Source organism: Syntrophales bacterium (genome assembly GCA_030655775.1).
Classification (GTDB): Bacteria; Desulfobacterota; Syntrophia; order Syntrophales; family JADFWA01; genus JAUSPI01.
Genome location: JAUSPI010000080.1, coordinates 1 through 45696 on the forward strand (window position 1 = coordinate 1; position 45696 = coordinate 45696).

Genomic DNA, 45696 nt, shown 5'->3' on the forward strand with positions numbered 1-45696 from the left:
GAGAGCTTTGCAAAACTGTAATTCTGGTCATTGCGAGGAGCTTTAGCGACGCGGCAATCTTATGAATTGTCAATATGTTGCGAGATTGCTTCGCTCGCGCAGCGCAGGCGCTTGCGCCGCGTGTCGCTCGCAATGACAATATTGGTATTATGCAAAGCTCTCAAAATAAAGACTGTCCTCCCCGTCCCGTAGGACAGCCGTCTCGGCTGTCTAAGCGATTCACCGTTATGGACAGGCGGGACGCCTGTCCTACTGTATTTGAAGGGTCAATGTCTATTTTAGGCATTTTAGGGCCGGTGGAAGTATATGTCCCCAAGTAAACACCTCTGTTCATTCCGTGAACACAAGGGCAAATTTAATGAAATATTATTGGAAAGTCAAGCAAAAATCAGCTAAAGTTCAAAAAAAACACCTTGATAGTTTTCGGGTCGCATGTTATGTGTTTTTGGCTCTGACTTGAAAAACATATAGAAAGGGAAGGGGAGATGAATCAGGAAGAATCCCGCCAAAAACAATATCCGGAAAATTATCCGTACCAGGAAGATGAAATAAACCTTATCGACTATCTCCGGGTTATCTGGAAGTGGAAATGGCTGATCATAGCGGGCACAGTGATCTGTGCCATTGTTGCAGGGATAATAAGCCTTCAAACGCCGAGGATTTATGAGATTACCACAGTCATTGAGCCGGGCATCGCCGGCGCTAAAGATGATGGAGGCTTTGTATACATTGACTCTGTGGCAAATATAAGCGGAAAGATAAACGAAGGAGTCTATGACCCGAAAACAGTTTTTAAAACTAATGTTGGTAAATATTCTAATTTAATAAAGGTCAGTTCAGAGTGGAACGAGAAAGACATAGATCTCGGATTGAAGGCTTCCAGGCAATTGATTGCTCGCATATCTGATGAAGGTGAAAAAGTTGTTCAAAAAAGAAAGAATGATTTTGACAGTAAGATTAGTGTAAAAAGAGATGAAATAAGTAAAATTGAAACGCAAGAAAAAAGAAATATTGATAAACAAATTCTTGTTAAACAAAATGAAATCAGCAAGATTGAAACACAGGAAGGAAAAAATATTGATAAACAGATTCTTGTTAAACAAGGTGAAATCAGCAAAGTTAAAGCACAATGGGAAAGGGATACTGATAAGCAAATTACGCATAAGATGAACAATATAAAAAGTAAAAGAAATCAGATAAAATTTCAACAGGCAATGCTTAAAATTATAAGGCAAAGAATAGAAGAACTGACGTTACAGATGAAAGAAGTTAAAGATAATGCAAAATATTCAATCCCGTTGAGTAGTCAAATTTATGACTTAAGAACAAATGTGCAGGTCAAAGAGGCAAAAATTGAAGAATTGAATGGGGATATTGACCTTATAACAACAGAGATAGAAGAGATCAAATTACAGAGGACAGAAGAATTAAAAACTAAAATTGATAATATTATGGCTGAAATAGAAAAGCTTAGATTACAAAGAATAGAAGGTTTAAGAACTAAGATTAATAACATTAGAACAGAAATAGAAAAGTTAAAATTACAAAAAACAGAAGGATTGCAAGCTAAAATTGATGACATTAAAACACAAATAAGCGTGTTAACTTCTGAAAAAGAAAATATTAGCAATGTCAAGGTCGTTCAGAATCCGGAAGTCTCATCAAGTCCTGTCAAATCTAAAAAGAAACAGGTTGTTTTACTTGCAACTGTAGTCGGACTTTTCTTCTTTATCTTCCTCGCTTTTTTCATTGAATATATAAGAAAGGCGTCGAAATCCATCAGGGCAGGGGATTAGCGGGGGAAGCGGTTTCGCAAGGTGTTGATAATCCGCGATATTGACACGGCTGTTCCCTTAAATATTTTTGTTATGGGTGGCATGCACGGACAAACGATACCGGATCAATGTCCGGCACATGGTTTGTCCATGGCACCCTTTTTGTTATTGTTTGTCCATGGCACCCGTTTTTGTTGTTTGTCCGTGGTACCCGTTCTCAAGGATTTGGGTCAGGTTATTTGATCAGGGGATATTCATGACAAGTTTTATGCCTTGGTACACTTCGGCCATCCTTTTGTCTGAAAGAGTCCCGATTTTTTCCCTTAAACTTTTTTTATCTACCGCCTTTATCTGGGTGACATTCACCACACACCTTTTAGGCATATTTGCCTCATCTTTTTGCAAAACGACGTTTCCCTGCAGCTCCCCGAATTTAAGCGTTGAGGTAATCGCAAGCATAATAACTGTATTGAGCTTACTATCATTTAAAACATCATTTTGAATGACAAGACCCGGCCGTCTGCCCGTCGGTTCCGAACCCTTTCCCGGCGAAAAATCAACCCAGTAAATAGAACCGTTTCGTATTACCATTCCTGTCCCTCTTTGCTGCCTGACCCTTCAAACCACGTGGCTGTCTCGATTTGTTCCTTCCTTATTGCATTATCTGAAAAAACTCGATCATATACACTTTTTAAATGTCGATTTCTTTCATCTAATAACTTTTCCCTGAGTACCATAGAAATAAACTTGCTTCTCGATATTCCGTGTTGTTTGGTGATAGTGTCAATCATTGCTATCAGATCGGCCGGAACTGTAATGGCAACCTTTTGAGTATTCATTATTTATGCCCCCTTGTTGTATGATATTTATTGAATACCAAAGGTGGGTGGCGTTGTCAAATGAAATCTATTCCCCCAAATAGACATTGACCCTTCCGCCCTTTATAACTATAAGCATGCCTCCACCAGCGAAGAGACGTGCCGTGCTATCGGAATGCAAGATGTGAGGCCGGGGGATTCTATCCCGATCAGGTTAATCAGGCCGGAATATCCCAGATCACGTTCTTCCTTGATTACAAAGTCCCTGTATGGTTCGCCCGGTCCCTGGAGTTTTGGTCGAATCCCACTCATTTCAGGATTGAGTGATTCCATTTTTATTCCCGGTAAATACCTTCTGATAGACTGATAAAACGGCACTTTTTTGTCTTCATCAACGGTATATTCCAGATTGTCTACATACTCGGTATCAGGGCCGAATTTGACCCGACTATTGAGATCGAGGGTGGCGTGAATTCCGAGGCCTTCGTAATTATCTGTGGGGGCAGGGTAGACCAGGTGTTTCAATTTCGGGGCAGGGGATGCCGAGAAGTAATTTCCCTTACAGTATTTCAAACGATACCCTTCTTTGTCGATGTCGATTCCGGCAAGTTTGGCGATCCTGTCTGAATGGAGGCCCGCACTGTTGATCAGTATCCTTGTCTGGAACCTGTACTCGCCGTTGTTGATTTCCAAATCATAGCTGTTGTTGTCAACGTGAATCGCCGTTACTTCTGAACGGAAAGCAATGGTGACATCGTTTGACTCGGCATTTATATAAAAAGACCGCATCAGAGAGTGAGAGTCAATGATACCCGTAGAAGGGGAGAAGAGGGCGGTTGTTGCCCTGACTTCCGGCTCAAGTTTGTGGATTTGATTTTGGGAGAGAAATGAAAGATTGTCAACGCCGTTCTGTTCCGCCCGTTCTTTTATTTTCCATAATTCATTGATTTCTTCTGAAAATCCCCCCTGCCCCCCTTTAGAAAAGGGGGGTGAGATAAGATTGTCCTCTTTAGAAAAGGGGGGTGAGGTAAAATTATCCTCTTTAGTTAAGGTGGGAGACACAAAATCCCCCCCTTTTTTAAAGGGGGGTGTGATAAAATCATCCTTTTTAGTTAATGTGGGGGACACAATAATCCCCCCTTTCTTAAAGGGGGGGCAGGGGGGATTATTTGTAGCTACGATGAGTTTCCCCAGCATCTTGTGGGGGATGTTACGGTTCCTGCAGGTTTCATAGAGAAGATGGTTTCCCTCTCTGCATAACGTCGCTTTCAAAAAACCGGCAGGATAGTAGATGCCCGCGTGGATAACCTCACTGTGACGGCTGCTCGTTTCCTGTCCGTAGGAGGTGTTCTTTTCAACCAGCAATATGTTTCTGTGTTTTGTGGAGAGTTCTTCCGCTATGGCAAGGCCGATCACACCGGCGCCGATTATGGTTATGTCGAATTTGTCACGGGTCATGTTATTGCATCCATTTCGACCGGGAGCGCACCCCGCAAGCCCCGCCTTGTAGGCGGGGTAAAATAGGGACAGCGCCCTTTTATCGCTTTTTTGGTCTCCCCCGCGGTAAGACCCTGAGAGGCTTTCCCACTATTTTTTCAATGCTTTTTATAAATTCCTCTCCACCGCAGGGTCTTCCAGACATTACGTTCTTCCTCAATGTTTTTATGACTTCCTGTGGCCCACTTTCCTTTAAATACTGGAACCAATTATTAATCTCACCACATAGATAACACGAGTCCGATAGAATCTCATCTGACACAATGCCACAATGACCCTGTGTGCTTGACCATTTATAGTCTTCCGGTTCCGGAACTATCCCCTTACGTACCGGATTGTTTTCCACATACCGAATTGCAGCAAACAGGTGTCGTTCATCAAGAATACATGAGAAAAATCGGCCTTGCCATAGATGGCCAGTTACTTTTCTTTTTCTATTGTAATACTGGGAATATCGCATATGGAGAGTGTTAAAAGTTCGGGCCAGAGAATCGTCATTTCGTGGAACGCAAACAAAATGTACGTGATTGGGCATCAAGCAATACGCCCAGATATCCAGTGAATATTTTTCGGAATACTCTTTAAGCCATTCGAGGTACTGTCGGTAATCTCCTGCAGATTCAAAAACAGTCTGCTGGTAATTACCCCTCTGGGTTACATGGTATGGATAGTCTTTGGCAACAATGCGTGCTACTCGTGGCATGAAGGGTTAGTACAATAATAATGATCAACCTGTCAAGAAAAAAGGGCGCTGTCCCTATTTTTCTATTTTTGGTGGAGGCGGCGGGAGTCGAACCCGCGCGCATCCACGCTATTGTTGAGCTTACACCATAGCTGCAACCAAAATGCAACTACTCCGCCTTTCGCCGACAGTGATTTCCCGTTAGTTTCGTAGCAGGAAAACGAAAATTTCATGATACCACAGCAACATAAAGCCGCAAAGAAGAATTTTGAATATTTTATATTTTTAATAGTTAATAGAATTGGCTGAGGCTTACCACCAGACAAACATTTGTGAAAAAGAAAACTGATCAAGGTGTTAAAATATGAATGAAGTGATGCTTCATAGCAGTTATGTTGCCAGTATAGTTATGTTGTCAGTATTTAGATCCATCCATGTTATTCTGAAAGGAATTTTAGTGTCTTTCTCTTGAACACAAATTATCGTTTTACGAAGCATAAAATGTTGCCGATTATTCTATATCGAAAGCAAAAAATGTGCCCTGATCTTTTAATCTTCATTAATTAAATAATCATGCACTTCGATTATAAATTTAAAGAGATCTTCATTTTCCTGTGGAATAATTGAAGGTAGTTTTTCTAATGCATCTACGATCCACTTGGCTTTATTTGAAGTTCTTTGGACACCATAAGGTATTAGCCAGGATTCGAGTTCCCCAACGGGTACTATGAATAAACCATATTTACGACATATAGTGTTTAATTTTTCATATTTAATTATCAAGCCGGATGTTAGGGCTGAATATCCTTTCGCCTTGTACTTGCTCCATGGTGAAGCATTATCTCTAATTTTTTTTAAATCGCTCCTGATTTTCAAAATAGCCTTTTCTGGCTCTTTTTGACTGTCCTCTGTTAGACAAATTTCCTTCAATTTCTTAAGACTTGCAGCAATATTCTTTAATTGCTCACTTTTATCCAAAGACTCAACTTCTTTTACAATGTCAGCTTGAATTTCAAGTAAAGTTTTTATCTCATCGTCCGGAACCCGCACCTTATTAAGCAAGGTCTTGAATTCGTCCTTCACCCTTAATATATCAAAATCGATTATTGCGACAAAATTAATCCCAAGTTTTTCGTATGGTTCCAATATTTTATGCACGGTTTGTTTATTATGCGCATGGGTGTAATGAATTTCATCTGAGGGTCTTACAGCTCTTGATACTCGTTGGTAGAAAGTCGAATCGCTATCAGCCTCTACAGCAACTACACCCTTATAAAATAAACCTTCTAAAACCCTAGCTGAGCTTAGTAACGGATTATTGGCTATCTTTTTCATGTCATCCGCATCAAGCGGATATATTTTATTTTGATTTTTATTCCTGTCAATTCTAATTATACTTACATCTTGGCGCTTATTAATAATTCCTCTCAGGATATCAGAACTGTGTGTTGCAATTATTGTTTGACGATCCTCTCTTGTATGTTCAGCTATCAATTCTCCAAGCCTCATTGCTTGGGGGGGGTGCAGAAATGCGCCTGGTTCATCAATTAAAAGAACGGGTCTTTGACCTACCATAACTGCTAAAATGGTAGCTACAAAGCTTTTTATACCATCCCCCTGATCATCAAATGATTTATAACCCTCCAAGAGGGGTCTTGCATCGCGAGGGTCAAGTGGGATTTCATCAAAACTGTCTCCTATTCTAAATAACAGGTTGCTCAATCCACTATAATCGAGTTTGATATCTATTTTGAATGTCTCTCTGATAATTTTTCTTAAAATATTCTCTAAGTCTTTTCCCTCTCTATAAAAAGCCTGAAGTAACGTATCAACTTGTCTTCCGACATCTCCACTTGGCGATCTACGAATTATATGGAGCCTGTCTTCAGTTCCAAGATAAGTTATCAAAAAATTACCAAACCATTGTGAAAAAGTACTCCTTTTCCGTTGATCATTATATTGCAACATTTCTGAATATTTTTCATCTATAGAATTTCCAAACACCACATCATGAGGGCCTACCATATTTGATTTTAATGTTCGTAAGCGTTGTTTACCTTGTTCATCTTGATATGGAGTAATATTATATTCTTCTTTTAACTCCTGAAAGGATGAGGGGAGTGGATAAAAAACATCTTTCACAACTATTGTGGGAAATTCGCTTGTTGTTGTGATAGCTTGTATGTCTTTGAGCGCTCTACTTTTACCGCTATTGTTAGGCCCCACAATGACTGAAAGTGGACCTGGGGAAAACTCTAGTCCATCATTAAATGTTATTTTCTCAATTTTATATCTGTACATTTACAAATCTCATGGCATTTATCTTCTTAACTTTTAAAGGTAATTAAAACAAGAAGTACGTCAGAAAGATTAAGTATTTTTTATAATACGAACTATATATGAGAAAAGAAAAAAATCAAGAATAATTCAGAAATTCAATCACGGCAATAATTATAGAGATAAGAATTAAAACAACTACAATATATTGTATTCAGATACGTTGAACGAAAATTCGACGTATCTGATAACTGCACGTAACAAAGTGGCCGAATCAACGATTAAAGAGAACTTACCAGTGTCAACACCCCACTATTGCTATTTTAGATTCCTCTTGTATTCGCCCAATAAATAATCTCACTTTTACGGGTATTATTAGGTTAATTTGATTAGTGTAGAGTGACCCTGTCTACGTTATCGAATAAGGAGGGTTCAATATAAAATAATTGACATCTTTCCCTTAAAATGGTTTTGTGACTATGCTTCACGGGGAAATTAATTAAATGAGGTATTACTTTAATAGGTTAAGAGATGAGTTGTTACCGACTCAAGAAAATACTTAAAAGCCTCAAAGACTTGATTACCTTTGATAATGTCCAAATAGGCATTTTAATAGTGATTGCGGCACAGGTGGGTGTTTTAATCTGGCAAACAGGCACTTTGAAAGACCACTTCAAAATTCAACAGAGACCTTTTGTTGGAGTCTCTGAGATAAGATCAGTAGTGCTCGGCGATAACACCCTTCAAAGTGAAATAGGTGGAAGCGATGAACTTTTAATAACCGTAGTATTTAAAAATATAGGTAAGTCATGTGCCTTTGTTAAATATATTAAGGTAAAAATGTTTTATGGGTATTTTCATGGAGACAAAAAGAAACCCAGCTTTCGTATTGTTTCTTTATTTGGGAAAACCTCTAAGAGCAGCACTCCTGTAAGCAATGTCAATAAAGAAGTCCCGATTGAAAGTATTGTGTGTTTTAAAGATTCAGTTTTATTTCCTAACCAGACAACAGATTCTTCAACAATGGTGGACGCCAAGCAGTTAATGGATCAAATCCGGGCTTTTACATCGAGCCGTGAAGCACCAATTTTTATCGAATGTGAGGTAAGCTACACTGACATTGATAAAAGCGAGCAGTGCTGGTACAATTGTTTATACGAGTTACAATGGGTGGCTGCCAAGCACATTACAATTTACTCAAATTTAATAAGAAGCAATGTAGATAACAAACCAATCCACTTAACTTACCGTAACTTTTTTAACCTGGTTGCCCAACGCCAAAAAGTCAAACCAGCAATTGATGCAAATACAATTAATCGCAACAAGTAATTTCTGAATCAACAAGCCACCCCCCTTACCTTAGATTCATCCCTTATTTTTAAAAAGGTAGCTTTAACTTTTACAGGTATTATTAGATTAACTTGATTAGCGTTGGATATCCGAACGAAAGAAGGATAGCAGGTATATGAACTTTGAAATTTGACAGCGACGTTATGATATTGATTTGCTGATTGTAATTTGTGGAACGCCCAGCATAACCGTCTGGCAATTCCGCTACGCTCCATTGCCATACCGAGTTGATGCGGTTGTTAGCCGCTCTTCTCTATAGGAGCATTACGAATGCGTTCGTAAGCATCAGAGAGCGGCTGAAGATGATGCCTCCAAGAATCCGGTTGAGACCATGAATCGTCCAGTTCGATAGCCCAGCTATGGATTTCACTTGCTCCGATAAAACCTGGCCCTGCCTTCAGCTGAATCTCTCGGAAAACGTTCTCGGGGAATTGCACATCGAAAGAAACCGCGACAATGAACTCAACCTCATTCTTCGCGCCATGAACAACTTCCTCCTTGGGAACGAAGCCGTACCATCCCTTTGCACCCAGGGAACGATCTGTGAAATAGTACCCACACCAAGTTGCTCCAGAACTTAGGCGCCCCCCAGCATCGGGGAAGAACTGCCAGACCTTGCCTACAACCGTCCTTTGAAGAGGTGTACCTCCACGGTCGAAACTTCGACGAAGGTGTGGTGTCCATCGCGCCCATTCTGGAAAAAGAGATATCTGTTGCCGGATATAGGAATCCAAAGCATGAAGTAGTACCTTTGTCTCCGAATCCAGACTTTCGGCAGAGTGGGAGAAGTCATCCAGGATCTCTTCCCAGGTAAGCGCCAATAGACCTTCATCCTTACCAATCACCGCTTCTATTTCAGTGTACCGGCTATTTGGAGCCAAGACTGCAACAAGCCCTTGATAGTGCTTTCCCCTAATTGTTGCCAATGCCTTTGCTCGTTGCGACACCGTATTAAGGTACTTGTGTGGTTGGCCCTCTTGAAAACTAGCGTATAGCTTGTTCTCAATTCCTACTACTGCATCGCTCATTTCCAAAAACAGATCTAAACGCCCCCAACGACCAGAGTCTTCTGTGGGTTCTTCGAGGGTACAGGAGAAGTGACTGCCTATCATGATTGGACCCATGCGATTTTCACGGGATATCAAATTGATAAGGCGCTCGCGTAAGTCCTGGGAGCGAATCAACAAGAGACGAAGCGTGGCCGAACACAGATTCTCCCCTGACAATCCCTGCAATTCCGACAACAAATCCATATAGTCCTTTCCCTCGCGGCTAAAATATATTATTTAGTTGAATCTACAGTAAGTTGGAAATATTTGTCAAGATTCTTCTATGTTTATTGAGTGCCCAAAGTTTCAAGATATTCAATTCCTGTCATATATCATTTGCTACTTTTTAAAGGTACAGATATCTTGCCACTGCCATTAATTGAAGTATGTGGTTCCTTTTTTCATTTCAAAAACTCAAAAGAAATAGCAGATCTATGCAATTTGAAAATTGATTGTGGAGTTATGATAGTGATTTCCTGTATGCAAATTTGAATTTATCCAATTTTCCTGTTCGCGTGTTTCTTTCTGAAGTCATCAGCCTGAAGATTTATTAATATACGCGCTCTTTCAAAAGGTAAACAACATTTCTTGAAAATTTAGTGGCCGCAGAGTTATTGAAAATCCTTGACATTCTAAGGTTTTTTGTTAACTATACAAAAGTCTTAATAAAAGAATAGAAGGTGCCATATATTAACTAACAATGAATAATCTTTTCTTCTTAAATAAGAGAAGGACCTAAAGATGGTAGCTAATCGCAACAAGACCCCGTTTCTCTCAAACAAAGGCGGGGTTTTTTGTTATTCCATTAAACACATAGGCCTGCAAACGGTTTAATGAAGAAGTACAGGCGTGTTATACAGCTCTACTAACAGTTTGGTTTTTATACAGAAACCATATAAACAATGGTTGTAGCTGGTCGCTTCGCTTCCGACTACAACACTACGGATGCCATCCGCCGATTGCTCGGCGCGGAGCGCCTCACAACCAACGGATCAGGAGCGTTAGCTGACAGTATCATAGGATAAGGATGAGCTTGATTGACTTCATTTCTAAATGGCAAACACTCATTGGTGCTGTTTTAGGTGGATTATTTGCATTAGCTACGGCATTAGTTGTTGCTTTGACTATGAGACGACGTGAGGAGGTTGCATCAGGAATGGTGGTTGTTGGTGACCTTGTTGCTGTTAGGGTAGCATACGAAGCACTTAATAGCCTTGCCGAAACGGAAAATATCGAAGAAAAGGAATTCCCTCTATGGTTTTCCGATAAGCTGGTAAGTTCACACCCCAAACTCTCAACGCTCTTCGAAGCATCCGTCGCTCGTTTAATGCCAGTAGATGTATACTTGGCAGCTCATCTTAGTTTGTTTCAGCGAATTTATTCACAAATCGAAATAATGCTAAATAAATTGTCCCACGATTATAACCATTTTCACGAACATGGCGAACCACTACGACCTAAAGATCATATGTTGGCAGATTATAGACTTATAACACGGCATTTTCCAATGGTGGTAGAACACTCGCAATGTGCAGAAGACATAATTACAAAGATAATTCTCGGCAACTTTTCAACTTGGCACAGAATAAGACGTATTTTTTATATGAGTCAAAAAGAAAAGAAATGTAAAGATATACTAAGAAAAGGGCGCATATAACCAAGCAAATCAGCCGACTCGTAAACTCGCGGCTGATTTGCATCGTTAGATGCTTACACATGGCTAAGATGCAGATAACAAAATTTGATGCAATTCGAGCGCAGATCGATGCAGCCATTGAGTTGTACTTTGTTTCTGACAACATTGTGGCAACTCATACGCTTGCGGCAGCCGCTTATAATGTATTAAGAGATTTGGCTGACCGAGACGGTTCTGAACATCCATTTTTGAAATCTGGTTTTCTTAAAACGCTGTCTGAATCCGAGAAAAAACAACTGATACAGTTCCTCAATAAGCCGGAGAACTTCTTCAAGCACGCCGATCATGATCCAAACGATTCGTTATCGTTTGATCCTGAACTAACAGAAATCCTACTAATGGACGCCTGTGCATATTTCAAAAATAGCGATATTCAGAAGCCGAAAAATTATGCAATATTCAAAGCGTGGGTAGGAAAAATCAAAGACGATATTTCCATTGGAAATGATTCACGCATATTTGTAGAAACGTTGCTTGAGGCATTCAAGGCAGGGGGGAAGAAACAGTTCTGGGAAAAGTTTAGTAAGCATCTAGCCAATCGCTCCACGGGACGCGCAAAAGCGGCGCGCCCGTGAGCTCAACCGATAGCTCTCAAAAATTAAAGTATTAACCAATGGAAACGAGCAGAAAAAAAGCTTTGGAAATCATGCAAAAAGGACTGGTTTCTTATAAGCTTCTAAGTGAAGGATGGGATGTTAGCGAACATTTCGGCGATGGTTGTGACCTAATTGCAGAAAAAGCTGGTAGGTTTATAAAAATTGAACTCAAAGCTATTGATCTTAACTGCATAAAAAAAGGCAACAATGCAACACAGCACTTGTCAGCAAATGAAATCGTTACCGCCACACATCTTATTATAACTGTATTTAGTGGCATTGAAATGAAAGATAACTACATAATGAACATTTGCCAGTTTGTGGAAAACTCAGGCGTAAAAAAATATGACAAATATAGCAGCTTTGAAGAATTTATAGAGGAATACAAGAAACTGGCCACGGCAAAGGCCCAGCAGGTGAAAAACTCTGCGGTTGAAAAAAAACGCTTAAATTTTGATTTTAATTTTAATCCACGCAATGCTGAAAAATGGAAACTTGCTATATTTAAGGAACACTGGGGAAACTTAGAGTTGTAAAGAGCTAACCCGTCATTGCAGCAGATCGCTAACGCGCCTGCTTAATTCAATCGTTATGACAAGAAGACTGTCGGATTACCCCATGGTGGGCGACGATAAATGAGACATAATTGAAGGCTTATAGGAGAAGGAAGTTACGCATGAATCTGCTGAGCGAGCTAATGAAAGCATTCTCTGAACAATATAGCGGTACGGTTTACCATTATACATCCGCTGAGGGGGTTGCTGGCATTATAAGCAATCATGAAATATGGATGTCCAACACCGCTTTCATGAACGACACTACAGAACTAAGAACGCTTCAGGATGATCGATCTATACTCAAAGATAGTGATTTTACGAATGAGCACGTGAAGCTTGCGTGGCACAATATGCAACATAGACGATCTTTCGATACCAACTATTATATGGCCTCATTCAGCAGGGCGAATGACCTGCTTGAACAATGGCGGGCTTATGGTAGTTACTGTATAGGATTCGACTCAAAAAAACTCCGCATGAGAAAAGGAGTCTCTCTTTATCGTTGCCTGTACACAGCAAAGGATATTAGTAAATGGATATTGATTAGGGAAGGTAAAGAAGGATGGTGGAATACTTTGGAAAAAAACGAGAAGGAGTTACTGGCCTTCAGCTTGATTTATATAGCTTCCATGAAATACAAGAACACACATTTTAAAAATGAGAAAGAAATCAGATTGATCGCCATATCAAACCACAACTGGGTTTATGATAATAGTCCAACAATGTACGAAAACGACCTTCCAATCCATGTCAGACGACACCCCGTATATGGATTCCCAGTCCCGTACGTTAAGTTCTTCATTGAACAGGACAGTACAGGTTACGTAAGAAAAGTGAAAGAAAACGAAATGGAGATGAAGGCAAGAAAGTTAAAAGAAGAAGGCATTGAAGGAAGAAAGCTATTGCCCATTAAGGAAGTCATCGTCGGTCCAGTAGCGTATCAAAAGGAGGCGAAGGCCGCATGTGAAATTCTCTTGGCTGAAAAAGGGTACAAGAATGTAAAAGTGAGCGTCTCAAGTATTCCGTATCGTGGGCTTTGATAGCAGTGGTCTTATGTCATAACCACCGCATCAACTCGGACGCGGTTCCCGCGCCTGTTATGCGGACCGCTACACTCTTTCAATCCGAAAGCAACGGCTGATCAGAAAACCAATCCTCTCTCTTAGTAGGTGACGGCAATAATAATTTTCTTTATCAAACTAAGTTCAGATAGTCGTTATATACATTGATCAACTCAAACGAATCATGGAGTCATGATATCTTGCCAATATCTGAGCTTCTCAAATATCTCATTTGTGAAGACTTCAAGCGGTACTCGTTGACATTCTACTGAAACGATCTTGAGGCTTAGTAGGTGTACAACAGGTCGGCTTTATTGATATTTTATCAAGATCATCCTTACTGATAACAAATACAAAGTGAGGGTTTGGGTGGTCGGTCCGGATCAATGATAACTGGTTGAAACGTGCATATTTTTCAGCGTGATTTTTTTAAGGCGACGTGGTATGTGTGTCTTCCTGAAAGAGTGATTTTCTGATTCAGCCCATCTATACAACATTACAACCAGCAATCATCAACCGTTTTGGAATAAAAAGTAGGGCCACCGCTGGCTCTACTTTTATTATTTTTCTTACTGCCCAAATCCCAGCAGATTCGTGACTCCAAACTCTTCCCTGCATTCCGGGCAGAGGTCATTGATATCCTCAATGCCGATATCTTGTAGAAAAATATCCGCCAGCTCCGTTGCGGGACTGACATCCAAGACATCTTCTTCATCAAATTCTCTGAAGCATCTTTTGCAGGTCTTCATCACAATTCAAAATCACAAATGTATTGGGAAGTGAATCGTTGATATTTGCTATCTGAGATCATCCAAAAACTTACTCGCCTTTCCAAAACTTGTCACAACCACTTCCTTTTTTGCCCGCGTAGCCGACACATAAAGCAGTGCTCTTTCGCGTATATCTGATTCCCTCTGGACAACAGGATCTGATGTGTCGCTTCCTGTCCCTTCATAGGGTATTATCCCGTCATTTACACCGGCTATGATAACCCGATCAAATTCAAGCCCCTTGATACGGTGCATTGTTGCCAGACGAAGGCCTTGAGCTCTTCTGTCTTCGGCCTCGCTTCGTCTGATCAGGTAAGTTTCGATGCCACTTTCTCCGATTGCGCTCTGATATTGCTTCAGAAGATCATTGTTACGCGCTACCAGACACACTTCAGCCAAGGAACCTCTCTCAGCTTCAATCTGCTGAAGGCGCCGTATGATAAATTCAACTTCGTCCTTGAATGACTCAAAATGCCGGATTTCGGGAAAGATACCTTTCAGCAGCGACTTATACCCTTTATGATCATCCATGCCGCCATCCAGATCATCGAAATTAATACCCTCAATCAACTTAACAGCCCATTTGCGGGTCTCCTCCGTTGTGCGGTAATTAATCCGTAGCTTTCTGCCTCGACCGCGAATGTTAACGCCGCACCGGCTAAGCACAACTTTATGCCGGTAGATACGTTGATGCGCATCACCAACGATAAAGATATCGTTTTTAGCGGTATCAGGGACCATTTGCCTTATCAACTTGAATGCCTGTACTCCCATGTCCTGAGCTTCATCGACAATGACAGCCCGATAAGGCAGTATGCTTCCCTTTGTTTCGAGCAAAAGCCTTGCATCCCGCATGGCATCATCTGCCTCTTTCAGACCATGTTCATTAAGCAATATTCTGTATTCCTCGAACACTGACCATATAGCCTCCCTGATTTTGCGGTTCAGCCGAATCCCACGACCCAGGCGAGATGCTTTCATATATTCGGCGATTGACGTTATGCCCTGAGGCTGAATCACCCGTTCCCATTCCTCCCTGTAAAAAGAATCAGGCAGATCGAGATTGGCAGGTTTCATATTCAAGGCTTTATCCCACAGGGGAGCTGTACGTCGTCCGTAATCGATATCATAGTTATAGCTATTGCGCTTCAGGAAGTCGGATACCCACCTGTCAAGATTGACAACGTCGATTCGACGCATAGTCTTCTCGCTACATATTTTATTCAGATTGTCCTTTATATCGGCAGCAAGGTTACGGGTGAATGTCGTAAACAAAATACGGTCGTTCTCACCAGTGAATATGTTCTGCGCCAGCCACTTGGCACGATGCATAGCAGCCACGGTCTTGCCTGTACCGGCGCCGCCAAGCACCCGCACGGGACCATTCCACTGACGTTCTACTAATTTCCGCTGGGAGGGATGGAGGAAGACCCGCCATTTTTCGAGAGGGGCATTCAGGATAGCCGCCAGTTCCAGATCCTCTTCCACCATAAAGAAACGGCGTTTGGAGTCGGGGTTGTCCAGGGCCTTCTCGTAATCGTTTGTATCGACTGTTTTCTCTACTTCCGCCGCTTCTATTTCTCGGAGGACTTCCTCAAGAGAAAATCCTGACGCAATAAAAAATAATGATTCGTATGCTTCTTCGGGCAGATATTCAGCGATTTTGTCAAGTTCTTCCTCAGTGTTGAGTCCACGAACGAGAGGAATTAATGTTTCCGGCACACCCAGGCGTATTAAATGCCGATTGTGGATATCAGCGAATAAAGTACCCTCGGCCGGTTTAAAAGTCTCGCCATGTGATTCCTGTGCAGTCTTTGCATCTTCAACGTCGATTACCTGGAGGCTGCCCGTTTCGGGATGGATCTTGTAAACTTTGTTTTCGGCCCATTCGTATGCCTTATCGTGATGATCTACCCAGAGAAGAACATAAACGTTGCCGGTTTTCGGCTTTAGAACAATGCCCCTGTAAGACTGATCAATGCGCACAGAGCGCAGGTTCGGATCCTTTGCTTTCTGAATCTTCTCGTAATTTATGCCAGGCAGGGTCGGATCTGACCGGAACTTATTAACAAAGTCCAAAACCTTTGCCTGCTGCTTTCTGGGTATACCGGAAAAAGCAGTTAGGAAATCTGATGCAACAGCAACTTTAATATTGTTTCTTGGAGTAGTCATCTATCCTGGACCTCCTGTCATGCTTTGTTTAAACCGATATATGCCTCAGGATCATCAACGACCGCGGTCAATGAAAAGACCTGCCAGCCGGCTTTCTCAAATGCATCTGCATATTCGAGTTCATTTTCCTGAAGAAAGGCAATTTTTTTGTTTTCCCAGGCTAATTCAGCGGTTGCCACAATCTCACCAACGTTATCAACCAATTCGTATCCGACTTCCGGTATCGGCCACCCATTCTCAGCTAAAGTATCAAGCAAAGTGTGAAGTTCCTTACCTGTTACGGCACAAATGTCCGCCCAGGAATCACTTGCGGTCTCTTTGTCCGATACGACGGGCGCTTCTCCGATCTTAATTCCATCGTAAGCGTGACCCTTCAGACCCTCCTGTGTAACAAAGAAGGCGTATGGAATAAACTGAAACAAATTGTAGAGTCGAAGATAACCATTCCAAACATTCTCAAAATATTTCCGGTCTCTATTTTCGACTTGGTCGTATAAACAACACGCTAATTTCATTTCGTTAGCATTACTTTGCCGGACATCTTCCTGGTCGGCTAAAACAAAAAGGCTCAAAGGCGCATCATTGTCCTGCTCCTCAGGCTCAAAAAGACCATATAGACACGGATCTTCAACATCCTTGAAAAGTTCAAACATTTCTTCGGGCAAGGTCTTCTTGAGCTTTGCCGTCCATTTCTTCAATACATCCGGATCGGAAAAGCCTTGAGGGTCAAGGTTTATCAAGCCATGAATAAATGCATATAGCTGCCAGGCCTTTTCATCGGGGTTCGACAGATAACGTACCAACCACTCAAAGCTGTCAGTCCTGTGAATATCCCTGAATTTCTCGATCCCAAAGCCTTTCAAGAATTTATCAAAGTTTTTATCGTTTGGTTTTCCTTTAGGATCTGCGTAGTTTCTGAAATAGTCGGAAAGGGCACGATACCTGTTTTCCACATCCTTCCAAGTCAATGACCACACATTATACCGGTTGCTATGGGAAATGGCCATGCGCTGGGCCATATCCTTACCAATGCGGTCCTTGTGAAAAAAGAATCCGTCTGTAAAAACAACTATTGGTTTGACACTCTCCTGCGATCGTGCCGGATAAAATATAAAATCCGCACGGCTCGCGATGCTGACATTATCTCCATGGCCGAGATTCACCTGCGGCTCAATATACCATGCACGTTCTCCTATTTTGAGAAAGTATCCCGGTTTACCGTTTACCAGTTCCTTACTCAGAGTCACCGGCAGATCATCCATACGCGTACGACGGAGTGCTTCTATAAAGCGCACCTCAAGCTCACTATCAAACAGGGCATTTACATGCACGTTTCTGAGAGTTTCTGTTTTGACCAGATTATCCCTATGCTTCAGGATTTCAGACAGTAATTCTATTGCAGCATCCCGCGAGGTCTCTGCCATGTGATAGCTGCTGCGGTATGCGTAAAGACATCGATAACATCCATCCTTCCCGGGATCCTGATTGCATGTGCAGGTCCGAAGCGATTCCAGTGCCAGATCGAAAACTTCCAATAAAGGTTGTTCCGATCTCATAAGCTGTTTCAGGTATCCTGTACCACCCGGAATTGTGTCGTACAGAACCAGATATTTCTTTCTATATGTTGATTCGGGAACGGGTTCCTCATAAACAGTAGTCTGCAGATGATATATGTTGTTGCCGAATTTTTTCTTGAGACCGAGCTGTAGCGCCGCGACGAAGGAATGCAGTTTACGTTCGGATCCCGCAAAAGTGGTGACGGGCAGCAACATCCGTATTGCTTCAGATGAAAACTCCCTGTAAAGATACACACAATCGGTCAGGTTTTTATCCGACTCCTGATCACGCGCGGTGCATGTGAACGCATGTCCAATTTTTCCTTTATCATCCTGCACTTTTCCACATTGCCGGCAAACGACAAACCCCTTTCTGGGAAGTTCCACCCCGGCTATAACCACATTTTCACCGGCCTCGCCTTTCTCCCCAAAGTTGATCTCCCGAAAAGATGCCTTCGACAGAAACTCGAAACCAAAAGGCAGCTCTTCGCTGTCCACCTTATAGGCATCCGTAATGTGTTGTTCCTCGAAATCGAGCATCATCTGCTTGTTATAAAAACTTGGTATTCTGTCGTCATTATCATCTTCTATTCGACTTTCCCGATCAGATGTCGTTGCGAATACCTGTCTCATACGAAGCATCCTGCGCAGTTGTCCTTCGTCTGACCAGAGAGCGCTTCCACAACGGGGACAAACGGGGTTTTCCTCCTCTTTCCCGAGCAATTCCATGTGAGAGCAGTCGTTGCAAAAACGCCATGTTTGCACCTCCGACAGCTCCATATCTACCTGATCCACCTTAACCTTGCGCCCACCGGCATAAAAGTGGCTGTCCGGGGCCAGCTCATCGATCGCGCTTACCGCAGGCCTTTCGTACTCGTAGGTCCAGACATCGTAATTTCTACCGCCTTCCTGTGCCTGCTCCTTTTTCCTATAAATAACTGAGCGCAGCATTACACCTGCCTCCGGAAACGCGTAATTTGGAATGAGTCCTTCGTCGGTGAAAAAATTCAATGTGTCACGGCTATTAATCCCGGAAACAAGAGACTGAAGGGCGCCTTTTTCACGCCTCAGATCACCAAGATCCTCTTCATATTTGCGATCCCTGGCAGGGTCTTTTTCTTTTTTACGTATCTTGCTGTTCAGGGTACGGATCTTCTTGCGCAGGGATTCACGTTCAGAATGAAGGGTGTAAAGACCTGTCATGATCTTGTATCGCAGGCTGTCCTCCCATGCGCTATCCCCTTCAACAAAAACCTTTAAGTGCTCAACAGACTCACCGGTTAGCGTTTCTGAAAATATCTCTACAAAACTATCAAACAAATTGGTCTGACTGTTTTCAATAAAGCGGAGAAAGTTGTGGGGGAATCTCCGATAATCAACAGGCTGCAGCTTGCTTAAAACCTGCCCAATCTTGGCGGGTAAGGCAGCTTCGGTAATGCCTGATTCCACCCAGCGGTCAAAACAAAACGCGGTTAATTGTCTCTCCAGAACGGCCGACGCGTTCAAAAATACATCCGGCGTATCGATACGACCGGCAATCATTTCTTCGGGTTCCGCAAAAAAGTACAGGTCGTGCGGTCTTGCGTTAGCCACTGTAACATTCAGAGCATTTCCGTCACGGCGGCCCGCGCGGCCGATACGCTGCAGATAATTGGCCTGTGCCGGCGGAACTGAACAGAGTATAAGCGACGAGAGATCACCGATATCAATCCCAAGTTCAAGGGTAGGCGTACAGGAAAGAAGATTTGGATTACAGGGATTCCGGTTTTCTCCGTCACCGGATTTGAATCGTGTTTCCAGATCCTCCCTGTCTTCACGTGTTAGCAAACCCGTGTGTTCTCTTGCGAATACTCGTTCTACGTCACCTGTTGCGTATAGCTTTCCATAATAATCGGCACGCGCCTCCTGCTCCTCATAAATGCCGCTACAGTGAAAACGCAGACAGGGTGCGCCGTCCCATGAATCCCGTTCAGAAACAGATACTGAAACGTTGTGGCTGCAACGGCGACATTGAAACTGAATCACCTGATCACTGACCCTCAAGGCCTCAGGTTTTATCCCCCACACCCGATCATTCCTGACCTGTCTTTCTTCAAACAGCTCTTTATCCACCAATGTCTTTAGAACAAGTTCATATAACCTGTCAGTAACGGCGCTGATCAGAGGATTGATCTGAGTAAAACACTTATCTGCCCAGGATTGATACCATGTCTTTCGGTTTGCTGATCTGCTTAATAGCTGATCAAAACGTGTATCGCTCTTTGTTGTCAGAAACACCGGCGCCCGAGTGCTGGGACCAAAATTCGGCATCCATTTGATGTGTCGTTGGGTGATTCTGTAAGTATTCCCCCAGCTCTCAATATAGCCCTTTAGTACCGGATGCAGAATAGCCCCATGGTTTTTAAGATGAACACAGAAGCCCGCGAGAAAGCGCCGGAGGGTCATTTCATCGAGACCACGCATCTCTCCTATCTCGTTTCGCAACATCTCAAGAAGCAGGTCTGTTATTTCATCAAGAAGCTTCGTGTCGACATGCGCCACGGAAGAACCCGTTTTTTCCAGCGTACGGCCGATGCGCGCGCTGAAACCATACTCGCTGTATATTTCCCACTCTATACGTTTATCCACATAAGTGCGTAAAGTGGAACCTTCCGGCAAGCGACCATTTTTTTCCAGATAGCTATAGTCCCGGAACCATGCCATGTTGGGTGCTAAAAAGGTGGCGACGTAGGTATTTTTATCCATACGGTCGGACCAGTAACAAATAAATGCGCCAGGTAATTCAGCCAGTGTTTGACCCTTACCCTCATCAAACACAAACTTCTGAAGAGCGCTTCGAAAATTAAATCGATAGGTTCGCCCGGCAAAAAATCCGGCCCTGTGAGCGGCATCCTGGACAGAATCTGAAAAGGTAAGCAGCTTTTTGTCGTCGTTGAAGCTTGATGAAAAAAGCTGTGAGATCGCTACGCTGGTCAGGCTCGCCGCCCTGGAACCTATAAGAGTAAGACTGTTGACCCCTCCGCAAAACGGACAATTATGCAAAGCGATCATTCTGTTTTTGCGACGTACCCGTGTATTTGGGGCAAAAACACGGATAATATCTTTGTGGTTACAATCAGGGCAATTTTCAGGTTTCGCCTGTGAGGTAAGGTGCAGGCAGGAAGTACAAAAATAGTATGAATCGCCGTCTAATCCAAGCTTATGGATATCCCCTTCCTCCGGAAAGAGAAAGAGCACTTTGGGATCATCGCTGAAAAACCCGATGTAAAAGGACTGAAGATCCGTCAACACCGCGGAATCATGCTGCCGCTTCAACCCGGTCCACCCAACGCTTCCGCACTCGCGACAATGCACAACAGGCAAATGGACCTGCAATTGTTCTTCGTTAAGGTCATCCGCAAATCGCAGGCGGGGGTTTTGGGATACCTCTCCCACCATCCGGCGCAGTTCCCTCAGCCAGTATTGCAAGCGGACATGCAAGAAAGGTTCTGTAGAATTTTCGTTTTCGTCTTTCCATAAGCGTGCCTCTGATATGAGCGCAAGCATGCTGTTTAGAAGATTTGTTTTATAGCTGGACTCAGCATTCTGAAATTCGGGTGTTACCTTTTCCAGTTCACCAAGAATATCATCATAACCACGAGTACCCCCACCAAGCACCTTGAGGAGGTTCTGAAAGAAAAGGTGACTTCGAAGCTTTTCACATAGATCAACACGCCATTCATCCTTTTCAAAATCTTCTTCAGGGATCTCTGCGCCAAGCCACAGTTTGTGCTGTGCCCGAACATATTCTCTGTACCCATCGTATGACTCAGGATCGAGCTTGCCCTTTTCGTCCTCAGGAACAATATCGATTCGCGAAATGAGACTTCGCTCCAAAAATTCCCCGGCGCTGAGTCGCAGTTCATTGATTATTGCACTCTCTTCAAAGGACTCACCGAATATCTTTCCGGCATAATCCAGAAGGCTATCCTGTTCAGCTTCGCCACCCAGGGTTGCCGAGGTTCCGACACAGCAAATAAAACCTTGCGGTGTATTCAGTCTTGCCTTGAGGCGGCGCAAGAGACAGGCCAGATCAGTCCCCTGTGCGCCGTCGAAGGTATGCAATTCATCCACGACCAGGAAGCGCAGAGTCTCCCCGTTTTGTTTCCAAAGCGGGAAATCCTTCGCCCTCACAAGGAGATAGTCCAGCATCTTGTAGTTTGTGAGCAGGATATCCGGCGGTTTTAGGCGCATCGTGTCCTTGTTTGTAATGATGCTGTCCGGACTCATCACCCTGCGCGTGCTCGGTTCACGTTCGCTCTGGCCGACATAAAGACCCGCAGTAACATGTCCCCTGAGGTTTTCATTATTCCAGATGATCTTTGCGATTCGCCCCGCCTGATCAGTGGCCAGGGCATTCATGGGATATATAATGACCGCCTTGATTCCTTCTTCTCCCCGGTGCCTGTAGCAATGCTCCAGTATGGGGTAAAGGAAACACTCCGTTTTCCCGGATCCGGTGCCCGTTGCCACGATAGTCGAGCGCGGCTTCATGCCTGAGAGGCGTTCAAATGCCTTTTCCTGATGAAGAAATGGAGTAAAATTAAGGGGAATTTTCGGAAAAAAGTCAGACCCTTCTTTGCCCTGACGGAAGGGCAACTGGATAGACAAATAGGGGCCTTTAAAAATCCCCCCATCTTCCGTAAACAGGTTTTCTATAAGACCGTTGAAAAAAGGCGTGGATACAGGGAAGGTGGTGCGCAGAAAATCTTCAACACCTTGCCTGACATGTTGAGCTAATACTGATGGAATCATTTCAATTCTCTGGTTTTTCTGTAGTAGGGGGGGTTGTGGGGATGCCGCATCTCCCCCTTAAAGAAATCAATTGGGGTGCACCACGAATGCGCCTTTCTTAAATTCATTACATCCCCTGTATTTGCTAACATTTCAAGCACTTCCCAGCAACCATTCCCGCCTTCGTCCGTTTTTTATGCCTGTTTATGCGCGTTTAGTGCGTGTTTATTGCGGCTCGTGCTTTTTGCGTAGGACATAGTACGTGCCTCTGCCCGTTGTTCCTAATCTTTCCAGAACTTTCTTCTCAACCATGCCTTTAAGTTCATTAGAGGCAAGTCTCTGCTTTATTCCGTTAATCTCCCTGTATTCCCTGTTTGTTATCCTTCCCTTCTCAGTGATATAAAGGCATGCTTTTAATTGCCGATCATTCAGTCCAAATTTGTCAAAATATCCTTCCTCAAAAGTATCCTTCCTCAGTGTAACCATGAACCCCCCGCTAACTTCCTGAAATTCAGGTTTTGGGAGTCCTGCTTTTTCACAGGCGATTATCATTCTTTGAATACCGCTGCCATACCGTTCTATTATGCTAAGATCATAAAATACCTGAGCAATCAGCTTATTTCTGGGTCTGGATGAATGTTCCGGTCGATAAAGATCTTCCAGCGTAATACCAAAAGGCAGCGGACCGGGGTTCCATATCTGAATAGAATCATCAAAGATTTTTATCTGAATATCAGGGGTGTCGTTGTAATCTCGGTGGCATATGGAATTGACTACCGCCTCGCGCAATGCCTCCAGTGGATAGTCCCATATTTCCTCTCTACGTGATTTTCCGGTAATAATAAATCGAACATTTATATGCTTTCGAAGAAACTCCAATGTTTCATCTATCTGTCCAATGATGGTTCCTCCAAACAGCCTGTCATCAATTATTTCTATATTTGTCCTAAATCGGCCACAATGTACTTGTGCCTGAATCAATAGGGATTGAGGACGTTTGCCAAAAAGGAGAATGGAAGCCCATGTGGGAACACCCTCTTTGACGAGGTCCAATTTTTCAAGGATTTCAGCAGGGTTTACACCTTTTTTAAAATTTCTCCTCCCCGTGGCTGAGGACAACTTGATAAACTCATCAACCTTTTCAAGATCAATATCGTTCAGGCTGGTATTCCTGGCCGGTAATGTATCCCAGCTACTACCGGCAGTTAACAGATGCATTTGAGCAATCTCCTGTGGTGACATTTGTCGGTTACTGCTTTGCATCCTCCTAAAGCAACGTCCTTTTGTGGCCACCGGTTTTAACGGAAATTCCTGCACCTCAATAATGGCAATCCTTCTGCCCTTAATTTTATCCGATTTGATATCAGGGATAACAGTAGGCTCTGTGTTTTGAGAGATTCGATTTGCCCAATCTTTTAACGTTTCGTTACCTATGTCCACGCCTTTGATATTGCCCTGATTGTCCACGCCGATGATAATTACACCACCACGGGTATTTGAAAATGCAACAGCCGTTTCAATGGTTTCCTTGTTGAACCCGGCTTTAAATTCAACGGTTTCAGATTCGCCAGCCTTCAGCAATTTTGTGATATCCATATTTCACCTCGCAGAGCGCCTTTCAAATTCTGATATTTACCCAATCTGTTTTGAAATATTTTAGAAATTAATCAAAAAATAATATCCTCGTATAAAGAGAACATTTCTCAATAAGATGCTATGAAGTTTTCTTGTTATACCTAATCTGTAAACCCGCGTTACGAATATCATATGATCTTTGGTGTTTTTTGTCATATGGATTGGGTAAGAATTGAAACTCAGGCATCTCAGACAAAGCATTGGTGACATGTATGATTAAAAACTTGTCTCTTCTCCTATTTGCTTTCTCAACAGCAAGTCGAATTTCAGATAAGCCTAATTCAAAATATTCTTCATCTCCTGAAGTTGCCTTCACTTCGATGTAGAAAGTTTTCCTCTCGTGGCGAACCATAAAATCGCATCCGAACCTATCGTTAACTTTGTTTTGTGGATACTTTCTAAGGCTGTTCTCGGAAATCCAGCAGTTAGGATTTACGACCCCAGCTCCGTAATTTTTCAGTAGTGAACGGTAGGCATGGATTTCGCCCGCCAGCCCTATCAGGTTTTTCATCGCACCTGACATCCTCCCTGATGGAACTGTTTTTCTTTCTCTTCCTCCCCCCTTACCACCAACGCCACTTTTCTTTGCAGTTGTAACCTCCCTTAATTCAGCCAGGTTATCAAAACATAGGCCCGGCAAATGTTCTTCTCCAATTTTATCAACAATATGGTTCCAGAGGTGGGACAAGTTCTCCTCAGAGTTGTCAAAATTCTTTCCACATACCGATACAATTCTTTTTTTCTCTTGTTGCTCTTGTTGATGACGATCCAGTTGTTCTTTTGCCTTTTCTCGTTCATTAACTGATATGGAAAGACTGGTCATGAGATCTTCGAGGTTCTCACAGCCAACAAAAGCATTCCAAAAATTTGACTGGGTATCTTGTTTCGGCAACTGTTCCAATATTGAATATGCTTGTTGGTTATCCCAAAAGTCAAAATAGCCCTCTTTATCTAATATTTCTCTAATATAATCTAAGATTACCTCAGTTTCTCTTCCCCAGTAACCAACCTCCACGTTGTTTTTCAAACACCAAATAATTGCTATTTGCTTCAATGAATTTAGAATATCCCGGCATCGTTCACAATTTTTGCTGTATATTTCAAGGGGATCTAAAGTGGACTCAAGTCCTAGTTTTTCAAGTTTAACAATCAACTCTTCTGGCGTTCGGGAGGAATCGATGGTATCAAGTTCGTCTCGAGAAGCTTTCCAGGATGCAAAGAGAGGTCTTATTACCTTCATGACCGAGGAAAATTCTACAAACCAGTATTTAACTTTTAGTTCCTCTGGACAAGGAATAGCCTCCACTTGATCTGACAGATCCGTAAATAAGTCAACGCCAGGATTGTCTTTAACAATTTTTCTCAGCACTGATCGCAATGGCGTTAAGGCTGACGACAAATGGTCTTGGAATTGTTCGATTGCATCTTCATTCTTAATGGGTTCCTCCCCTAACCCGACAAGTAGTTCGTTCCATTTGTCCAATTGAAATTCAGAACCGAACTTGTCAAAAAGGACTTCCCCCAAATCATAAAAGCCGTGTGATGTTCGAACCAATGTTAGTAGTTCTTTCCCATTAAAGTGTTCTGTAGAACAATTCGCCAAATATTCTTCCAATTGTTCAGGCGATTCAACACCATCCAGTTCATTCAGCTCCTCGTTTAGATCGAAGGCTTTGAGTACGGGTTTTATCAATCTGATAGTCCACGACAGATCCCCGAGCCATAGTTGCTCAATCTCGGCAAATTGAGAATTCGATATTTCTAATTGGGAGAGTGCTTTGATTAGAACATCACGTGATGGTTCGTCAGTTCTTTCGATTTCACTCAAAACAAATTTGAGGGGCATATCAATATCAGCTCTTTCAACAACATGACCGATAGCTTTGTTCAGGGAACTCGGTGAGTTTTTAACATTTTCTGTAGAAAGGAGTGTTTTATCATCCGACATCCACATTGCAGGTAAAGACGTCATTGCAATGATATTTCCATCATGCCAAAGACCTACTTCTAAATTTGGAACCCAGCACACTTTTGATTCGCGTAACATCTGAGTCGCCCTCAGGAATGTTTTGGTCTGAGTACCGTGTGCCTGCCCTCCGGCAAAGGCAAATACGGAAAGAATGACGGGGATCAGCCACTTTATTTCACTGTCACAAAGAAGTTCTCCTTCACCACCCTCCCAGGGTTGACCATTTACCAGAGGGCCGTCGGTCAATTCGGAAGCCAAGTGAATTCCCTTACCGTACGTCTCCTTGAACCATTTTGAAAGTCTCTTTGCATCTTTCGGTTGGATTTCCGCCACAACGGGCTTTGAATGCAGTTTTAATCCCGCATGAGAAGACTCTGTTGCATCCGGAAGGAACACGGGATTATCCTTTGATGGCATAACTACAATTCGAGATTCAAGTAAAAGCTTTTCGGGGAAATCATCATCTTCCTCGGGGTCAAAGGCGCGCCATGCATCCCTCACCTGTCCAAGAAAGATGTCTCTATTGGATATTTCAGTACGGGGATTCTCCCACGCTCGAAAAAGATCCCTCAAAAGACGACCAATGTTTTTGTGGCTTTCCAGATCAAACTTAGGCATCCCCAAATTTTCCAATGCATCGGCGAGTTGTGAACTGTTGTCCAATATACCGGCTATTTCTCGCGGCAGGGGATTCAAATGACTAAACTGATGTGCACGACCTGCCAATACAATTGACGGTACATGCCATCTCTCTTCAGGACAGAAACTCTCGTAGATTCCATTGCTTTCCGTTATAAGCCATGGCGTTCTTTTCAACCAAAAGTGTAAAGGAGATTCAGGTTCAAAGGAGTGCGACTGCCCTCCTATTTTCTCGATGGAAAGCGGATTATCCCAGTCCTCATTCCAATTTGGTAAAGACCTTAGCAATATTGTCATTAGTGCCACACGAATAAAATTATTTAAGCCATGAAACTTCTCCAGGCCGGGAAAGACAAAAAATTCTTTCACTTCATAATCAAAGGGTCCGTCGAAATATGGCCTTAAATTGTTCGAGGCGTCATCAACATACAATCCCCATGTCTCTTCATCGAAGCAGGGGGGTGGGTTTGCCGGTAGATTTACCTCTATCCCGCCACAAACATAGAATTTTGATTTCCAATCATCTGGCACAATTTCCTTTAATCTTAAGCCATCAAATGCCCCGGCTCTTGCCAGAATTTCCTGATTTTGCGAAGCAAGCCCTTTCCAAAGTTTATGGTCTGGAGGTAACATGAGTTTTTTTAACGCTTCATTACATTCTTTGGTTCCCGCTTCCTCGAGGTAGCGAGCAAGCTCTTCTCCGACCGTATTCATCCAGCCTGGTCCGAAGCTCGTCTCCCGCAGGGGAAACCACCCGCCTCTGCAGGGCACAGGAAGCCGTCCGAGGTATATTAAAGTTCCTTCCCCTTTATCCCTTGCTACAAGATTAGCAACTAATCGTAATCCCCACTGAATGATGTCCCTGCACAACCGCCCCTTCTTTGATTCTAATACCACAGGAAGTTCTGGCAGTGCTGGAATAAGAACGTTACGAAGAATTTGTTCGACTCCGAATGTTTGCACTAAATCTGACGATAAATATCTATGGATAGGCGTTGTTTGAATACCGCCCTGGCGCCCTGGAACATGTGTCTCTATTCTTTCATCGAGAAAGGCGATATAGGGTCGTAAGCGCATGGGAATTGAATCAATTGCATCGGTTGATAAAACTTCATCGTCCGTTCCAGTAATTCGTGGCCGAAAGAATACAGCAGTTTTATCATCGCTAGCGTGTAAATCGTCATCCGTTCCGAGTAATACTTTTTTCCCTTTGAGTTTTTCAGAGTTCTCAGGCAACAATTTTGATACATCTTTCCAAAAGCCTGTCCAGTCTGCTCTTTTACCTTTTCTGTGAAATTTCTCCGCGATTTTCTCTATCGTATCCGCGATCCATTCATCTTTGGGTAATATACTGATATTTAGTGCATTATATAGCTCTCTTATAAGAGGTTCTCTAGAAACGGTGTTCTTATGGAAAACAGGGAATGTTGCCTCGGTTCTTAATACTTTTTCCGTTATAATTTTGGGCTCATCTAATTCGGGAAGCAAATTTGATTCAGTGATTTTCATCCAGCCATGATCTGTTAAACAAATATTTTCTTCTTTGATTTCAAGGTTCATTTCTTTACATTCATTTCGGACAAAAGACCACCATCGCGAACCGTGTTCCCCGATATCCGGGAAAGGTGAAAGTATATCAATAATAGCACGTCCTTCATCCAATCCTTTTCCGGCGAGTCTCGAAAAAACACCATTGAGTGCCTTTTCTGCAATTTTTCGTAACAGAAGTTCGTTAAAGGGATGATCGAACTCAATGTATGTTCTACTTATATCGCCGTAAAAAGGTCCGTTAATATGCGCTCCGCAACCGCTGGCAAGTTCGGTGGGCAAAAATATATTGATATTTCCTTTCTCGGGGCAGTCATCAATTTTAACGGCTAAAGCAACGGTGGCCTTTTTCATTCCCGGCCATTTGCCGGGCAGATTACAAACCGCCGCCTCTATTTCTTCCGTTTCTATCGGGTTATCTTCACCGCCTATGGTGCGCTCCCACAACCAGTACCTCTTTGAAGGCATATCTCCGTTATCAGTTTTTGTAATTTCAATGTTGATCTCCTGTCCGTTTTCAGGATCATTGAGAAAAACCTTTTTCCGTCCCACAAGACGCTGGCTTCTTCCAGAATCAATCCAGAAAGCTTTTACCCGGCCCAGAAAGAGGATGGTATTTTCATTCAAACTATCAACTATTGAAATCGCCAAATCTCTTGCATCTTCACTAACGAATGGTAAACGTATAACGGTGGAGAGGCCGCTATCTTCGAATTTCTTAATCTGGTCGGTTTTTTGCGAGGCATTAATAGGAATGGGCATCATATAAGGCGAGAGGTACCCCAGTTCCGACAGTATAAAATCAAAGTTCTCCGAGGAAAATTTTGATCGAAAAAGGCGCAGCTTTTTCTCTCCCCACTCAATCAGTGGGATGGCCGCATCAAGAAAAACCAAAGGTTGATCGATGCCATTGAGAAGTTCTTTAATTGGCCCTTCAAACTGTTCTGTAACGTCCGGCTGAAAGCAAAAACAGTAACCGTCAAAAGGCTTGCTCGTCATGTCACTGCGTGAGTAAATTTCGGGAGTGTGCGTAATTTCCAGAACACTTCGAAACCCTATTCCTTTATTACCTATATGTTTTTCAGGATCCTTATCACTCTGTCCGAAATTCGAAAGGCTCTCAAAGTTGGAATCAGTAAAGGGTGTCCCGTCATTCGCCACATACAGAGCGCCGTATGGTTTTTCTTCCGTATTTATTATTATCTCCAGACGCCCCTTATCACCATCAACGGCTTCTTCAAACAACGCGTCATGGGCATTCTGCATAAGTTCAATAAGGAAACGGCCATGATATTGATGCTCAATCTGTTCCGTAAGGTTATGAATACTTTTATAGCGGGATGTCCCATTCGCCAGTTCATCAAGGAACGATCGTATTTCAGCAATTGTTTTTTGAATAATTTTGTCTGAGAACGTAGATTGTTCGATCTCTGAAGCTTTGTTAGCGATATTTACACCTTGCGTGCTTGTCTTCATTTTAAACGCCTTTCAAATTCTGCATAGGCGGTCTCGTAGTTTTTTTTCGCGGTCGCAGGGAAGATTTTTATTCTTTCATGTCAATTCTGGATCCTGTTAGAAGACCATTATTTCAAACTCCACTTTTCTGTGAATTTCTTACCTTTATCAGTCAGCTCGTAGACTGCATCAATTATCTGGCGATCATTTCCATAGGAAGAAAGGTATTTTTTAAATTCGAGAAGTTGTGATTCTACGAGATGATTAACCAAATAGGGCGAAGCAACAACCAACCCATTCCTGTAAGCTTCCTTTAAGGCGTTGACCCCTTGTTGAGTCAATGTCTTACAGATAAGACGTTTCTTAATAACAAACAGATCATCTTGAGAAGGTCCTTTCTCTTGATGATAAAGGTGATGGCAGTTGTGGCAAAGCACTATTTTATTGTCGTATGACTCATCCTTGGGTTCTCGTTGAATAATGTGGTGTATTGTTAAAATACGGTAGTCTTTGATACCACAATACGCACATGCGCCGTCAGTCTCCGAAAATAACAATGCTTCTGTGTCTGCCATAATATCCTTCCTGTTTCGTAAATCAATCCAAAATAGTTACAACCTAAAAAGGAACATCATCGATTTCATCGCTTACACTCGACGCGCACGGTGACTCCAAAACGCCGATGAGATTCTCTGCTTTTGCAAACATCTCGTCATAAGTAATGATGTGCACACCGGGTAGCTGCCCCCTGAAAAGCTCGAATGATTTTCTTTGATCTCGTTCCTCAAGTTGTGCCTGTGCATTTCCAATAATTATGACGCATTGCGGATTAAAGGATTCAAACAGGTTACCTTGTCCACGTGTAAGTGAAGTGTATTGCTCAGATAATGTGTGCTTGTAATTGAGTATCTGCATTACTGCTCCAGAAAGATCCTCGGATAAATTGTAGATACTATTTCGATACTCTCTTCCAAGAAGAGGTGTCCCTGGAGTCTTTATTTCGATAAGAGCTGCATTCTGCGTTAATTGATTCCTAATGAGGAAGTCTACGATACTTCCACCGACATTCTCGACCGTCTTTCCGCCAACGTAAGCCTTTCCCTTCACGATTGTGACCGGCCAGGAAAATATTTGTTCGAGCACAAATGAATTTTCGGTCAGAGTAGATTGCCAAAACTCCTCATCTGTCGACAATGAATTCTTCTTCCATATATCTATCGCTGTTCGCAGACTCTGAATGCCAACTGCAATATTCAATTTCTTCAAAGAATCCTGGCCGAGATCGACAAGCCGTTCTACCAGTGCCGTTGGATCATCCGCAGAAACCGCCCATTGCACAAGTCGCGAGAGAAGGGTAGCACCAAATTTCCTGTTAGCACTGAGGAACTGTGCCAGCTGGTACTGAGGCATTCCCACTAATTCCGTAATTTGCTTATTGGCCTTGATATACTGGGACTCGCCCTGTGGAATTCCAGATTCAGCGTAAAGCTCGTACAGACTTGAAATCTCTTCATGAAGATAGAGGAGCTCTTCTGATTTGACTTTAAGCTTGAAACCTTCGCCCTTTTTCAATTGAGAAAGTGGAATTGAGGGAAGGTTTTCCCATTCATCATTTCGTCCCTTACACTGAAAGATAAAAGTTCCATTAACTGAAGCCTGATCATTTCGCGGGTTTTCAACAAGCATGGGACGAAAAACAAGTCGCGTAGTATTCGTTTCTCGAAGAATGATATCCGAGCACTCCGCAGACCGCTTTGACGTTGACTTAACCTGCATCGTATCTTGATCCGCCATACTATTTTCCTCCATCTGGAGCCAAGAAAATATTTTCTTAAATCGAATCTTTTCTCAGCCTGGCCTAAATTCTATCACATCATGGACCCTTTGATGAGTTCAACTATAAGTGAGACTCCGATATCCTTTGCTACTCCGCATACCCAATCACCAGAGTTTCTTATGCGTTTTAGCATGCTTGGTCCATTAGCATCCTTAAGATCTTCAAATGCCATGCTAACTTGAGATAACGCTTTAAACTCATCATCTGTCGTAGCTTTCTTAGACAACTCCGGTATCAGAGCCTTAAAATCACGTTTTAATTCTTCTATGTCAATGGAATTTTGTACTTGATTCCATTCTTTTATGAATGTGATATCAACCGAATGGACATCACCCCCTATAGCGCACCCATAAAAATTATAGTTATTAAAAACAATTACTTGATCATCCTTCTTATAAATACCTGATTCAGATTTCCTTTCGAGTATGTTTTTTAATAGATCTGTGACTTTTTCAATTTCTCCTTCATCTCTTCTGAAAGATTTTATATTTTCAACTACAAGCTCACTTGCGGTCATGCTTCTCTGTCCTTCTGGTTGCGCCATTACTTCTTCTGGTATGATTGTAGTTATTGTTGCTGTTGCAGAGGAAGCTATGTCAATTATTGAAGCCGAGATTGCTACCGATTCTGTAATGCGATCTGAAACATTAAAACTTTCATGTATTTCCGCATTAATTATCCTTTTTTCAGAGCCACAATCGGGGCATAAAGGTTCATTCTCACTACGATATTTTCCACAATCAGCGCATTGAATTAATTCGTTGCTTATTTTAACCATGGATATCTCCTTGTATTTCTCCGAATGTTATCCTCTCAACAGGATTGATTTTAAACGCCTTTCAAATTCAGTCCAGGCGGTTTCGTAGTCTTTTTCACGGTCGCAGCGGTCGAAGGGGGCTTCGTAGGTGATGGTGCGTTCACGGGGGCCGCCGGGGAGGGTGTCGTCTATGATTGTTCGTTCCACTTTGCCGGATTTCATGTCATTGATTTCGTTCCATTCGGGTCGGGAGAAACCAACTCCTGTCAATCCCTTGCTGCAGGTGAAGACGATGCGGCCGTTCCGGTCGTACCAGGTGTCGTTCTCGTTCTGCCTAAGGACGGGGAACTGGACACGGTAGATGGTTTTGAGTTCGTCCAGTGTCAAACCGAGTGCCATGGATGCCAGGACGTCGATTTCCACGAGGGCCTGACGCCGGGCATAATCGGTGCGGAGGGCGCAGTTGCGGTTCCAATCGGGGGTCAGATTTGAAAAGTGGCTGTCGGGAAGACGGGGGTCCAATTTGGTCCAGAGATCGGTTTTGAAGGAATCGTTCCAGGATTCTTGCCAGAGGTCAGAATAAAAAGCGGTAAGGGCATTCATTAATAGAGACCTCAGAGAAATATACATATTGTACTCAGGAACTGGAATAGCTTTAATCAAGCCTGGAATAGCGCCACGCCCAGTTGTTTTAACAAAAAAATCAAAGGGCAAACTTGCAAAAAACCCTGCTTGAGAGACAAGTGTTGAATAATCTTTGAATGAAAGACTTAAGCAGGTCATAATATGGTAAACATTTTTGGGCATAATTGCCGAAACCAATGTCCTTTCACCAGACTGAGACAGCATAAATCTTGATACAAGCCTGTAAAACTCCGTCACCGGCTTCTTTTCCCCCCACGGCACTCGCGGCGTGCGCCGCAGGTACTCGGCGGGATCGCAGTCAGGCATATAATTGGTGCGGGGCAGATAATCATAGGGAAGTTCGGTGAGATCTATAAGATTGTAAGCACGATGAGTTTCACAAATTACTTTAGGTGTTTGATAAAAGGGGTTCCCCACATAAAAATGCGGTCCCGACAGTATCCAGTCACCGGCGGAATCGGGAAAGCGTGTCTCGCGACGTATGGTGCCGTCTTTTTTGACGGCATTAGTCTCATCCCAAATTATTGTTGAGTAGTATTCACCTTTCAGGTCGTCCAACCGCTTCGTCTGTGCGGCAATTTTTTGCAGGACGCTGATCAATTGACGGGAATGAAGGGCTGGCAAGCGTGCTTGCAGAGACGGTGTTTCAGAATCATCATACAGATTCGCAAATAATGCCAGTTCCTTATCAGTAACCTGCACGATGCGCTGAACATGACCCTTAATGTTCCATTTATCATTTACATCCTTAATTTCTGGTACTGCCCCCCCACCACCATTATCAAAACAAGCAACTACCGTTGAGGGGGTAAAAAGATTTGCAATATTTGAAAAATTTACAGTTTCAGTCGGAACTGCTTCATAAATATTGATACTGAACTTATTTCTGTTGCCAATAGGAAAAAGTTTGAACTCATTCTGGAATTGAAAATGCGCTCTCAATCTTGGATACATCGCCTCTCGAAATTCTCCCCCCTTAGGATCATCATATATACCTTCCGGATGTAGAAAACCGGAAACTCCTTTTTTGCACCCAACCATCCACGCCTGGGGTAGGAAGCATCTGTACAGGTTTGTTTGTACACCCTTCAGAAGCGGGTAGTTTTGAATGGCATTAAGAAAGTTCTGTGTTCCCTCCGCCTCCTCGAAGGCGGCGAGATATTCGCTTCTTAAGTCGTATTTTCCGAGTGTTTCCTCGCGCAGAATGGCAAGCTGAGAGGCCATGAATTTTCTAATCGCGAAAAGAGGCTCCGCGTCGCCCATGATTCCGGATTCTTCCCATTCCACCTTGATCCACGGAGGATTCCCCAGGACCAGATCGAAGCCGCCCCTGTCGGCGAAGATATCGGCATACTCAAGCTCCCAGTGGAGGAAACGGTGGCTTTCGGCAAGTTCCCGTACCAGGGAGAGGCGTGGAAGCTCGCGGCTGAGTTTGTCCACATCGACAAAGCCGAATTTGTCCACCAGCTCCAGGGCCGTCTGCCGTGGCATGGTATCGGGGAACATCGATATTTGCTCGCCTTCTGACGGTGTTGTATCGTAGATATTCCCTTCCAAGATGAGGGAAAGTTCCAGCAGGAATTCCTCACGTGTCGGAAGAAGATCTGCTTTTTCAATAGGCCAGAACCAGAGGGCGCACCAGTAGTCCATGACAAGTTTCAGGCGGCGGTACGGACTGGAGCTTGAAATATTCTGTGAGAGGATCTCTTGCTTATACTTACGGTCTTTCCATTCGATAGCGGAGGGATTTCTTTTCTTCTCCGGTTTTGACTGTCCGAAAAGGGTCAACTGGTCGCTCGTTTCCGCACGAACGATGCGCTGATGATCTGTATGACGTTTCCAGAGCCTGTCAACGGCGGCGGACATCTTTTTCAATTGTCGAACATCCCCCTCGGAAAAGGTCTTTGCAAAGTTTTTGTGCCACTCCATTATCTTCTTTATTTCATCCTTGGCCATCTGACGGATTACCTTGTCTTTGTAATCCGCCATTCCCTTATCCGGCAGAAGGAAATGATAGACGGTGTTTTCCGGTCTTTCTTCAACCGAGGTGACCCGTTCTGGCACTTCATCCAACCAGATGGAATCATTCTTTTGCACCCGACGTAACAAGCTTGAAGCATAAACCTGCCGGCGTGCCCCGATGAGTGAATTGCCCGTGACAAGCTGCATGCCGAACCAGGGCACATATGCCCCTTCATGGATGGTGTTCAGCCAGAGGGACACCTCTGCAAGCTCCACCGCCACCGGGTTGAGGTCCACACCGAAAACATTATTGTCGGCAAGGCACATCTTTACCTTTTGTTTTTCCCGGGTGTAGCTTTCATGGGGGATGGTTTCACCGGTTTCTTCCTGCTTGAGACGAAGATAGGCCTCTGCGAGCTGGTTTACTGCTTCGTTTAGGAAGGCGGCACTCCCCATGGCCGGCTCACAGACGGTCAGTTGAAGTATATCATCGGCGGTCTTGTCCCTGAGCAGTTCCTTCAGGGCATATTTCACGAGGCATTGTGTCAGGACTTCCGGCGTGTAATAAGAGGCCGATTTCTCCCGGTCACGACCGGCCAGGCGGTAAATAAATGTTCCCCTCGTGTATTTTTTCAATGTCCCGTCGTCGTTGAAGACTTTTTCGTCTTCCCTGTACTTGGAAAGGTCTTCCGCCTTTACAAAGTATGCGGTTTCCAGCTCGTTATATTTTTCTCCCGATTTTTTTACCTCGTAAAGATCAGTTTCGGCGAAAAAGCCCTGATATGAGAGGAGCGCTTCATAGACGGCGCCGAGCTGGTTGATGCCTAATTGGGCATAGGAAATTCTACCCCTTCGCTTGCTGCGGTTTCCCGGCTGTGAAAGAGACATCAGTCTGATTACACGCTGGAGCGTTTCATTTGTAAACTTCACACGGTTCAGGATCGATGTGCGTGCCGGGTCAAAAAGGTGGCTGCTGAGTGGTGTGATTCGGAAGATATGATGTTCCGGGCCTGCGCCGAGGGCAAGCTGCTCATCCTGCTTACCTTTCGTCGGAGGATATCCATCGTAGATCAGCTCGAAAAGAAGCTGGAGGGAATCGTGAATGAATGTTCCGTTTCTCGACTCTTCGGTTGAAAGCTTCACCATCTCCAGGTCGCGCAGTGTTTCGAGGCTGTAACCCGTCCGGTAGGCATCCGACTTCATAGGGGCATAACCAAGTTCCGGCCTTGCCTCTATGTAGAACAAAAAAAGCAGACGATACATATACCGCAGGCACTCTTTCGTCAGCTCTTTGGGATCAATTTTTTCTTCGCCGGAAAAAATGCCTTTTCTCCGTATTTCACGAAGGTAGATTACCGCTTCGTTCCCGAGTAGTTCTATCGCCTCGCGAAGGGCGTATTTCAGATCTTCAGAGACGGCGAAGGCGTGTTTGTGGGAATTTTCATCGAGGGTATCGAGGAGACTCAGGCCTTCCGCGGGGCATACACTTTCCCGGTGAAGAAGCGCCGCCATAGACTGGAGTGTCGAAGTTTCTTTACGTCCCAGGATTTCAGTAAGCTCAAACCGCAACAGGCGCTTTTCGTTCCACTTGCCCCGGTCAATAAGGACAAGCTGGGCGTCGCTTGCGAGCATCACCCAGCGCGGCGGTTCGGACCGTCCAAAGACCTGTTTTGAAATAATATCCTCAAGGGGAACATCGGTTAATTCATTATTGGTTTCTTCATTCTCCGGATACTGACAGTCGAGAATCGAAAGCTCCAGGGGATCAGCATCTTCGCCCGATGGGTCAACGGCCTCGATGATCCACAGCTCCGGCGCCCCGTTGGGTCTTTTGATTTCTCCCGCTATCGGCAAGAAGCTCCCGTTATCCAGCTCCTTTAAGGCTGGTTGAAACTCATAGCCGAGAACAGGCAGCAGCTTTTCCAGAAACTCTCTTTGCAACTGGAGGCGCTCTTCTGTTTTTCGCTCTTTTTCCAACCGGTTTCTCATGGTGAAGAAGTCTTTTGAAAGACCCCGCAGATCGGCATAAGGGGGGCGAGCAGCCTCCTCTTCTTCCCTTTGCTTCCATTTCTTCAAAACATCTTTGAGGTCATTTTCGAGAATGGCGTTCAGGTAGTGGTCTGTATAAAATTCATTGATGTTGCCGATTCCGGTAAAATCAATAGCCATCAGCCCGTCCCTTTCAATACTGCAATGACTTTTATGTAGGGATTGTCTTCCGTCGTCATGGTGCTTTCGATCCAGTCGAAGTACTCGTCAAAGATGCGATCTATCTCCCTGCGTTCTTTCTCCTTGCGGCTTAACTGTCTTGTTTCTTCAAAACGAAGCTCAAGTTGCGCGTACTGTTTTTCGCGGAGGCGCTCCAGCGCATTGAGATGGTCATTCAGTTTTTTGTTGATGTGCTCTTCGAAGATTTTCCGTTTTTCGCTCATCCATGATCGTGCGTGTTCTATCGCCTCGGGAAGGAGTTTTTGCAGTGCCTCTATATCAATGCCGTCGCCCCGGTTTGGGAAAGCTCGTTTTCCCAGACCGGTGCGTTTCAGAATGTCCTCGAAATCCACAATTTCCCGCACATGGCCATTGCTAAAGATCACGCCAAACCAGCAGTGTACCAGAGGATGGCTTTTTTGATTCGGAATGAGACCAGATAATATAAATACCGTTTCCTCGGGTTGCAGCGCGTCCTGAAGTGTAAGAACAGGGGCCTCGTGCCTTCCAAAGGCTGCCAGAATCTTGTCGTTTACCCATTCAAGGACGGGGTTCATCTCCCAGAGATAGTGGATTCGCGGCCATGCCTTTTCATCCTTGCGGCTCCGTTTAATTTCCTCCTGGATGGCGTTTTGATCAGCCGACAGGATGAAGTTACCGTTATCGGGCCATACTTCTTTCGGAAGAAACCTGAACCGATACTTCAGATCCTCGGTTGCGGTCAAATCCATGCGTCGTTCATCGCTGTAAAATTCGGCCTGCATCGGTATAGAATGACGGAGATGTTGGATTGCCGACTGCATATAGGTGAAATCATCGGTGAAGAGGGAGGGCATGCCCTTGCAAACATCCTTTGCTTTTTCTCCGACAGGAGTGTCATCCTTACCCAGGAGCAAAGCCAGCGGGTCGAAGGACTTTGATTCCAGCACTTTCTCATGCTCTTCTCTACTCCGTCCCTCTTCGATGGCCCGTGCGGTGATCTTCTCTTCTTCCTCAATATTGTAAACACCCATCAGAACTGAAGGATCCCCGATGTTTTTCACTGCCTGTTCATCCTTCTCGATCAGCAACTCGAGGATCCTCGTATCGCCTCGAATCTTTGCGTTTTCGCTCTCAGTGACGAGGTAAACGATCTGCGGGGTATTTTCCTGACCGTAGCGGTCGATGCGTCCGTTTCGCTGCTGGAAAACCATAAGCGACCAGGGGATGTCGAAATGGATCATTCTGTGACACAAATAATGAAGGTTTATACCTTCAGATGCCACATCGGAAGCTATCAGAAGCCTGATCGGCGCTTCGTCTTTGCCGAAATCTTCCACAATCCTTTGTTGTTCATGGTCCGGCAGAGTGCCGTGAAGGATTTCTACCTGGTTATCTTTCAGACCCAGATCACCCACAAGATTTTTATGAAGAAATCGAAGCGTTTCAATTCGTTCCGTAAAGATGACAAGCCTGTCACGTGTATCTTTCCCCTTCCATTCGAACCCATGCTTCGGGTCTCTGATTATTTCCAGGAGCTTTTCATATTTACTGAAATCTTCAACGGTGATCTTTTCAACCTGCAGGGACAAATCTTCAAGCGCGTTTATATCATTTTCATAAAGAGGATCTTCCGTTTTCCTCAAACGAGTTATTCTATTATGTATTGTCGAGATACAGGCCGCCGGGCTGGAAAAGAGCGCTTTTTCAAGAGTTGTTTTGAATAGTTCTTCTGCACCTCTTTTCTGATCAAGGCGTGTGAATTTCATATCGACAAAGGTGTCAAAGGCCTCCTCTTCCGCGAGAGAGGCCCGGCAGTGTGCAACACCGATTTCCCTTTTCTTGAATGCCTTTTCAACCTGATTCTGGATATCCTTTTTAAAACGACGGATAAAAAGACCTTTGATGTCTTCCTTGCTGTAATCATCGGGGTTGGCTATTGCCGTGGGGTCCAGCATGTTCATGAGGCTCGCGAAACTTCTTGCCTTACCGTCATGCGGCGTGGCGGAAAGCATGATCAATGTATCGGAACGCTGAGCAAGCAATCTGGCAAGCCGCGCACGCATCGAAGAACTCGTCCCCCGTTCCGCCACATTATGAGCTTCGTCAATGACAATTATGTCCCAGTAGGCATTTTCGAGGTAAGTGCGATACTGGGTATTCTGTTTGAGCGTATCAATGGAAATGATGGCCTTGTCGTAATAATAAAAGGGATTCTGATTTGTCGGTATGTAAGAACGGATGCGTTGTATTCCCAGTGAATCGAGACGGGTAAGGGGTATAGTAAAACGGCTCCACATCTCCTTCTGGAACTGGGTGAGCATGCTTTTCACAGCAATCACGAGGATGCGCTTACCCTTGCCGCGGCGAATCAGTTCACTGAGAAGGACTCCTGCTTCAAGGGTCTTTCCAAGACCCACGGCATCAGCAATCAGGATTCTCTGTCTCGGCTGTTTGAGCGCCTGAATAGCCGGGTCCAACTGAAACGGAACCGCATCCATCGCTGCCCGGTGACCAATATACAGATTTTCGTCGGTTGGCGGAGTCTGGCGGAGCAGGCTTTCTATGTAAAGAACCGATGTCTGGTATGAACTTGATGTATCCAGAACCAGCTTCGTATCGACTGGATCGAGGATTTCGATGGATTTCTCCACCTCGGTCAGAAAGATCGCGTCTTTGTCCCGAACAAGTTCAGATATGCCCACCACATTCAGAGATTGCCCACCGGTCGAAGTCCGATCCACCCGACGCACCAGCCACTCCGCATCGCGAACAAGGATTCTGGCCCCTGGAGCAAAAACATTATCCTGGAAGGTCATCCGGTTCCTTTCGTTCGTAACATCCGAAAAACAAAACCCCGCCTCTGTTTAAGAGAAACGGGGTTTTGATGATTATCTGCCATTTTCAGGAACTTTCTTGTATTTAAGGAAAAAAGATCATGTGTTGTTTAATGCATGGTACCTTCTGTTATTTCGTTAACGCTTTTGTATAATTAATAAAAAAGGGTGGAATGTCAAGGGAATTTAGAATATTAGCGGTTACTTCTTATCTGTGGATACTTTTACATCAATTAAGAAAAGCGTAGCACCTTGATTTGCATTAATAGCTTTTGATCCCCGTTTTTTGATTTTGAAGGTTTCAGGTGGTAATAGTTATTTTTAACATTCAATGATTCTGAGGCTTAGTAGGTGCTATACGTAACAAAAAGGTGATTGAAGTTTAGACTTGTATTGTTCATCATCTATCTGTATTTCCTATTGAATCACAGGAAAGGAGGTAGTGATGGATCAGAAGACCATAGAATCTTGCAGTTTCATTTCGACGAAAGAATCCCTGACGACTTTTGGAAGTATTGATCAACGGGAAGGGATTCACCCACCCAGTGTTTTTGCCAAAATCAACAAAGGAAAATTAGAGAGGCCGTTTTGTCCTGAATTCGAGAATAAGACGAGAGCGCTTCAAAGGGCACTGAATCGTCTTGCAGGATGGGACTTGCCGGGCAAAGAACATGTTGAGGAATATTTTCGGTACATGTATCGGCGGAACTTCAGACCCAAAACGTACGCCAGTAACTTGGTAGCGATTTATATCTTTCTCACCGTTGTCAGGGATTCGGGGAAAACGAGTCTGGAGGAGATCACCAAGAATGACATTGAAGCTTTCATTGAACATGAGCAGGATCGGGGTTTGATGCTATCGACGGTGCGGACGAAACTGCATTGCGTCAATGCCTTTTTGGGTTATGCGATTGACGAAGGCATCGTCAACACGGCTGTTTTGGCAAGAAGGATTCGCCTGAAAAAGCCAGAGACATTGCCACGAGCCATGGATCCGGATGACGTGAAGCACCTACTTTCCATTATTGATCATACGAAAGCCCGGGCCATGGTCACGGTGCTTCTGCGGACGGGGATGAGAATCGGAGAGTTGCTCAACACGAAGATGCAGGATCTTCACCTCAAGGATCGCAGGATTGATATTTACGAGGGGGAGAAGAACCGATTGGGACGGGTTGTGTATCTCAGCGATGATGCGGTCAGTGCTTTGAGGACATGGCTCAACATGAGAGACGCCCATAAAGAGTTCCTCTTTTACGCCCAAGGTAAGACCAGCATGTCCTACAGCACTGCTCGTCAGATGTTTGTAGATTATCTTACGAAAGCGGGCCTTACCTATAAGGGGTACTCCCTTCATGCGCTTCGCCATACCTTTGCCAGTGAGCTTTTAAATGCCGGCATGCGAATCGAATGTCTCCAGCCACTGATGGGGCATACTTCTCTGGATGTAACACGGCGCTATGCAAGGCTCACGGACAAGACCAGGGAGGAAGAGTACTTCAGAGCCATGACGATTATAGAAAGGGGGGAGATTGATGGACATTATCGACGCGATCATCAGATACAGGCGTTTCTTGAAGAGAAGGAACGTCTCACCCAACACTGTTAAGAACTATTTGAACGGCCTGAAACTTTTTGTGATCTGGCTTGATGTGCCGATTGAGGAAACTACACACCGGAAGATTGTTGCGTATATGGATTATCTCCTCGGCAAACGGTTAAAGCCAAAGACGGTAAACTGTTATCTCAACAGTGTATGTCAGTTTTATCACTACCTCTCGGAAGAAGAGGAAGTCCCGATCGTGAACCCTGTCAGGAAACCGAATATCATGAAGCTTCCCCGGGGGCTTCCAAAACATCTCAGAGAAGAGCAAATAGAGCTCCTCTTCAATAATCTGAAAGGGCGCAGGGATCAAGCCATGTTTACGCTCATGCTCCGATGCGGATTACGAGTAGAAGAAGTGGCCCATCTTTTCCTCAGTGATATTGATCTTAAACGCAGGATATTGTTTATTCAGGATGGCAAGGGTGCAAAAGATCGGATTGTCTATATCAGCAATGACGCCCTTGCTGCTCTTCTGGAGTACCTCAGGGTGAGACCTGCAAATAAAGTAAAAAAGGTTTTTCTGGTAGCGAAAGGGCCTCTTACCGGTCAACCTTTATCCATTCGCGGTATACAGAAACGGATGGAATATTATGCCCGCAAAACAGGTTTAAGAATCTCCTGTCACCATCTTCGCCATACGATGGCCACGCAGATGTTGAATGCGGATGCTGGTCTGTCTACCATCCAGGATCTCTTGGGACATAACTCTATCAGGACAACACAACGGTACTGCCGGGTATCAAACCTCAAAGTACAGAGAGATTACTACAAAGCAATGGAGGTGATCATGCAACGAACGGCTGGCAACCCAGATAATCCTTGACGAAAGAACGAAACTATGAAACCTTAAACATAACTCAACATATTAATATCAATAGAGAAAACAGATTATGTTACGTATAGGTAGGTGGCGTTAATAACCGGCGCATTTCATTTTTTCTTCGATCACATCTGCACAGTATGGGTTGAAAGCTGCTACAAAATCGCATCGGTCTTACTTACTGACTTCAATAAATAATGGGTTCTCGGTACAGTCAAGGGTGTTGATAAGTAGGTGAATGCAATGTGTACCTCTAACCCTTCAAAAAGAGTATTTTTAAGATATCGTGTATTATCTTAAAAATACCATTTTCAGGCAAAAATCCAATCAAAAATTAAAAGGCGTGGAGAGCATTTTTCTTAAACCCGAGTCTGGAGTGTGGCAAGCTCTTATCACTTTTTGTTTCCCTATCAACAGTGATGCTATTAAACGAATAGCACTATTCCGATTTTATGTGCCGGATTATCCTTGATTTTTTAATTTTGCCTGCTATATTGTCTGTAATCGAAAAATGGGGTGTTGTACCGCACATTTTGCGGTGTTTGGGTCTTTATACAAGATACATATAAACCCATTGTTAAGCAGAGAAACATTATGACAAATAAATCAATGAAAATGAATGTAATGATATCTGACCACCCAGAGTACGCCAAATACATCGCCAATATAATTACAACTTGGAACTCAACGGAGCATGCACTTGGTTCTGTCTTTGCGATAGTTGTCGGAACTGATCCTTGGCACTCAGGTCGTATTCTTGGCGCTATTGCCAATAGTGGCGCGAAGCTTGCCCTTGTTGAGTCTGCCGGCAAATACACTCTTGAATACAGCCCCCTCCTCGAAGAGTTCAATAATTTAATTGCCGAGCTAAAAACTATTATTAAGTCAAGAAATACTTATGCCCATGGTGTTTACGCCATCGACAACAAAGGGCGCTTGAATATTCTTAGGCAAGGGCGAGACTGGACTAATCAAAAAGGACGAAAACTCCTTAATATGAAACAACTAAAAGACCAATGGCAGAAAAGCATCAAGGCATTCAATAACGTCATTCGTTTCCATAATTTACTTTGTCAAGAGATGCCTCAATCTCCATCTTCCGTATGGCTATATAGATGCCAGACACAAGCTCGTCATTATCAAACCCACACACCAGATCAACAACCTGTGCTGGAGTCGAACGATATAAAGCCATAATTCCGCACTGAATCATCTTAGGAGTATTTTTTATATGTTTATCCAAAGCATCCACCTAACCACAACAATGTTATCAAACAACAAGAAGCGATTCAAAGAATCCAGCAAACCGAGAAACCCGCCCAACCAAAAAATTAAGCCTACCCCAAGAGGCTCGGGCACTTGCCGTCAGGGCGTACCTCGTGGGCAAGTTATCTTCAATGGCAAAACGCTATTTCAGCCTCATTAAGAGTGAGGTTGTCGAAAGAGGAATCCTATGACTAATGAAGCTATTTCTTACACTACGATAATTATTTCTATAGTCGGTGTTGTTTTTGCTTTTTTCGCTGGTTTTTTTAGGCTGTTTCGTCGTAACAAGAATGCTATTATTGAACTACTTAATGAAAGAGTCAGACAACTTGAAAATCCCACAACAGATATCATCACAAAACAGCTTACAGAAAGGTTAGCGGGAGCCCATACGGAAATTGTAAAACTGAAAGAAGAACAGATAAGAACAGATTTTAAAAATACCGCTCTTCAAGAATTAGGGAATATAACTGAGCAAACAATAGGATTACAAAAAAGAATACAAATCCTGCAAAACATAGATCCTATGATTGAAAAAGCATTTTCTTTCCCCGCCACCGCTGTGCCTTCCAAGGATCCACCTACTATAAATGATGATGAAGAAGGAGAATGGGAGCTATCGGTTCGATATATTACAAGTGACTCAAGTGAAAAAGATGTTCAACTGATTTCAGTTGAGGAGGCTAAATACACATTTCATCAGGGAAATGTTAAGATCTTCTTTGATTTTTCGGTTGATTTAAAAAAAGTGCCAAGTGGAAGTGCTCTGGCTATTGGAGGGGTACCATTTAGGATTGATAGTAGGAATGTCTACGAGTTTAAAGTCCGTCAAACTGGACTTAATCATAGTGAGGATTTAACGTTTTCGCCAAGATACGGTGATACCTCGTTTGATTTGTTATATGTTACCGATGGCAGTGAAGGTTCTGTGAGATTCTGGGGCTATATTGCGTATGATGGCGCCCAATAAGTTTTGTGGAATTAGCCTGATCCCTGACAATTAAGGGAAAAGGGCAAATCTGCTCTTAACTCATCATTGTTTGTTCCCATAAATTGCGTACAGGAAATCACATGGTAGACATTAACTTAATAATATCAGCTGCCCTTTCCAGCATTAAAACGGCGACAGAGATCACAAAATTTTTCCGCGAGAATAAAATGTCGATTGAGAAAGCAGAAATAAAGTTTAAGCTATCTGATTTAGTTAGTACTTTGGCAGATGCAAAAATTCAAATTGTTGATGTCCAAGAAGCACTTCAAGAAAAAGACAAACGAATAGCTGAGCTTGAGGAGGCATTTCAATCCAAAGACAAATTGGTCCGCCCTCCTTACTATGATGCCTACTATAAGATTGATGAGAAAGGCGAGCCAATCGGGATTCCGTTGTGTTTGAGTTGCTGGGAAAACCGCCATAAGCAATGTCAGCTAGTGCTTTCTTCAAAAAAGCAACATGTACATGTTTGTACGGCTTGCGACCAGGAATATCTATATCGTAAAACACCAGACATTTAACCTACGCAACGGTAAGAAAACGCGTAATCGTGCAAATGCACTGGGATCCCAAGGGGTTAAGTCTACTTTTAACTTATGTTTTAGCCTCTGATACGGAATTCCGGGGCATTACACTTGATTTTTGACTTAACTGCTAATTTACAAAGTCGCTTTAACCTTAAACCAGTAATCTAATCGTATTTCCAGATATGGATCACATCTCGTAACTTCGCTGTCAATTCTTAAATTGCATACAGCTGCTATAGCTCTGCCTTGGGTTTGGGATCAGTAAGTAAACGAATCGTCAGATAGTGTGCAATAACATACATATACACCGGTATTAAAAAACAGGCGTGTGTCTACAAAATCAGGGGGTGTTTTTACAGTTTTTCGAGTTCGAAGGCTATGTTGGG

General features: G+C 43.5%; 28 protein-coding genes. 12 read left to right on the forward strand and 16 right to left on the reverse strand.

What is annotated here, in order from left to right; genetic code table 11:
• The first annotated feature begins 485 nt into the window (after positions 1-485).
• Positions 486-1796 (forward strand): Wzz/FepE/Etk N-terminal domain-containing protein, encoded by a 1311-nt coding sequence (locus tag Q7J27_04190; protein MDO9528342.1) that lies wholly within the window; start codon positions 486-488, stop codon positions 1794-1796.
• A 222-nt stretch (positions 1797-2018) separates the two neighbouring features.
• Here Q7J27_04190 and Q7J27_04195 read toward each other — a convergent pair whose 3' ends face one another.
• The 5 genes from Q7J27_04195 to Q7J27_04215 all read right to left on the reverse strand — a co-directional run bounded on the left by Q7J27_04195 (position 2019) and on the right by Q7J27_04215 (position 7073).
• Complete coding sequence (locus Q7J27_04195) at positions 2019-2366, reverse strand: type II toxin-antitoxin system PemK/MazF family toxin (protein MDO9528343.1); 348 nt, start codon at positions 2364-2366, stop codon at positions 2019-2021.
• Entirely contained in the window at positions 2360-2614 is a 255-nt protein-coding gene (locus Q7J27_04200) for a ribbon-helix-helix domain-containing protein (GenBank protein MDO9528344.1), read from the reverse strand. The genes Q7J27_04195 and Q7J27_04200 overlap by 7 nt, the downstream gene beginning before the upstream one ends.
• Positions 2615-2722: 108 nt before the next feature.
• A complete protein-coding gene (locus Q7J27_04205; protein MDO9528345.1) occupies positions 2723-4051 on the reverse strand; it encodes an NAD(P)/FAD-dependent oxidoreductase in 1329 nt (442 codons plus the stop codon).
• A 79-nt stretch (positions 4052-4130) separates the two neighbouring features.
• Positions 4131-4793: a transposase gene (locus Q7J27_04210; protein MDO9528346.1), complete on the reverse strand. Its 663-nt coding sequence runs from the start codon at positions 4791-4793 to the stop codon at positions 4131-4133.
• Positions 4794-5321: 528 nt separating this feature from the next.
• Positions 5322-7073, reverse strand: a complete 1752-nt coding sequence (locus Q7J27_04215) for an ATP-binding protein (protein MDO9528347.1) — start codon at positions 7071-7073, stop codon at positions 5322-5324.
• A gap of 552 nt (positions 7074-7625) precedes the next feature.
• Here Q7J27_04215 and Q7J27_04220 point away from each other — a divergent pair.
• Complete coding sequence (locus Q7J27_04220) at positions 7626-8378, forward strand: hypothetical protein (GenBank protein MDO9528348.1); 753 nt, start codon at positions 7626-7628, stop codon at positions 8376-8378.
• Positions 8379-8638: 260 nt separating this feature from the next.
• On the opposite strand, the gene Q7J27_04225 is transcribed toward Q7J27_04220, so the two are convergent.
• Positions 8639-9652 carry a PD-(D/E)XK nuclease family protein gene (locus tag Q7J27_04225; GenBank protein ID MDO9528349.1) on the reverse strand — a complete coding sequence of 338 codons (1014 nt, stop codon included), beginning with the start codon at positions 9650-9652 and terminating at the stop codon, positions 8639-8641.
• 698 nt (positions 9653-10350) lie between these two features.
• Between Q7J27_04225 and Q7J27_04230 the strand changes: the two genes are divergently transcribed.
• The 5 genes from Q7J27_04230 to Q7J27_04250 all read left to right on the forward strand — a co-directional run bounded on the left by Q7J27_04230 (position 10351) and on the right by Q7J27_04250 (position 13337).
• Complete coding sequence (locus Q7J27_04230; GenBank protein MDO9528350.1) at positions 10351-10473, forward strand: hypothetical protein; 123 nt, start codon at positions 10351-10353, stop codon at positions 10471-10473.
• A 2-nt stretch (positions 10474-10475) separates the two neighbouring features.
• Complete coding sequence (locus Q7J27_04235; GenBank protein MDO9528351.1) at positions 10476-11105, forward strand: hypothetical protein; 630 nt, start codon at positions 10476-10478, stop codon at positions 11103-11105.
• A gap of 59 nt (positions 11106-11164) precedes the next feature.
• Positions 11165-11719, forward strand: coding sequence for a hypothetical protein (locus Q7J27_04240; GenBank protein ID MDO9528352.1), 555 nt, complete (start codon positions 11165-11167; stop codon positions 11717-11719).
• Positions 11720-11757: 38 nt separating this feature from the next.
• Complete coding sequence (locus Q7J27_04245; protein MDO9528353.1) at positions 11758-12276, forward strand: hypothetical protein; 519 nt, start codon at positions 11758-11760, stop codon at positions 12274-12276.
• Between the two features lie 140 nt (positions 12277-12416).
• Positions 12417-13337 (forward strand): DUF2971 domain-containing protein, encoded by a 921-nt coding sequence (locus tag Q7J27_04250; protein ID MDO9528354.1) that lies wholly within the window; start codon positions 12417-12419, stop codon positions 13335-13337.
• A 590-nt stretch (positions 13338-13927) separates the two neighbouring features.
• Here Q7J27_04250 and Q7J27_04255 read toward each other — a convergent pair.
• From Q7J27_04255 to Q7J27_04300, 10 genes are all read right to left on the reverse strand, one after another.
• A complete protein-coding gene (locus tag Q7J27_04255; protein ID MDO9528355.1) occupies positions 13928-14107 on the reverse strand; it encodes a hypothetical protein in 180 nt (59 codons plus the stop codon).
• A gap of 48 nt (positions 14108-14155) precedes the next feature.
• The gene (locus Q7J27_04260) at positions 14156-16300 is read right to left on the reverse strand and encodes a 3'-5' exonuclease (GenBank protein ID MDO9528356.1); all 2145 of its coding nucleotides are present in this window, start codon (positions 16298-16300) and stop codon (positions 14156-14158) included.
• Between the two features lie 17 nt (positions 16301-16317).
• Positions 16318-22650, reverse strand: coding sequence for a DEAD/DEAH box helicase (locus Q7J27_04265; protein ID MDO9528357.1), 6333 nt, complete (start codon positions 22648-22650; stop codon positions 16318-16320).
• A 204-nt stretch (positions 22651-22854) separates the two neighbouring features.
• Entirely contained in the window at positions 22855-24225 is a 1371-nt protein-coding gene (locus tag Q7J27_04270) for a helix-turn-helix domain-containing protein (protein ID MDO9528358.1), read from the reverse strand.
• A gap of 118 nt (positions 24226-24343) precedes the next feature.
• Positions 24344-29896, reverse strand: a complete 5553-nt coding sequence (locus Q7J27_04275) for a DUF3883 domain-containing protein (GenBank protein MDO9528359.1) — start codon at positions 29894-29896, stop codon at positions 24344-24346.
• A 107-nt stretch (positions 29897-30003) separates the two neighbouring features.
• Positions 30004-30450 (reverse strand): HNH endonuclease, encoded by a 447-nt coding sequence (locus tag Q7J27_04280; protein MDO9528360.1) that lies wholly within the window; start codon positions 30448-30450, stop codon positions 30004-30006.
• Positions 30451-30493: 43 nt separating this feature from the next.
• Complete coding sequence (locus Q7J27_04285) at positions 30494-31669, reverse strand: DUF4263 domain-containing protein (protein MDO9528361.1); 1176 nt, start codon at positions 31667-31669, stop codon at positions 30494-30496.
• Between the two features lie 74 nt (positions 31670-31743).
• A complete protein-coding gene (locus Q7J27_04290; protein MDO9528362.1) occupies positions 31744-32490 on the reverse strand; it encodes a hypothetical protein in 747 nt (248 codons plus the stop codon).
• Positions 32491-32517: 27 nt separating this feature from the next.
• On the reverse strand, positions 32518-37245 hold the full coding sequence (locus Q7J27_04295) for a hypothetical protein (protein MDO9528363.1): 4728 nt from the start codon (positions 37243-37245) through the stop codon (positions 32518-32520).
• Positions 37245-40082: a helicase-related protein gene (locus Q7J27_04300; GenBank protein MDO9528364.1), complete on the reverse strand. Its 2838-nt coding sequence runs from the start codon at positions 40080-40082 to the stop codon at positions 37245-37247. Before Q7J27_04300 ends, Q7J27_04295 begins: the two co-directional genes overlap by 1 nt.
• A gap of 463 nt (positions 40083-40545) precedes the next feature.
• On the opposite strand from Q7J27_04300, the gene Q7J27_04305 reads away from it, so the two are divergent.
• The 5 genes from Q7J27_04305 to Q7J27_04325 all read left to right on the forward strand — a co-directional run bounded on the left by Q7J27_04305 (position 40546) and on the right by Q7J27_04325 (position 45304).
• Positions 40546-41709 (forward strand): tyrosine-type recombinase/integrase, encoded by a 1164-nt coding sequence (locus Q7J27_04305; protein MDO9528365.1) that lies wholly within the window; start codon positions 40546-40548, stop codon positions 41707-41709.
• Entirely contained in the window at positions 41636-42529 is an 894-nt protein-coding gene (locus Q7J27_04310) for a tyrosine-type recombinase/integrase (GenBank protein ID MDO9528366.1), read from the forward strand. Before Q7J27_04305 ends, Q7J27_04310 begins: the two co-directional genes overlap by 74 nt.
• A gap of 591 nt (positions 42530-43120) precedes the next feature.
• Entirely contained in the window at positions 43121-43723 is a 603-nt protein-coding gene (locus tag Q7J27_04315; protein ID MDO9528367.1) for a hypothetical protein, read from the forward strand.
• 256 nt (positions 43724-43979) lie between these two features.
• Positions 43980-44762, forward strand: coding sequence for a hypothetical protein (locus tag Q7J27_04320; protein MDO9528368.1), 783 nt, complete (start codon positions 43980-43982; stop codon positions 44760-44762).
• A 101-nt stretch (positions 44763-44863) separates the two neighbouring features.
• Positions 44864-45304 (forward strand): hypothetical protein, encoded by a 441-nt coding sequence (locus Q7J27_04325; protein MDO9528369.1) that lies wholly within the window; start codon positions 44864-44866, stop codon positions 45302-45304.
• Positions 45305-45696: the final 392 nt, after the last annotated feature.

What these genes read in the sequence shown, in the direction of transcription:
- Q7J27_04200 (MDO9528344.1), bottom strand. Translation starts at nt 2,614, where the DNA reads ATGAATACTCAAAAGGTTGCCATTACAGTTCCGGCCGATCTGATAGCA.
- Q7J27_04315 (MDO9528367.1), top strand. Translation starts at nt 43,121, where the DNA reads ATGACAAATAAATCAATGAAAATGAATGTAATGATATCTGACCACCCA.
- Q7J27_04255 (MDO9528355.1), bottom strand. Translation starts at nt 14,107, where the DNA reads ATGAAGACCTGCAAAAGATGCTTCAGAGAATTTGATGAAGAAGATGTC.
- Q7J27_04275 (MDO9528359.1), bottom strand. Translation starts at nt 29,896, where the DNA reads ATGAAGACAAGCACGCAAGGTGTAAATATCGCTAACAAAGCTTCAGAG.
- Q7J27_04325 (MDO9528369.1), top strand. Translation starts at nt 44,864, where the DNA reads ATGGTAGACATTAACTTAATAATATCAGCTGCCCTTTCCAGCATTAAA.
- Q7J27_04260 (MDO9528356.1), bottom strand. Translation starts at nt 16,300, where the DNA reads ATGACTACTCCAAGAAACAATATTAAAGTTGCTGTTGCATCAGATTTC.
- Q7J27_04285 (MDO9528361.1), bottom strand. Translation starts at nt 31,669, where the DNA reads ATGGCGGATCAAGATACGATGCAGGTTAAGTCAACGTCAAAGCGGTCT.
- Q7J27_04265 (MDO9528357.1), bottom strand. Translation starts at nt 22,650, where the DNA reads ATGATTCCATCAGTATTAGCTCAACATGTCAGGCAAGGTGTTGAAGAT.
- Q7J27_04320 (MDO9528368.1), top strand. Translation starts at nt 43,980, where the DNA reads ATGACTAATGAAGCTATTTCTTACACTACGATAATTATTTCTATAGTC.
- Q7J27_04225 (MDO9528349.1), bottom strand. Translation starts at nt 9,652, where the DNA reads ATGGATTTGTTGTCGGAATTGCAGGGATTGTCAGGGGAGAATCTGTGT.
- Q7J27_04270 (MDO9528358.1), bottom strand. Translation starts at nt 24,225, where the DNA reads ATGGATATCACAAAATTGCTGAAGGCTGGCGAATCTGAAACCGTTGAA.
- Q7J27_04245 (MDO9528353.1), top strand. Translation starts at nt 11,758, where the DNA reads ATGGAAACGAGCAGAAAAAAAGCTTTGGAAATCATGCAAAAAGGACTG.
- Q7J27_04300 (MDO9528364.1), bottom strand. Translation starts at nt 40,082, where the DNA reads ATGACCTTCCAGGATAATGTTTTTGCTCCAGGGGCCAGAATCCTTGTT.
- Q7J27_04230 (MDO9528350.1), top strand. Translation starts at nt 10,351, where the DNA reads ATGGTTGTAGCTGGTCGCTTCGCTTCCGACTACAACACTACGGATGCC.
- Q7J27_04235 (MDO9528351.1), top strand. Translation starts at nt 10,476, where the DNA reads ATGAGCTTGATTGACTTCATTTCTAAATGGCAAACACTCATTGGTGCT.
- Q7J27_04295 (MDO9528363.1), bottom strand. Translation starts at nt 37,245, where the DNA reads ATGGCTATTGATTTTACCGGAATCGGCAACATCAATGAATTTTATACA.
- Q7J27_04190 (MDO9528342.1), top strand. Translation starts at nt 486, where the DNA reads ATGAATCAGGAAGAATCCCGCCAAAAACAATATCCGGAAAATTATCCG.
- Q7J27_04305 (MDO9528365.1), top strand. Translation starts at nt 40,546, where the DNA reads ATGGATCAGAAGACCATAGAATCTTGCAGTTTCATTTCGACGAAAGAA.
- Q7J27_04215 (MDO9528347.1), bottom strand. Translation starts at nt 7,073, where the DNA reads ATGTACAGATATAAAATTGAGAAAATAACATTTAATGATGGACTAGAG.
- Q7J27_04210 (MDO9528346.1), bottom strand. Translation starts at nt 4,793, where the DNA reads ATGCCACGAGTAGCACGCATTGTTGCCAAAGACTATCCATACCATGTA.
- Q7J27_04250 (MDO9528354.1), top strand. Translation starts at nt 12,417, where the DNA reads ATGAATCTGCTGAGCGAGCTAATGAAAGCATTCTCTGAACAATATAGC.
- Q7J27_04240 (MDO9528352.1), top strand. Translation starts at nt 11,165, where the DNA reads ATGGCTAAGATGCAGATAACAAAATTTGATGCAATTCGAGCGCAGATC.
- Q7J27_04205 (MDO9528345.1), bottom strand. Translation starts at nt 4,051, where the DNA reads ATGACCCGTGACAAATTCGACATAACCATAATCGGCGCCGGTGTGATC.
- Q7J27_04280 (MDO9528360.1), bottom strand. Translation starts at nt 30,450, where the DNA reads ATGGCAGACACAGAAGCATTGTTATTTTCGGAGACTGACGGCGCATGT.
- Q7J27_04290 (MDO9528362.1), bottom strand. Translation starts at nt 32,490, where the DNA reads ATGGTTAAAATAAGCAACGAATTAATTCAATGCGCTGATTGTGGAAAA.
- Q7J27_04310 (MDO9528366.1), top strand. Translation starts at nt 41,636, where the DNA reads ATGGACATTATCGACGCGATCATCAGATACAGGCGTTTCTTGAAGAGA.
- Q7J27_04195 (MDO9528343.1), bottom strand. Translation starts at nt 2,366, where the DNA reads ATGGTAATACGAAACGGTTCTATTTACTGGGTTGATTTTTCGCCGGGA.